General features: G+C 65.1%; 38 protein-coding genes (2 of these 38 cut by a window edge). 14 read left to right on the forward strand and 24 right to left on the reverse strand.

Annotated features, from left to right (window positions below):
• The 4 genes from ACT53T_RS15935 to ACT53T_RS15950 all read right to left on the reverse strand — a co-directional run.
• Positions 1–3,048: the 5' portion of a type I polyketide synthase gene (locus ACT53T_RS15935; RefSeq protein WP_476161930.1), read on the reverse strand. It extends 7,995 nt beyond the left edge of the window; 3,048 of the gene's 11,043 nt are visible here — the first part of the coding sequence; its start codon is at positions 3,046–3,048; its stop codon lies off the left edge, out of view.
• Positions 3,045–5,207, reverse strand: a complete 2,163-nt coding sequence (locus ACT53T_RS15940) for an AMP-binding protein (RefSeq protein WP_476161931.1) — start codon at positions 5,205–5,207, stop codon at positions 3,045–3,047. The genes ACT53T_RS15935 and ACT53T_RS15940 overlap by 4 nt, the downstream gene beginning before the upstream one ends.
• Before the next feature lie 129 nt (positions 5,208–5,336).
• Entirely contained in the window at positions 5,337–5,663 is a 327-nt protein-coding gene (locus tag ACT53T_RS15945; protein WP_400770846.1) for an SCP2 sterol-binding domain-containing protein, read from the reverse strand.
• A 97-nt stretch (positions 5,664–5,760) separates the two neighbouring features.
• A complete protein-coding gene (locus ACT53T_RS15950) occupies positions 5,761–6,915 on the reverse strand; it encodes a Rieske 2Fe-2S domain-containing protein (protein ID WP_476161932.1) in 1,155 nt (384 codons plus the stop codon).
• A 402-nt stretch (positions 6,916–7,317) separates the two neighbouring features.
• On the opposite strand from ACT53T_RS15950, the gene ACT53T_RS15955 reads away from it, so the two are divergent.
• Positions 7,318–8,106, forward strand: coding sequence for a thioesterase II family protein (locus ACT53T_RS15955; protein ID WP_476161933.1), 789 nt, complete (start codon positions 7,318–7,320; stop codon positions 8,104–8,106).
• Between the two features lie 16 nt (positions 8,107–8,122).
• Entirely contained in the window at positions 8,123–15,637 is a 7,515-nt protein-coding gene (locus tag ACT53T_RS15960) for a type I polyketide synthase (protein WP_476161934.1), read from the forward strand.
• 20 nt (positions 15,638–15,657) lie between these two features.
• Here the strand turns inward: ACT53T_RS15960 and tssH are convergent, their stop codons facing one another.
• From tssH to ACT53T_RS16005, 9 genes are all read right to left on the reverse strand, one after another.
• Positions 15,658–18,282, reverse strand: a complete 2,625-nt coding sequence (gene tssH, locus ACT53T_RS15965; RefSeq protein WP_476161935.1) for a type VI secretion system ATPase TssH — start codon at positions 18,280–18,282, stop codon at positions 15,658–15,660.
• A gap of 13 nt (positions 18,283–18,295) precedes the next feature.
• On the reverse strand, positions 18,296–19,396 hold the full coding sequence (tssG, locus tag ACT53T_RS15970; protein WP_476161936.1) for a type VI secretion system baseplate subunit TssG: 1,101 nt from the start codon (positions 19,394–19,396) through the stop codon (positions 18,296–18,298).
• Positions 19,393–21,336, reverse strand: coding sequence for a type VI secretion system baseplate subunit TssF (tssF, locus tag ACT53T_RS15975; RefSeq protein ID WP_476161937.1), 1,944 nt, complete (start codon positions 21,334–21,336; stop codon positions 19,393–19,395). The genes tssG and tssF overlap by 4 nt, the downstream gene beginning before the upstream one ends.
• 4 nt (positions 21,337–21,340) lie before the next feature.
• The gene (gene tssE, locus ACT53T_RS15980; protein ID WP_476161938.1) at positions 21,341–21,841 is read right to left on the reverse strand and encodes a type VI secretion system baseplate subunit TssE; all 501 of its coding nucleotides are present in this window, start codon (positions 21,839–21,841) and stop codon (positions 21,341–21,343) included.
• A 50-nt stretch (positions 21,842–21,891) separates the two neighbouring features.
• Positions 21,892–22,374 (reverse strand): Hcp family type VI secretion system effector, encoded by a 483-nt coding sequence (locus ACT53T_RS15985; RefSeq protein ID WP_476161939.1) that lies wholly within the window; start codon positions 22,372–22,374, stop codon positions 21,892–21,894.
• An 83-nt stretch (positions 22,375–22,457) separates the two neighbouring features.
• Positions 22,458–22,964 carry an Hcp family type VI secretion system effector gene (locus tag ACT53T_RS15990; protein ID WP_400770868.1) on the reverse strand — a complete coding sequence of 169 codons (507 nt, stop codon included), beginning with the start codon at positions 22,962–22,964 and terminating at the stop codon, positions 22,458–22,460.
• Positions 22,965–23,078: 114 nt separating this feature from the next.
• On the reverse strand, positions 23,079–24,572 hold the full coding sequence (tssC, locus tag ACT53T_RS15995; protein WP_476161940.1) for a type VI secretion system contractile sheath large subunit: 1,494 nt from the start codon (positions 24,570–24,572) through the stop codon (positions 23,079–23,081).
• 55 nt (positions 24,573–24,627) lie between these two features.
• Positions 24,628–25,131 carry a type VI secretion system contractile sheath small subunit gene (gene tssB / locus ACT53T_RS16000; RefSeq protein ID WP_476161941.1) on the reverse strand — a complete coding sequence of 168 codons (504 nt, stop codon included), beginning with the start codon at positions 25,129–25,131 and terminating at the stop codon, positions 24,628–24,630.
• Positions 25,132–25,337: 206 nt separating this feature from the next.
• Positions 25,338–26,759, reverse strand: coding sequence for a type VI secretion system protein TssA (locus ACT53T_RS16005; RefSeq protein WP_476161942.1), 1,422 nt, complete (start codon positions 26,757–26,759; stop codon positions 25,338–25,340).
• A 130-nt stretch (positions 26,760–26,889) separates the two neighbouring features.
• On the opposite strand from ACT53T_RS16005, the gene ACT53T_RS16010 reads away from it, so the two are divergent.
• From ACT53T_RS16010 to ACT53T_RS16035, 6 genes are all read left to right on the forward strand, one after another.
• Positions 26,890–28,908: a type VI secretion system Vgr family protein gene (locus ACT53T_RS16010; protein WP_476161943.1), complete on the forward strand. Its 2,019-nt coding sequence runs from the start codon at positions 26,890–26,892 to the stop codon at positions 28,906–28,908.
• Between the two features lie 12 nt (positions 28,909–28,920).
• Complete coding sequence (locus ACT53T_RS16015) at positions 28,921–29,487, forward strand: DUF6931 family protein (RefSeq protein ID WP_476161944.1); 567 nt, start codon at positions 28,921–28,923, stop codon at positions 29,485–29,487.
• A gap of 178 nt (positions 29,488–29,665) precedes the next feature.
• A complete protein-coding gene (gene tssK / locus ACT53T_RS16020; protein WP_476161945.1) occupies positions 29,666–31,003 on the forward strand; it encodes a type VI secretion system baseplate subunit TssK in 1,338 nt (445 codons plus the stop codon).
• Positions 31,004–31,367: 364 nt separating this feature from the next.
• A complete protein-coding gene (locus ACT53T_RS16025; protein WP_476161946.1) occupies positions 31,368–32,375 on the forward strand; it encodes a fatty acid desaturase in 1,008 nt (335 codons plus the stop codon).
• 205 nt (positions 32,376–32,580) lie between these two features.
• Positions 32,581–33,045: a hypothetical protein gene (locus ACT53T_RS16030; protein ID WP_026191721.1), complete on the forward strand. Its 465-nt coding sequence runs from the start codon at positions 32,581–32,583 to the stop codon at positions 33,043–33,045.
• Positions 33,046–33,172: 127 nt separating this feature from the next.
• A complete protein-coding gene (locus ACT53T_RS16035; protein ID WP_018268336.1) occupies positions 33,173–33,478 on the forward strand; it encodes a hypothetical protein in 306 nt (101 codons plus the stop codon).
• A gap of 38 nt (positions 33,479–33,516) precedes the next feature.
• On the opposite strand, the gene ACT53T_RS16040 is transcribed toward ACT53T_RS16035, so the two are convergent.
• The 7 genes from ACT53T_RS16040 to ACT53T_RS16070 all read right to left on the reverse strand — a co-directional run bounded on the left by ACT53T_RS16040 (position 33,517) and on the right by ACT53T_RS16070 (position 43,324).
• The gene (locus ACT53T_RS16040; protein WP_476161947.1) at positions 33,517–34,623 is read right to left on the reverse strand and encodes a hypothetical protein; all 1,107 of its coding nucleotides are present in this window, start codon (positions 34,621–34,623) and stop codon (positions 33,517–33,519) included.
• 355 nt (positions 34,624–34,978) lie between these two features.
• Positions 34,979–38,131, reverse strand: coding sequence for an efflux RND transporter permease subunit (locus tag ACT53T_RS16045; protein ID WP_476161948.1), 3,153 nt, complete (start codon positions 38,129–38,131; stop codon positions 34,979–34,981).
• A complete protein-coding gene (locus ACT53T_RS16050) occupies positions 38,128–39,678 on the reverse strand; it encodes an efflux RND transporter periplasmic adaptor subunit (RefSeq protein WP_476161949.1) in 1,551 nt (516 codons plus the stop codon). The genes ACT53T_RS16045 and ACT53T_RS16050 overlap by 4 nt, the downstream gene beginning before the upstream one ends.
• Before the next feature lie 90 nt (positions 39,679–39,768).
• The gene (locus tag ACT53T_RS16055; RefSeq protein ID WP_400770899.1) at positions 39,769–40,098 is read right to left on the reverse strand and encodes a hypothetical protein; all 330 of its coding nucleotides are present in this window, start codon (positions 40,096–40,098) and stop codon (positions 39,769–39,771) included.
• Between the two features lie 138 nt (positions 40,099–40,236).
• Positions 40,237–41,130 carry an efflux RND transporter periplasmic adaptor subunit gene (locus ACT53T_RS16060; protein ID WP_476161950.1) on the reverse strand — a complete coding sequence of 298 codons (894 nt, stop codon included), beginning with the start codon at positions 41,128–41,130 and terminating at the stop codon, positions 40,237–40,239.
• Positions 41,127–41,336 carry a DUF1656 domain-containing protein gene (locus tag ACT53T_RS16065; RefSeq protein WP_018268328.1) on the reverse strand — a complete coding sequence of 70 codons (210 nt, stop codon included), beginning with the start codon at positions 41,334–41,336 and terminating at the stop codon, positions 41,127–41,129. Before ACT53T_RS16065 ends, ACT53T_RS16060 begins: the two co-directional genes overlap by 4 nt.
• A complete protein-coding gene (locus ACT53T_RS16070; protein WP_476161951.1) occupies positions 41,333–43,324 on the reverse strand; it encodes an FUSC family protein in 1,992 nt (663 codons plus the stop codon). Before ACT53T_RS16070 ends, ACT53T_RS16065 begins: the two co-directional genes overlap by 4 nt.
• A gap of 122 nt (positions 43,325–43,446) precedes the next feature.
• On the opposite strand from ACT53T_RS16070, the gene ACT53T_RS16075 reads away from it, so the two are divergent.
• A complete protein-coding gene (locus ACT53T_RS16075) occupies positions 43,447–44,097 on the forward strand; it encodes a TetR/AcrR family transcriptional regulator (protein WP_476161952.1) in 651 nt (216 codons plus the stop codon).
• A 320-nt stretch (positions 44,098–44,417) separates the two neighbouring features.
• Positions 44,418–46,322, forward strand: coding sequence for a methanol/ethanol family PQQ-dependent dehydrogenase (locus tag ACT53T_RS16080; protein WP_476161988.1), 1,905 nt, complete (start codon positions 44,418–44,420; stop codon positions 46,320–46,322).
• Between the two features lie 53 nt (positions 46,323–46,375).
• On the opposite strand, the gene ACT53T_RS16085 is transcribed toward ACT53T_RS16080, so the two are convergent.
• Positions 46,376–47,488 carry an RHE_PE00001 family protein gene (locus ACT53T_RS16085; protein ID WP_476161953.1) on the reverse strand — a complete coding sequence of 371 codons (1,113 nt, stop codon included), beginning with the start codon at positions 47,486–47,488 and terminating at the stop codon, positions 46,376–46,378.
• A gap of 400 nt (positions 47,489–47,888) precedes the next feature.
• Here ACT53T_RS16085 and ACT53T_RS16090 point away from each other — a divergent pair, with 400 nt between their 5' ends.
• The 3 genes from ACT53T_RS16090 to ACT53T_RS16100 are packed head-to-tail and all read left to right on the forward strand — an operon-like array spanning position 47,889 to position 50,093.
• Positions 47,889–48,014 (forward strand): hypothetical protein, encoded by a 126-nt coding sequence (locus tag ACT53T_RS16090; RefSeq protein WP_476161989.1) that lies wholly within the window; start codon positions 47,889–47,891, stop codon positions 48,012–48,014.
• Complete coding sequence (locus tag ACT53T_RS16095; RefSeq protein WP_476161954.1) at positions 48,011–48,133, forward strand: hypothetical protein; 123 nt, start codon at positions 48,011–48,013, stop codon at positions 48,131–48,133. Before ACT53T_RS16090 ends, ACT53T_RS16095 begins: the two co-directional genes overlap by 4 nt.
• 37 nt (positions 48,134–48,170) lie before the next feature.
• Positions 48,171–50,093, forward strand: coding sequence for a cytochrome c3 family protein (locus ACT53T_RS16100; protein WP_476161955.1), 1,923 nt, complete (start codon positions 48,171–48,173; stop codon positions 50,091–50,093).
• Between the two features lie 10 nt (positions 50,094–50,103).
• Here ACT53T_RS16100 and ACT53T_RS16105 read toward each other — a convergent pair whose 3' ends face one another.
• The 3 genes from ACT53T_RS16105 to ACT53T_RS16115 all read right to left on the reverse strand — a co-directional run bounded on the left by ACT53T_RS16105 (position 50,104) and on the right by ACT53T_RS16115 (position 56,110).
• Positions 50,104–52,425, reverse strand: coding sequence for an arylsulfatase (locus ACT53T_RS16105; protein ID WP_476161956.1), 2,322 nt, complete (start codon positions 52,423–52,425; stop codon positions 50,104–50,106).
• Positions 52,426–52,538: 113 nt separating this feature from the next.
• Positions 52,539–53,471, reverse strand: coding sequence for an aliphatic sulfonate ABC transporter substrate-binding protein (locus ACT53T_RS16110; protein ID WP_476161957.1), 933 nt, complete (start codon positions 53,469–53,471; stop codon positions 52,539–52,541).
• 161 nt (positions 53,472–53,632) lie between these two features.
• Positions 53,633–56,110: a TonB-dependent receptor gene (locus ACT53T_RS16115; RefSeq protein ID WP_476161958.1), complete on the reverse strand. Its 2,478-nt coding sequence runs from the start codon at positions 56,108–56,110 to the stop codon at positions 53,633–53,635.
• A gap of 204 nt (positions 56,111–56,314) precedes the next feature.
• Between ACT53T_RS16115 and ACT53T_RS16120 the strand changes: the two genes are divergently transcribed.
• Positions 56,315–57,671, forward strand: partial view of a rhodanese-like domain-containing protein gene (locus ACT53T_RS16120; protein ID WP_476161959.1) — the 5' portion only. The gene runs 206 nt beyond the window's last position; 1,357 of the gene's 1,563 nt are visible here — the first part of the coding sequence; its start codon is at positions 56,315–56,317; its stop codon lies beyond the right edge, outside the window.

The raw sequence follows: 57,671 nt of genomic DNA on the forward strand, positions 1-57,671 counted from the left end.
GCCGGCGTTCGTCAGCTCGTCCAGGAGAGGACGCGCCGACGCTTCGCTGCAAGCGGCGACGAGCCAGGAATGCGCGTTCGTCGAGGGTGCGAAATCGCGGCCGGCGCGCTTGCTCCAGGCGAGCTCATAGAGATTTTCGGCGGTGTTCTGCGAGAAGCGCTCGCGCTGATAATGATCGTAGAGCGCCTGCAGAACGCGCTGCGTCGCGCCTTTGTCGTCGGAAAGGCGCAGCCGGCCGCCGAGCTCCTCGAGCTGGCCGTCCTCGATCATTTGCAGGATTTGCGAGTCGGCGCTCTTCTTGTCCTGCGCCGGCGCGCGCGTCTGCTTGAACCAATAGCGCTTGCGCTGGAACGGATAGAGCGGAAGATCGATCTTCTCGCGCTTCCACGGCGCCTCGACGGCTTTGAAATCGATGCGCGCGCCGGCGACATAGAGCTGGCCCAAAGCCTCCTCTATCTGCCGCGCGTCGGACGAGTCGCGGCGCAGCGAGGCGACCGGCTGCGGCGCCGGAGTCGTATCCGGCCAGGCGCGCAGCGCCATCGCCGCGAGCACGGGCTGCGGGCCGATCTCCAGCACGACGCGGCAGCCGAGGCTCGCCAGAGTCTGCACGCTCTGCGCGAATTGCACGGGCTGGCGCGAATGACGACGCCAATATTGCGCGTCGAGCCGCGTCTGCGCGCCGAGCGCCTTGCCAGTGCGATTGCAGACGAGCGTGCGCGTCAAATTCTCGAAGGGAATCTTTTCGGCGAAGGCCTCGAAAGCGTCGAGCGCCGGCTCCAGCAATTCCGAGTGGAAAGCGTGCGAGGTCTCGAGCGCTTCGGCGCGTTTGCCTTCGCCGCGGAATTGCTCCGCTGCCGCCAGAACATCCGGCTGTGGGCCGCTGATGACGATATGCGCGCCATTATAGGCGGCGACCGAAACATGCGGATAGGCGGCAAGACGCGCCTCGACGGCGGCCGCCTCGGCGAAGATCGCGGCCATGGAGCCGCCCGCCGGCAATGCGCCGAACAAACGTCCGCGCTCGGCGAGGAGACGCGCGCCCTGCTCCAACGAAAAGGCGCCGGCGACGCAGGCCGCGGCATATTGGCCGACGCTGTGGCCGATCACCACATCCGGCGAGACGCCCCAGCTGCGCCACAGACGCGCGAGCCCCATTTCGAGCGCGAACAGCGCCGGCTGCGCGTAAGAGGTGTGGTTGACGGCGCCGTCCTCGGCGAACATCACATCGAGCAGCGGGCGCGGCAGAATGCCTTTGATCGCCGCGGCGCATTCGTCCAGCGTGTCGCGGAAAATCGGCTGCGTCTCATAGAGCTCGCGGCCCATGCCGGCATATTGGCTGCCTTGGCCGGTGAAGAGCCATGCGGTCTTCGGCGGATCGGCCGAGACGCCCATGTGGACGCCGGGCGACGGACGCTCATCGGCGAGCGCCGTGAGCAGCCGCGCCGCGCTCGCCGGATCTTCCGCGACGATCGCCGCGCGATGCTCGAGATGCGAGCGGCCGACGCCGGCCGTGTAGCAGACATTCGCGAAGGCCGCGACCGATGGCAGCGCCTCGACGCGCTCGGCATAGGCCTGCGCCAGCGCCTTCAGCGCCGGAGCGCTGCGCGCCGAAATCGGCAGCAGGCGCCAGGGACGCTCTCGAATGCGCGCGGTCTCCTGCGGCGCGGCGGCGGGCGCGGGCGCCTCCTCGAGGATCACATGGGCGTTGGTGCCCGAGAAGCCGAAGGAGCTGACGCCGGCGCGCCGCGCGCGCTCGGAGCGCGGCCATTCGCGCGGCTCCGAGAGCACCTTCAGCGGCAGCTGCTTCCACGGAATATGCGGCGAGGGCGTGCGGAAGTTGAGATGTTTCGGCAGCAGCTCGTGCTCGAGCGAGAGGACCACCTTCAGCACGCCGGCGACGCCGGCCGCGGCCTCGAGATGGCCGATATTGGTCTTGGCCGAGCCGATGAGAAGCGGCCTTTCCGCCGGCCGGCCTGCGCCGAGCGCGGCGGCTGCGGCCTGCGCCTCGATGGGATCGCCGAGCGAGGTGCCCGTGCCATGCGCCTCGAGAAAGTCGATCTCGCCGGCGATGAGATTGGCCTGCTTCATCGCCTCGCGAATGACGCGCTGCTGCGCGCGGCCATTGGGGACGGTGAGGCCGCCCGAGGCGCCGTCCTGATTGACCGCGCTGCCACGGATCACCGCGCGAATATTGTCGCCGTCGCGCAGAGCGTCGGAGAGGCGCTTCAGCACCATGATCCCGCAACCCTCGCCGCGCACATAGCCGTCGGCGGCGGCGTCGAAGGTCTTGCACTTCCCGTCTGGCGCGAGCATGCGCGCGCGGGAGAAGTTGATCATTGTCGCGACATTGTAGATGACGTTCACGCCGCCCGCGAGGGCGAGCTCGCATTCGCCGGCGCGCAGCGCCTGCGCGGCCTCGTGCAAGGTGACGAGCGAGGAGCTGCAGGCCGTGTCGATGGTGACGGCCGGGCCCTCGAAGCCGAAGCGAAAGCTCACGCGGCCGGCGCAGGCGGCCGGCGAGGTGCCGGTGCCGAAATAGGCCTCGATGACGCCATAGCCGAGCTTGCCGGAGAGCAGCGACAGATAGTCATGCGTGCTGAGGCCGAGGAACATGCCGGTGCGGCTGCCCTCGAGATCGGCCGGGGCGATCCCGGCGTGCTCGATCGCATGCCAGCTCGTCTCCAGCACCAATCTGTGCTGCGGGTCGAGATATTCGGCCTCGCGCGGCGACACGCCGAAAAATTGCGCGTCGAAGTTGGCGACGTCGTCGGCGAAGCCGGCGCGACGCGTCGTCACCTTGCCGGCGGCGTCGGGATCGGGATCATAGAAAGCGTCGGCGTCCCAGCGGTCGGCGGGAATGGGAGAGATGCCGTCCCGTCCCTCGCGCAGCAGGCGCCAGAAGGCTTCCGCGTCGCGCGCGCCGGGCAGACGCGCGGCGTAGCCGATGATGGCGATGGGCTCGGCGCGGGCGTCCTCGAGCTCGCGCACGCGGGCGCGCAGAGTTTCGATGGCCAATAGCGCCTTCTTCTTGAAGTCGGCCTCGCTCACGAGCGTCTATCCATTTTGAGAACCGCGTCTATGCTGCCCTCGAGCAGCGCATCCAGAGCGGCGTCGTCGAGCAGATCGATCTCCTGCTCGAGCGAGGCGCCTTCCCAGGCGATGGGCGGCGGAGGCTCCGGCTCCGGCTCGGCGGGCTTCATCCCCAGCGCCTCCTCGCGAATGAGCCGGGCGAGCGCCTCCACTGTCGGATGCTCGATCATCAGCGTCACCGGGAAGGAATGCTTGAAGGCGGCGGAGAGCGCATTGCCGAGCTCGACGCCTTTCAGCGAGTCGATGCCGAGATCCATCAGCGGCGTCTTCCAGCTGATGTTCTCGACGCCGCATTCGCGTTGCAGCCAATCGACGAGCTGACGCTCCAGCACGCCCGGCTGTGTGAGCGGCTCGCCGGTGAAGTCGATGGGCGCGACCTGCATGGTCGAGCGCCATTCGTGCAGCGCCGCCAGCGTTCCGTCCTCGAGCGCCGCGCGGCAGGCAGCGCGCTGGACCTTGCCGCTCGAGGTCTTGGGCAGGCCGAAGGATTTCAGCAGCACGATGCGATGCAGCGCGAGCTGATGCTCGCGGGCGACCTCGCGCCGCATGGCCATGAACACTTCCGCCGCATCGACGGAGCGCCAGGCGCTGCGGCGCAGCTCCTGCACGGCGACGAGGCGCACGGCGTCGCCCTCCTCGACGCCGAAGACGGCGCAGGAGGCCGGCTGCAAGGCCGGATGGCTCGCCTCGATCGTCTGCTCGAGATCCTGCGGATAATAATTGACGCCGCGAATGACGATCAGATCCTTGCGGCGACCGGTGACGAAGAGCCGGCCCTCGGTCAGAAAGCCGAGATCGCCCGTGCGCATGAAGGGGCCTTCGCCCGTCGCCGTGCGCGCGCCGAATGTCGCCGCCGATTCCTCCGGCTTGTTCCAATAGCCCTGGCCGACGCTGGCGCCGCCCACCCATATCTCGCCGACCTGCGAGGGCGCCGCCTCGACCAGCGTTTCGGGATCGACGATGCGGACGTCGACGCCGAGCGCCGTCTCGCCGGAGCTCACCAGCCGCTTGCCGCGCGCATCCTCGGCGTCGCAGAAGACGACATTGTCGCTGCGCAGCGCGGCCTCGTCGACCGCGCGAACGAGCGGCGGAACCGGACCGCGCTTGCCGGTGACGAGCAGCGTCGCTTCGGCGAGGCCGAAGGCCGGCGTCAGCGTCTCGGCGCGAAATCCGGCCGGCGCGAATGTCTTCGCGAAATCATCGATCGTCGAGGCGCGAACGGGCTCCGCGCCATTCCAGGCGATCGTCCAGGAGGAGAGATCGAGACTGGCGACGCCCTGCGCGCGGGCCGCCTCGACGCAGGCCTGATAAGCGAAATTGGGACCGCCGCCGATCGTGCCGCGATAGCGCGAGATGGCGCGCGGCCAGCGCAAAGGGCTCTGCACGAAGCTCGCCGGGCTCATGAGATAGACGGGACATCCTGCCCATGTCGGCGCCAGCGCGCCGGCGACGAGCCCCATATCGTGAAACAGAGGCAGCCAGCTCACGCAGACCGAATCCGGCGAGGAGCCGGAGCCCTCGTGCAGCGCCATCAGATTGGCGGCCACATTGCCGTGGCTCACCATCACCCCCGCCGGCGCGCGCGTCGAGCCGGAGGTATATTGGAGGAAGGCCAGCTCGCCGGCCGCGCGCGGAATGTCGCGCCAGACGGCGCTCTCATCGGCGAGATCGTCGATGGCGATGATCGGCGTCGCCGACGCTTCGCCTTCGGCGAGGCGCCGCTGCAGCAGCTCGACATGCTTGGATGTGGTGAGGACGAGCTTGGCGCCGCTGTCGATGACGATGAGCTCGAGCCGTCTGTCCTTGCCATGCGCCAGCGGCAGAGAGGTCGGCACGGCCGGCATTCCTGCGAGCAGACATCCATAGAAGGCGGCGAGAAAATCGAGGCAGGTCGGAAAGGCGAGCAGCACGCGCTCGCCGGGCGCGCCATGCCTTTGGAGAAAGGCGGCCATGGAGCGCGCCCGGCGATCGAGCTCGCCGAAGCTCCATGATTGGCGGATTTCCAGATCATCGTCGAGAAAGGCCGCCGCCAGCCGGTCTGGATGTTCGACGGCGTGGCGCCGCAGCCGCTCGGTCGTCAGCTCCTCGACCCCGCTCAATGAATTCGTCGCGCCCATTTCGTCGCCCCCAACGCGCACGCGTCCGATCACGCCGCAGCCGCGGCGTGGACGCAGTGTCCCAACCTCTTTCGTCAAAGCGGCTTCGCCCATCGCCCCCGGGCCGGCGAAGCCTGCTCGCCCCTCATCTCACGCCGAAGCGACCATCTTCTTCAGCTTCAGCGCGAGCCCCATATCGCCATCGACCTTCAGCTTTCCGGCGAAGAACAAATCGCGGCTGTCCACCTCTCCCTCGGCCATGCGGACGAAATCGGCGGCGGCGACGCGGATCGTGCAATCGGCCTCGCTCTCTCCTTCGCGCACGCCGGGATCATCCGCTGTGAGATTGAGCACAAAAGTGCAGGCGCCCTCGCCCTTCAGCACGAATTTATAGCGGGCGCCCAGAGAGCTCGCCTTGTCTCTGTGCGTGTCGATCATCTGGGCGGCCCGATCCAATATGTCTCTCACCGTGGGCATGCGCCCTCCTCGAATTCTCGCGCGTAAAAATTGCTGCTCGGAGCCGTTTGAAAAAGCGGGACTTCGAAAAGCCGACGCCCGCTTTTTGACTCTCCGCTCACACAGGCTCGGCCTGAAATTCATCGATCTGCGCGAGCAGCCGCTCGTCCGGTCCGGGAAAGGCCGTCGGCTGCTCCCCCTTCTCGATACGAGACATTTCCCGCGTATAGAGCTTCCTCAGCAAAATGATTGCCGCGTCGGAGGCGCCGAGCCGATTTTTCGAGCGATCGGGAATGATTCCTTGGCCCACGAGGACGATTCCATCCTCGATGAGCAGGAGATCCGGCCGCGATTCTATGTCTTCCCAGCGCTTCTCGCCGGAGAGCACGGATTGGATCACCTGCTCGACGGGCGGCAAGGACGAGGCGACATAGCGCATGCCCGAGCGCACGCCCTCGGCGACGTCGCGTCCATCCTCCGGCGACAAATGCGCCGCGACGAGGAGGAAGAACATTTTGTGGCTGACGTCATCGACTGGCACATTCCACAAGAAGCTCTTGAATCCGCGCAGCATGCCGGCGCCGGAGGTGAAATAGAGCATGTTCGGCATGAAAAGCGCGAGCTTGCGCAGATAGCCGTTGGGAAAGGAGGTGTATTGCATGAGGCCGTATTCGGTCTCGAGCGCCGTGGCGGCGGGAATTTGCCCGGCGTTGGCGGCGTCCTGATAAATGCCCTCGGCATGCACCCAACGCTGGTGCACATCATCGACCGTGTTCTCGAGATCGTGGAAATAGTTCCACTTGCGCAATTCGACGACGTGGAAATAGCCGCATTGCTCGAGCGAGGGCCAGCGCGGCAAGGGCGGCGTCGGCGCGGGGCCGAGATAGACCCAGATCAGGCCGAAATATTCCTCCACCGGATAGCTGCGCACGCGCACCTTTGCCGCGAAGCTCTTGGGCTCGAAGGGCTGCTCGACGCATTGGCCGGTCGGATCGATCTTCCAGCCGTGATAGCGGCAACGAATGCTGTCGCCCTCCACCTTGCCGACCGACATCACGAGCCCGCGATGCGGGCAGCGTCCGTCGATGATGCGCGCCACCTTGTCCTCACCCCGATAGAGGGTGAGCTCCTCGCCCAGAATTTTCAGAGGCTTCGGATGCGCCGTCGGAAGCTCTTCGGAGACGAAGACCGGCTGCCAATAGCGCCGCAGCAATTCGCCAGCCGGAAGCCCGGGGCCCGTGTGCTCGAAGTCGACATGCGTCGATCCGCTCATTCTACATCTTCCCAGCGATCGTTTTCGACAAAAAAGCTCGGCGTCTTTCGACACGAAATAATCTCGTCGCGCATCTGCGCGAAAACGCCGAAGTAGCACGGAGGCTATCCGGCGTTTCCTTCGGCTCCGATCGTAACGAACGACCAATAGGCCGTCCTATCGACGTTCGCAACCCATGGATGGCGTTGCATCCCTTTGGACTGTAGCGTAAAAAGCAAAGGCGGCCAAGCGCGGCGGCGGCGCGCTGCGATGCGAAATATTGCTCTTACAATCAAAAGCGCGGGTGGTTTCATTGCGCGACCTGTCGGATTCTATCGAGACGTCTTCTATGTCTACTTCCATAGCAGGCGCCGCCGAAACGCGGTGTGCGCTGCATCACATCGCGATCATGCGCGGCGCCGCATGAACGAGCCGACCCTCGCCTCGCTCGATTGGCTCAAGCGTATGTCCGCAGACGATCACTCTTTAGTGACAATGATCTGCTTCCCGCCCGCGGGCGGCGGCATGACGGGCTTTTGGCCCTGGATCGCGCCATTGCGCGGCCGCGCCAATCTCTACGCCGCCTCGCTGCCGGGTCGTGAGCAGCGGCTGCGCGAGGAGCCGGCGCGCGCGCTGGACGCTCTCGCGGCGCCGCTCGCCGAGGCGGTCGCGGCGCTCGCCGATCGGCCGCTGCTGATTTTCGGACACAGCTTCGGCGCGCTGCTCGCTTACGAGATCGTCCAGCGCCTGCTGGCGGAGCGCCGCGCGGCGCCGGAGCGCCTGCACTTTTTGGCCTCGGGCCGCGTCCCGCCGCATCTGCCCTCGCGGGCGGAGCGCGTGTCGCATCTTCCGCCGCGCGACGTCGTGTTTCGCGTCGCGAAGCTGCACGGCAATATTCCGGTCGCTCTGCTCGAGCAGCCCGATTATGTCGAGATGATCGGCCGCGCGCTGCAGGCCGATCTCTTCATCAACGAAACGTACGACTGGACCGAGCGTCCGCCGCTCTCCTGCCCGCTGACGGTCGTGGGCGGCGATGGCGATCCGCTCGTGTCGGCGGCCGAGCTCGACGCCTGGGAGCGGCATGCCGGCGGCGGCTTCGAGCGGCGCCTCGTCGCGGGCGATCACTTCTATTTTCGTCCGGCGACCGGACAGCGGGCGCTGATGGAGATCGTCGCGGCCTGCTGCGAGACGCTCGCCGCCACGACGCAATAAAAGCGCGAGACCCGAAATGAGCGAGCTCGAGTTCAAGAAAAAGGCGATCGTCGCTCTAGAGACTCTGCGTCGCCGCGTGGCCGAGCTCGAAGGCGCGACGCGCGAGCCCATCGCGATCATCGGCTATGAGGCGCGCTTTCCCGGCGGCGCAGACGCCGAAGCCTTTTGGGAGTTGCTGCGGGACGGGCGCGAAGGCGTCGGCGAGGCGTCGTTCTCCCGTTGGGACGCCGAGGCGGTCTATGACGCCGATCCCGACGCGCCGGGAAAAACGGTGACGCGCCGCGCCGGACTCCTGGACAGCATCGATGATTTCGACGCGCAATTCTTCGGCGTCGCGCCGCGCGAGGCGTCCTGCATGGACCCACAGCATCGTCTGCTGCTGGAGACGAGCTGGCGCGCGCTGGAACATGCGGGCGTCGCCGCCTCGGAGCTGGAGGGCGCGCGCGCCGGCGTCTGGATGGGCGTCAGCACGCATGAATATCTCGGCCTGCTCATCGACAATATGACTCCCGAGGCCATCGACGCCTATTACGCGACAGGGACCTCGCCCGCGGCCGGCGTCGGACGCATCAGCTATCGGCTCGGGCTCGAGGGTCCGGCGGTGACGGTCGACACGGCCTGCAGCTCCTCGCTGGTGGCGATCCATCAAGCCTGCCAGGCGCTGCGATTGCGCGAATGCGATCTCGCGCTCGCCGGCGGCGTCAATGCGATCCTCACCCCGACCGTGATGATCAGCATGTCCCGCGCGCGCATGCTCGCGCCGGACGGCAAGTGCAAGACTTTCGACGCCGGCGCCGACGGCTATGTGCGCGGCGAAGGCTGCGGCGTCATCGTGCTCAAGCGCCTCAGCGACGCGCTGCGCGACGGCGACCGCATCCGCGCCGTGCTGCGCGGCGGCGCCGTCAATCAGGACGGCTCCTCGGGCGGCCTCACCGTGCCGAGCGGCCGCGCGCAGCAGCGCGTCATCCGCGCGGCGCTGGATCAGGCGGGGCTCACGCCCGCCGATGTCGATTATCTCGAGGCGCATGGCACCGGCACATCGCTCGGCGATCCGATCGAGGCGCAGGCCGCCGCCGCCGCGCTCGGCCCCGGCCGCGCGCCGGACAGGCCGCTGCTCATCGGCTCGGTGAAGACGAATATCGGCCATCTCGAAGCCGCAGCCGGCGTCGCCGGCGTCATCAAGGTGACGCAGGCGCTGGAGAATGAGCTGCTGCCCGAGCATCTGCATTTTCGCACGCCCTCGCCGCATATTCCGTGGAAGCGATTGCCACTGAAAGTCGTTGCGGAGGCGCGCCCCTGGCCGCGCTCCGAGCGCAAGCGGCGCGCCGGCGTCAGCTCCTTCGGCTTTTCCGGCACCAACGCCCATGTGATCCTCGAGGAGGCGCCGGCGCGCCCCGAAATCGCGCGTGAGGCGGCTTCGCCTCGGGCCGAACGCCCCTGGCATATGCTGCCGCTGTCGGCGCGCAGCGTTCCGGCGCTGAAGGCGCTGGCGCGGTCCTATATCCAGCGCGTCGAGACGCTGCCCTCGGCGAGCGCATTCGCCGACGTTTGCCATTCGGCGGGCGTCTGCCGCTCGCATCTCGAGCATCGCGCGGCGATCGTCGCCGAGGACGGCGCCGAGGCCGCGCGTCTGCTGGAGGCGTTCGCCGACGGGCGAGCCTCTGCGGGAGCCTACGCCGGCTTTGCCGCCGATCCGCCGAAGACCGCCTGGCTCTTCACTGGACAAGGCGGCCAATATTCGGGCATGGGCCGCGCGCTCTATGAGACGCAGCCGCTCTTCAAGGAGACGCTCGACCAATGCGCGGCGGCGATCGCCGATATTCTGCCGCGCCCGCTGCTCGACGTGATGTTCGCCGAGGACGGCGCTGTCAATCACACCTCTTACGCGCAACCGGCGCTATTCGCGCTGGAGATGGGTCTCGCAAATCTGTGGCGCAGCTGGGGCGCTGCGCCGGATGTGGTTCTGGGCCATAGCGTCGGCCAATACGCGGCCGCCTGCGTGGCCGGCGTCTTCACGCTCGAGGATGGCGCGCGTCTGCTCGCCGAGCGCGGGAGATTATTCGGCGCCTTGCCGGCGGGCGGGCTGATGGCGGCGATCTTCGCCGAGGCCGCCGCCGTCGAGGCGCGGCTCGCCTCTTTCCCGCATGTTTCGATCGCGGCCTATAATGGCGCGCATATCGTCGTCAGCGGTCCGCGGCAGGATGTGCGCGCGCTGGCGGAAATGTTTCGTGGCGAAGGCGGCCGCACGGAAGAGCTCGAGACCTCGCACGCCTTTCATTCCGAGCTGCTGGAGCCGGCGCTCGACGCCTTCGAGCGTTTCGCCGGAGAGACGCCTTTCGAGACGCCGACGCGCACGCTGATCTGCAATCGCACGGGCAAGCCGCTCGCCGCGCCGGCGCGATTGGACGCCCAATATTGGCGGCGCCATTCGCGCGAGCCGGTGCGCTTCGCGCAGAGCGCGCAGACGCTCAGCGAGCTGGGTTGCCGCGTTTTGCTCGAGGTCGGTCCGCAGCCGGTGCTCGCCGCAATGTCGCTGCGCGCCTGGCCGGAGGGGCGGCCGACGCCGCAGGCGGTCGCCTCGCTGCGTCGCGACGCCTCCGACACTCGCCAGATAGAGGAAGCGCTCGGCCAGCTCTACGCGGCCGGCGCGCGCATCGACTTCCGCGCCGTCGATGCGCCGTGGCGGCGCAGCAAGGTCGATCTTCCCAAATATCCGTTTCAGCGAAAGCGCTTCTGGTTTCAGGCCGTGCGGCGGGACGCGCATTCCTTCACCAGCTCCGGCGAGAAAGCTTTTTCCGCGGATGTTTCTTCCGCGGATGCGTCGTCCGCAGACGTTCTCTCCGCGGATTCCTGGCTCGTCGAGGCGCCGCAGGAGGAGCGGCGCGGTCTCGTGGTCGCGCGTCTGAAGGCGGAAATCGGCCATGCGCTGCATATGAGCGCCGAGGAGGTCGATCCGCATGCGGGTTTCGCCGCGCTCGGCATGGATTCGCTGACCGCAATGGAGCTGCGCAGCCGCTTGCAGGCGGCGCTCGCCGCGGCCATTCCGGTGGCGCTCTTCATCGAGAGTCCCGATGTCGCCACGCTCGCGACGCGCCTCCTCGATTGGTGGGAAGAGCAGCGCGGCGCCGCGGCCAAGCGCCAGCCGCCGATGACGCGACGCCCGCGCGACGGCGCGCCTCTGCCGCTCTCCTTCAATCAGGAGGCGTTGTGGTTCCTGCATGAGCTGGCGCCGGGCTCGAGCGCCTATAATATCGCCGCCGCCGTGCGCATTCGCGGCGCGCTCGACGCCGCTGTGATGCAGCGCAGCCTCGACGCCATCGTCGCGCGGCACGAGTCGTTGCGCACGTCGTTTCGCAGCGAGCGCGGCGTCGCGCAGCCGCAGATCGTCGCATCGCTGCATGTTCCGCTGCCCGTCGAGACCGTGCACGACGAGGCGGAGGCCGCCGAATGGGCGCGGCGCGAGGCCGGCGCGCCATTCGATCTCGCCCAGCCGCCTCTGTTTCGCGCGCGTCTTCTGCGCTTCGACGAGACGCATCATATTCTGCTGGTGACGATGCATCATATCGTCACCGACGGCTGGTCTTTCGCCGTGCTGCTGCGCGAGCTCTCCGCCATCTATCGCGCCTTCGAGACGGGCGAGCCCTGGCCGCTTCCCGAATTGCCGATTCAATATGCCGATTACGCCGCCTGGCAGCGCGACTGGCTCGCCGGCGAGACTCTTGGAGAACTGCTCGAATTTTGGAAGGCGGAGCTGTCTGGCGTCGCGCCGCTGGCGCTGCCGACCGACAGGCCGCCGCCGCGCACGCCGAGCTTTCGTGGCCGCCGCCTTCGCTTCGCGCTCGGCGCCGAGCGCGCAAAGGCGCTGCGCGCTCTGGCGCAGGCGGAGGGCGTGACCTTGTTCTCGCCGCTGCTCGCCGCGCTCGCCGCCGTGCTGCAACGTCACAGCGGCCAAGACGAATTCATCGTCGGCGCGATGAGCGCCAATCGCGGCCGGCTCGAGATCGAAGGATTGATCGGCCTTTTCGTCAACGCGCTGCCGGTGCGCGTCGTCCTCGACGGCGACCCCGACATGCGCACGCTGATCGCCCGCCTCGGCGCGCGCGTTCAAGCTGCGATGGCGCATCAGGACGCGCCCTTCGATCATGTGGTCAACGCTGTCGAGCGCGAGCGCGACGGCTCGCGCAATCCGCTCTATCGCGTGCAATTGCTGCTGCAAGGCGGACTGCAGCCGCCCGCAGTGCCGGGCCTCGAGATCGAGGTGCAGGAGATCGACACGCAGACGGCCAAGCGCGATCTCACCTTCACCATCTTCGACGATGCGGCGATGGCCGGCCATGTCGAATATTCGACCGATCTCTTCGATGCGCCGCGCATTGAGCGGTTGCTGCGGCATTTCCTCGCCGCGCTCGACGGCGTTCTCGCGGATCCGTCGCGGCGCCTTTCCACGCTGCCGCTGCTGACGCCGGAAGAGCGCGCCGCGAGCCGCGCGCCCGCGGAGGCGCCGTCGCCCGGCCCGCTCACCGTGGCGGAGCTGCTCGAATCCGTCGCCGCCGCGTGCGCCGATCAAATCGCATGCGAGGATGGCGAGCGCCGCCTCACTTACGCCGAGCTGCAATCCGCCGCGCGGCGCCTCGCGCGCTGGCTACGTGCGAAGGGAGTTCGCCCCGGCGACGCGGTCGCCATGCGCACGGGGCGCAAGGTCGATATGATCGTCGGATTGCTCGGCGCGATGAAGGCGGGCGCTGTCTATGTGCCGATCGACGAATCCTATCCGCGGGAGCGCATCGCGCATATGCTCGCCGAGGCGAATGTCGCGCTCGACGTCTCCGCGCTTTTCGACGCCGATGTCGCGCGCCAGTCGGATGCGCCGCTCGAGACTTTTGCCGCGCCTTCGGACCTCGCCTATATCGTCTTCACCTCGGGCTCGACAGGTCGGCCGAAAGGCGTGGCGATCTCGCATGGCGCCGTCGCCGAATATGCGCAGACTCTTCGCGCGGAGCTGGGAATCGTCGCATCCGACGCCTTTCTGCATACGTCGTCCAGCGCATTCTCTTCCTCCATGCGGCAGATATTGGCGCCGCTCGCCGCCGGCGCGCGCATCGTCATCGCCAGCGACGACGAGCGGCGCGATCCCTTCGCTCTGCTGGAGCGCGTGCGCGCGTCCAAGGCGACGATCATCGATCTCGTGCCCTCTGTTCTGAGGCGGGTCGCCGATGCGCTCGCGAGCCTGCCGGAGACCGCGCGCGCAACGCTGCTCGATAATGAGCTGCGCCTGCAGCTCACCGCGAGCGAGCCTTTGCGCCAGTCGCTCGTGCGGGATTGGCGCGCCTTCGTCGGCGACGAATTGCGCTGGGTCAATCAATATGGCCAGACCGAGACCGCCGGAATCGTCAGCCTGCATGAGGTGGGGCCGGGCGCGGGCGCCGATGCGCAGGCGGTCGTGCCGATCGGACGGCCGCGCGCCAATGTGCGGCTCGTCGTGCTCGACGCGCAGAAGCGGATCGCGCCGATCGGCGTTCCCGGGCAATTGCACATCGGCGGGCCATGCCTCGCGCTGCGCTATCTCGGCGACGCGGCGCTGACGCAAGAGCGTTTTTTCGACTTCGACGACGGTGAGACGACACAGCGTCTCTATGCGACCGGCGACATTGTGCGGCGCGAGGAGAATGGCGTTCTCGCCTTTATCGGCCGCGACGACCAGCAGGTGAAGATTCGCGGTGTCCGCATCGAGCCCGGCGAGATCGAGCGCGCATTGCTCGACCATCCGCGCATGCGCGCGGCGGCGGTCACGCCTTATGACATGGACGGCGAGGCGCGGCTCGCGGCCTATATGATCTTCGACGGGCCGGCGCCGAGCGCGCAGGCGCTGCGCAATCATCTGCGCCGTCTTCTGCCCGATCATATGATTCCGTCCGCCTTCGTGACGCTCGATACAATGCCGCTGACCGCGAATGGCAAGCTCGATCGCGCCGCCTTGCCGCCGCCGCCGCGCGATGCGGCGCGCGACACGGCTTTTGTCGCGCCGCGGACCGAAGACGAGGAGCGCCTCGCCGAGATCTGGCGCGACCTGCTGAAGCTCGAGCGCGTCGGCGCCGATGACAGCTTTTTTCTGCTCGGCGGTCATTCCATGCTGGCGGCGCAATTGCGCGCGCGCATTCATCAGAGCCTCGGCGTGGAGCTGCCGCTCGGCGCCATTTTCGAGGATCAGACTCTCGCTGCGCTCGCCGCCCGGCTCGATAGCGCGCGGCGCGGCGCCACCGTCGCTCTGCCGGAATTCGTCGCAGCGCCCGCAGGCGCCGTCGCGCCGGCCTCGCTCGCCCAGCTCGGCGCCCTCGCGGCCGAGCAGGCGTCTCCCGGCGCGCCGGGGCATTGGATCGACGTCGGCGTGCGCATTCTCGGCCCGCTCGACGAAGAGCGTCAGATCGAGAGCATAAGGGAAGCCTTTCGGCGCCACGCCATTCTGCGCACCATCCTAGAGCCCATGGCCGATGGCGGCGCGCTGCAGCATATCGTCGACGCGCCGCCCGAAGTGACGCTGCTCGATCCCGAGGACGCGCCCGATCCTTTGGAGCCCGCATGCGCCGATGACGGCCGGCCCGCAATCCGCGTCTCGCTGCAGCGGATCGCCGATGGCGAGCGCCTGCTGCGGCTGCGCTGTCATCGCTCGCTCGCCGATGGCGCCACTGTCCGCATGCTGCTCGGCGAGATCGGCGCGCTCTACGCCAATGGGCTCGAGGGCATGGAGCTGTTTCCGCTCCTCGATCGCTCGCTCTCCTACGCCGATTACGCGCTGTGGGAGCGGCAATGGCTGACGCCGGCGCTGCGCAGCGGCCAGACCGCCTATTTCCGACGGCTGTTCGCGAGCGGCCTGCCCGCGCCGATCCGGTGCGATCGGCCCCGCGCGGACGGCGCCCTCGTGCCCGAAGGCGCCGTCTTCCGTTTCGATTTTCCGCAGGCGGCCGTCGACGCCGCCGAGGCGCTCGCGGCGAAAGAGCGGGCCACTCTCGCCATGACCTTGACCGCGGCCTTCGCCAGCGCTCTCGCCGAGCGCGCCTCGGATGATGCGCTCGCGCTGACAATTCCGGTCTCGCTGCGCCATCATGCGGCGACGCATCGCATGCTCGGACCCTTCATGAACGCTCTGCCGCTGCGCATAGAGCGGCCCGGCGACGCGCTGGACGAACTGCTGCCGCGCGTGCGCGAGGCGACGCTCGGGGCTCTCGCCAATCAGAACGTGCCGTGGCGCGACATCATGGCGTCGCTACGCGAGGATCATGGACCGGACGCCGAGCGGCTCGGCGATGTGGCGTTGGTGATCGAGGACGCGCCGCCGCAGAATGTACAATTCTCAGGCTTGACGCTGTCGCGCGCTTCCGCCGACCGTGTCGCCGTGCGACGCCCGCTCACACTCTCCGTCTCTCTGGACGACGGCGAAATCAAGGGCAGCCTCATCTATGCGACGAGCCTGTTCGAGCGCGACACGATCGAGCGGCTCGCCGGGCGCGTCATTCACGCGCTCGCGCCGGGCTGATGGGCGCGCCGCCGGACCGTTCATGCGCAAGAATATTCGAATGCGCCATCTCGGACCCCCACGGCGACAAGCGCCAATTCCTGCTTGGCCAGCGCTTTTTTCAAGAACTCGCGGGATAGAGCCGGCAATAGCGTGTTGGTGACGATATTATCGATCATTCGCCCTCCCGAGTCGGGATCGCGGCATTGCTCGACAATGTGGTCCACCACCGTATCGTCATAGGTGAAGGCCGCGCGATAGCCCTCCGTCACCCGCTTGCCGATACGATCCAATTGCAAGCGCGCGATTCCGGCGAGCATTTGCCGCGAGAGCGGGAAGTAAGGCACAGTCACGATGCGGCCGAGCAGCGCCGGCGGAAACACGCGCAGCAGCTCCGGCTGCAGCGCCTGCGCGAGCCCATCCGCATCATTGGCGAAGGCGGGATCGGCTCCGAGCCGCATCAGCAGATCGGTTTCGACATTGGACGTCAAAATGATGAGCGTGTTCCGAAAATCGATGCGCCGACCCGCGCCATCCTCCATCTGGCCCTTGTCGAAGACCTGAAAGAAAATCTCGTGAACGTCGGGATGCGCTTTCTCGATCTCGTCGAGCAGAATGACGCTATAAGGCTTGCGGCGCACGGCTTCCGTCAAGCGGCCGCCTTCGCCGAAACCCACATAGCCGGGAGGCGCCCCTTTGAGCGTCGCCACGCTATGCGGCTCTTGAAATTCCGACATGTTGATGGCGATGACATTCTGCTCGCCGCCATAGAGCGCCTCCGCGAGGGCGAGCGCCGTCTCCGTCTTGCCGACGCCCGAGGGACCGACGAGCATGAACACGCCGATCGGCTTGTCGGGATTGTCCAATCGCGCACGGCTCGTTTCGATGCGCTTTGCGATCGACCGCAGACCGTGCGTCTGTCCGACGACGCGTTTGTTCAAAATATCTGTCAAATGAAGGACCGTCTCGATCTCATCCGTCACCATGCGTCCGACGGGAACGCCGGTCCAATCCGACACAACAGAGGCGACGCATTGCTCGTCGACATGCGCGTAGATCATGCGCCCCTCTGGACTCGTCGCCTCCAGGGCCTCCGCCTTGGCGTCGATCTGCTCGCGCACAGTTCGGCGATGCGCGGGATCGGCGGAGGCCGCCTCCTCCCGCAATCGGCGAATATCGTCGATGAGGGCACGTTCGCGCGTCCAACGCAATTCGAGCTCGGCGAGCTTTTCGCGCGCCGACGACATCTCCCTATCCACCTCGCTCGAGCGGCGCTCGTCCAGCGCCTCGAGATCGCTATTGCTCGCGATCGCCGCACGCTCGCTCTCCAAGGCGGCGATCGAGGCGCGCGCATCTTCTATGGGAGCGGGCGTCGCATTCTGCGAGATCGCCGCGCGCGCGCAGGCCGTGTCGAGAAGGCTGACGGCCTTGTCGGGAAGCTTGCGCGCCGGAATGTAGCGCTGCGACAGCTTCGTCGCCGCTCTGATCGCATTCTCGGAGACGCGGACATTGTGGTGCCGCTCCATCGGCTTCACCATGGCGCGCAGCATCTCGATACAGCGCTCGACGGAAGGCTCGTCGACATCGACAGGCTGAAAGCGTCGAGACAGCGCCGGATCCTTTTCGATATGGCGCCGATATTCCGCAAAGGTCGTCGCAGCGAGCATGCGCAAGGCGCCGCGCGCGAGCGCCGGCTTCAGTAGATCGGCGGCGTCGCCGACGCCATTCTGGCCGCCGGCGCCGATCAGCGTATGCGCTTCGTCGATGAACAGGATCACCGGCGTCGGCGAAGACTGCGCCTCGTCGATAACGGACCGAAGCCGCTGCTCGAACTCTCCCTTCATTGCGGCGCCCGCTTGCAGAAGGCCGATATCGAGCGACAGCAGGCGAATGTCGCGCAGGGCCGGAGGCACGGCGCCGCCGACGATGCGCTGTGCAAATCCTTCCGCGATCGCCGTCTTGCCGACGCCCGCCTCGCCGACCAGAATAGGATTGTTCTGCCTGCGTCGCATGAGCACGTCGATGACCTGACGAATTTCGTCGTCGCGTCCGAGCACGGGATCGAGCTCGCCGCTGCGGGCCCTTTCCGTCAGGTCCTGAGCGAAGCGATCTAGCGCCGTCTGAGCGCCCTTCGCCTCGCGCGCGCCTTTGGCGATAGGCCCGGCGCCGTCCAGCGGCCGTAGATTCTCTTCTTGCGATCCGGCCCAAATCCTATTGGCCTCCTGCATCAGCGCCTCGTCTGCGATCTTGTCGAACTCCCTCGACAGCGACCGCAGAGCGCGGCGAAGCTCCGGCGTTTTCAAAAGCGCCGTCAGCAGATGGCCGCTTCGAATTTGAGTCTCGCCGAAGAGCAGAGTGGCGAAGTGCCAGCCGCGATCCAGCGCGTCGATAACATTGTTGGCGACCCCCGGCATTTGTGTCTCGTCGATGCGAAACGAGCCGATGACACGTTCCAGATCGCTCGACAGCCTGGTCCGGTCCAGCGCGAAGCGGTCGACCGTGAGATCGAGGTCGCTTCCTTCGCTCTGCAGAAGATGCAACAGCCAATGCGCGAGCTCCACATTGCGATGCCCGGCCTGCTTCGCCTGTCGCAGGGCGCGCATGAAAGCGTCATAGCCGACGCGATTGAGCTTGCCGGTCACGGTCTCCAGGCTGATCTCTGTCATTTCCACCCCTCCTTCAAATCAACGAGTCCGCCGCTTCGCGGCGCGCGCGTTTAGCCGGATCGAAATGGGCGTCGCAGCGGCGCTCCGTGGTCGTGCGGTTCGGCGCCATCCAGCTGGTCCAGCCGAGCTCTCCCGCACGCCCGAGCGCCATTGGAGTCGTCTGTGTCGCCGGAAGAGAAATTTCGACGTCCCATTCCATTTCCTCGCCGATATAAAAGAAAAGGAGGTCGCTCAGTCTGTGGCAATCCTCACCTTCCGGTAGAAAGTCGCGATAGCGCTTCATATCTTCGACGAAAATTCGAATTCGGAATTTGTGATCGAGCTCGAAGGATGACGCGCCGAGCATTACATCGCCGCCCAAGCTGCAGTTCTTGCGTCCGAGTCTGCTGCGTTCGCTTTCCTCGATCGTGAGCCAGCCGCCGACGAGCTGCTCGATCTCGACGTCCACCGCGAACAATCCGCGAATGGCGCCCGCGAGCCGTTCGCCGGATTTCGTCCGCGAGCCCAGAAGACCGGCATAGGCGGAGATGCCTTTCGGCGTCGCGGCGAGCTCGCGAAAGGGCGGCGTTCCGACGCCGATGGTCGAATTCACATAATCGCGGAAGCGATCGCAATCTGGTCGATCGTGCTGAACAATGGCCCGAGAATCGGCCCAGGCGCGATAGAAGAGCTGCAAGAAGCGATTGTTGAAAATATCTAAGAAATGCGGGAAAGACGGGTCCTGCTGCAAAGACCAGCCATGCGCCTCCTCTGTGATGGAAAGAGGCAATGCGCCCTGCGGGCCGAGCATGCCGAGGAATTTGAGCACGATGTGCAGCCGTTCGCTGCGCTCCGTCCCTTCCCGCTCGCCGTCCGCGCTCGGCGCATCTTCCCGCCATTCGACGCGCGCGACATTCGAGCCTGGAAAGCTCATCCATGGATCCTGCCCGAATGACAGCGCGACCGCTTTGCCGTCGATTTCAATCGTTTCTTCCTTGCGAGACGCGCTGTCGCCGATCCGCGGCCTGGCCTCCGCTTCGCCCGACGCTTCTCCGAGCGAGCGCTCGATCCGACGCATCATCTCGAAAAAATCGACTCGCCAAGGCTCCTCTTCCAAATGCTCCAGATAGGTCACGCCAGCCTCCGCGAGCCGATTCGCGCCGGCCAACGCATGATCTCGCCGCGCTCGCTGGTGCGCATCACCAGCTGCGTGAAGCTGTTCATTCCTGCATAGGCCGGGAAAAATCGATCCAGCACGGCGCCGAGCAAAAATGCGCCCGATCCTTCGAACGCCTTGTCGTCGACTGTGACCGTGATCTCGATCCCGAGCGCTGTCCCGACGCCTCTGGCGCGACGCAAACGGCGCACGATCTGCCGGCTCTCCACGGATCGGATTCCACGCAGCCGCTTCTCGATCGAGCTGTCCGCCGCGTCGGAGAATGTCGCGAGCATTTCTCGAAGCGCCGACGCATTCTTGCCGCCGCCATGCGCGGCGACGCCCAGATAGTTGAGGCTGAGCATGTTCAAGAGACGCCAAGCGACGACGCCGGCGTAAGCCGATTCGGTGCGGCTCTTGACCTGCGAGACGACCGCATCACGCGGCGCGGTGGGCCCGGCGACGCAGGCGACGTCGAGCGACATGTCGTCCGATAGGCGAAAATCCGTCTTGCCGGTCCCGACCGGCAGATGCTCGGGAAGATGCCGGTTCGAGCATAAGGCGCGAATGCCGAGCTCCGCGATCTCGCCTCCCGTGGTGAGCGAGGCGGGCTCGTTGATGGAGATAAATACGTCGGAGCCCTGGTAATTGGACGCCACGCCGCGCCGCTTCTCGTCTTCCGACCGACGCCGCGGGCGTCTTCGTATCGTGTAGCTCGGATCGGACGTCGACGCGTCGTCGGCCGTCGCGGCGTAGAGCGGACGCACTTGCCGCTTCTCTCCCCCGCCCGACATATAGGCGAAGACATCGAGGATTCGATAGGGTTCGAAGTCGAGCGGCTTGCTTCGATCCGGCAGGATCTGATGCTCATGCTGATTTGTGCGAATGCGGATTCGGTCGGTCGTCATCTCGAACAGATTGACCGCGGGCGCGCTGAATAGCGAAAACATCTGCGCGCGCACTGCGGCCGCCAGCTGCGGATTGACCTCATCGAAGCCGAAGATCACGCTGATCGAGCTCGCCGCCATTCGCGTCATCCCGCGCCGCAGACCGCGAAGATCGAATCCCAGGAACTTTTGTGGAAAGGCGAAATATTCGCGCAGCAGCTCGAAGCCGCGGAAAATTCGGTCATCCGATGGTATCAGCTCCTCATCGTCGTCGAAGCCGATGTCGCTGATGGCCTCGCGCCCGAGCGACATTACGATCGGCTCGCCCGTGTCATCGACGCAGCGAAGCCAAACGCCGGTGCAATGCGCGAACATCTGCTCGTAAAGGCCGACCGATTCGGCCTCCGCGCCGCAGAAATGAATTGGCAGATGTTCCACCAGACACGACGAAAACATGTCTTGGGAGGCTCTGTCGCCGTCGCTGGCGGCGGCGCCCGAACGCATGTTCAAGGTCAGCTTCATTCCGGCGACGGTTTCCGATCCGGGCTTCACGCCGAGCGCGACCAGCGGCGCCGCTGATTGGCAATACTCCGCATCGCTGATATCGAATGGCCAGAGCTCGACGGGCGCTGTGAGCTTGTATCGGCAAGAGACCTCTCGGTCGCGCTCGATATGAGCGGCGTCCACATTGGTCCCACGCGCGATCGTACGCCCCTCTTTCAGAGCGGGGTCGCCGAAAGGCGGAGAAATTTGCGCAAGGAAGATGGACGGCGTGGGCGCCAGAAAATTCGGAACGAGCTGCTCCAAGAGATTGCCGATAAATTCGGGAAACTCGTGCTTCAACTTCAGCTGAACGCGCGCAGCGAGAAACGCCGAGCCCTCGAACAGGCCCGCGATCGATGGATCCATGGATTCGCGTGTGAGGCCGCCGAGGCGCGACGCGACGCCCGGGTATTCTTCCGCGAACTCTCGTCCATGTTCGTACAGGATATGGAGCTCACGATCATAGAGATCGAGGAATTCACGGTTCATAGAGTCACCTCTGCTGAATTTGGATCTTGCCGGTCGTGACTTCGACATCGGCAATGAATTCCATGGGAAGCGGCAGCGGATTGCTCGCGAGCTCCGCATGAACGACGTAGCGAATCGTGAGCTCGGCGGGATCGACGCGTCGATCTCGCGTCACCTGCAGCGTCGCGGCGATCAGCCGCGGCTCGTAGCTGCGCAAGGTTCTTTCGATCTCCGACTCGAGACCCGAGCGCTCCAGCTCGTCTATCGTCAGCCGCGCGATGCTGGGAAAGCCGTAATTCAAGACAGAGCGTCGAGCCCGCGGAAACTGCTGGAGATCGATCGTCGAATTGACTGCGACGCAATTGAGCAGGGCTTCGACATGCTGGGCGACTTCGTCCTTGAGGGCCGACTCGGTGATAGCGACCCGGCGCCCCTCGCGTGACGTCGTCGGCGTAGGCCGCCACGCGCCGACGCCGGGATTGGTCCGCACATCTTTCGCCGCATGCGCGGCTCGAAAGCAATGCATCAATGAAGACTCGACCCTGTTTCGCAGCGATTCCGCCATTTTCGTCTCCCTCAATCATTGCTCGCAATATCATCCGCGAAGGACACGGCGCCGTCTTTCAGACCCCTGTGGTCTTGGGCTTCATATTCGACCTCGAGACGGCGATAGCTTATCTCGAATTCCTCCTTCGGCAGCGCCGCGAATTCGTCGGCGGCGTCCTCGCCGAAAATCTTGTAGGAGACGAAATACGCATCTTTTAGAACGAGCGTGTAATAGACGAGCGGCTCGCCGCCTCCCTTCGTCAGGCTGAGCGTCGCCTTACGCACCTTGGTGTTCTGCGCGAGCATCTGCTGTATGGTGACGCTCGATCGATCGACGACCTTGCGGAAGCGCACATTCGAATAGCTCCGGCGTTTATGGCCGGGCTCGCCTTGGAAATGATTGGCCGTCGTCGCATATTCGAAGCCGAGGATTTCTATGAGATCGTCCTTTCCGCCGCGCCTGGCCTCGCCCCGAACGCTGTCGATCTGCAATGTGTAATTGGTCGAGCTCATGGAAATGCTCCGCGGCAATTTTCGATTTCGTCGTCGCCGCTGCGCGAGGCTGATCGCGCAGCGGCTCGTCGCATGGTCGTCGGTCAGCTCGCCTTGCCTTGCAGCGCCTTGAGGTCCCAAGCGAACTGGCCGCCCTTGACCTTCTTTCCGTCGCCGTCCTGCTCATTGTAGGAGAGGTCGAACTTCGCGAAGGAGAGGCCGAGCGCCTCCATTCCTTCGCCGGTAGTGAGGCCGGAAGGAACAACGCTGGTGATGAAGCACTGCTCCATCACGATCGTGATATATTCCAGCGGCTCCTTGTCGCCGGACGATTTGAAGAGCTTCACCTGCACCTTCGGAATATGCTTGCCGACCGCGCAGAAGTGCATGAGGCCGGGAGAGGATTTGTCGTAGCGCTTGACGAAGGAGATGGCGCCGAAGTCGGCCTTGCCGACGCCGGAGCCTCCGCCATAGCTGGAACTCGAATGATTGTGCATGTTGAAGTTCACATCGAGGATATCGATCCATTCGCCCTTCGGGCTCAGCTCGGCGTATTCGGCCTTCGACTCGCCCTTGATGCCGGAAATGTGGAGAAAAGCATTTGAAGACATATGGAGTTCCTTTCGGTTTTGCTTTGTTGGGTCTCGTCGATCTCGACGATGGCTCTACATTGAAGAAAATGCGCTTTGGATGATGTGGCGGAAGCCACAATGCGTGCGCGCGTCTCACTTGCCAGTCGGCAAGCGTGAAACGAGGCGAAGGCCGATATCCATTCCTTCGAGCTGATAATGCGGGCGCAGCTCGAATGTGGCGGAGTAATAGCCGGGGTTTTCCTCATTCGGCACGATCGAGATCGATGCGCCGGCGAGAGGACGGCGCGCCTTCACGTCCTCGGTCGAATTGGTCGGATCGCCGTCGACATAGTCTTGGATCCAATTGTGCAGCCAGCGCTCGAGCTGCTCCTTCTCGCGATAGGAGCCGATCTTGTCGCGCACCATGCATTTCAGATAATGCGCAAAGCGGCTCACCGCGAACATGTAGGGAAGGCGAGAGGCGAGATTGCTCGACGCGGTCGCCTCTGGATCATTCTGATAGGCCTTCGGCTTGAACAGAGACTGTGCGCCGATGAAGGCCGCGCGATCGGTGTTCTTGCGGTGGATCAACGGAATGAGGCCGGACTTCGCGAGCTCGGCTTCACGGCGGTCGCTGATCGCGATTTCCGTGGGGCATTTCAAATCGACCCCGCCATCGTCGGTCGGGAATGTGTGGGTGGGGAGATTTTCGACTTCGCCACCCGATTCGACGCCGCGAATGCGCGTGCACCAGCCATATTCCTTGAAGGCCCGATTGATGTTCGACGCCATCGCATAGGCGGCGTTCATCCACGCATAGTTTTCGCCCGAATGTCCATCGGTTTCCTCCTCGAATGCGAATTGCGGCACAGGCTCGGACTTCGCGCCATAGGGCTGGCGCGCGAGCACGCGGGGCAGGCAGAGGCCGATGTATTTTGCGTCGTCCGAATCGCGCAAGCCTTTCCATGCGGCATATTCGGGCGTGTCGAATACCTTGGAGAGATCGCGCGGGTTGGACAGCTCTGTCCAGCTGTCCATGCCCATAAGCGTCGGGTCGGCGGCCGCAATGAAGGGCGCATGCGCGGAAGCGGCGATCTTCGAAAGATCGCGGAGCAGCTGCACGTCGGTCGCGCGGTGCGAGAAATAATAGTCGCCGATGAGACAGCCATAAGGACGGCCGCCCAGCTGCCCATATTCCTCCTCGTAGACTTTCTTGAAGAGCGGGCTCTGGTCCCAGGCGGCAGCCGGATATTGGCGAAGATGGCGATAGAGCTCCTCCTTCGACGCATTGATCACGCGAATCTTCAACGTGGCGTCGGTCTCCGAATGATAGACGAGGTGGTGCAGGCCGCGCCACGCGGACTCGAGCTTCTGAAATTCCGGGTCGTGCAAGACCGCGTTGATCTGCGAGGTGAGCTTCTCGTCGATCGCAGCGATGATTCCTTCGATCGTCTCGACGACATCGTCCTTGATGACGGCCGTGTCGGCGAGCGCTTCTTTGATCAGCGTCGAGACGGCATTCTGGACTTCGGTCTCGGCGCGCTCCGTGCGCGGCTTGAAGCTCTGCTTGAGCACCTCGGAAAAATCGTCGGCGATGACGATTTGGGAGGGCTCTGAGTGGTGAAGAGTTTCCTGTTCCTGGGACATGTGATCCTCGTTTCGTGCGGAAATCTGGTTCTGAAAATCTAGTCGGCCAATTCGATCACGCGCGGCTATCGCGCAGATCGGCCATCAGCTTTTGGTCTTTGAGCAGCTTGCGCAGCTGCTCCTCGGCGGCCGCCTTGCCGTCCATGTAGCGGAGCAGATTGGCGAGCTGGGTGCGCGCCTCGAGCAGCTTCTCGAGCGCCGGCGTCTGCGCGGCGATAGACGCCGGATTGAAGTCCGCCATCGTTTCGAAGCGAAGGTTGACGGCGAGCTTTTCGCCCGGCTCCTCGCTGAGCTTGTTGTCGACTCGCAATGAGAGGCCGGGCGCCACGGCGGCCATGCGCTGGTCGAAATTGTCCATGTCGAATTCGAGGAATTTGCGCTGCGTCATGTCCTCCTTCGGCGTGCTCGGCGCATTGCCGGAGAGATCGGCCATCACCCCCATCACGAAGGGCAGCTCGATTTTCTCTTCGGAATTCGTCGGATTGGCGTAGGTGATCTGCACCCGCGGCGGGCGGTTGCGGCTGATGAACTTCTGTCCGCTATTGCTTTGTCTGGTCATTCTTCGGTCCTCGCTTCGGTGCGATGTTCGCGGCTGCGCGCATCGGCCCGGTGCTTCCGGGGCTTTCAGGACAGAGCATTTGTCGTCGTCGCGGCTTCGTGTCGGCCGGCGATTTGTCCTGAGCGCAAAATGCGGGAAGGGAGCGCTTGTGGCGGTGACTAAAGTCACAAGGTGAGCTTTGGCGCGCCGCGAGTTCCGCGCGGGCGCTATTCGACGTTGCGGTCATTGAGCGCGCGCTCTCTCAGCAGCTCGCCGAGAAGGCTGAGGAAGTCCTTTTCCGCGAGCTTTTTCGCGCTGGCGATCAGCCAGGGGATAGGGCTCGAGGGCTCCGCGATCTGGAAATAGCGCGACGTCTCGTCGAGCAGCTGCATCGCTTCGGCGCGCGTCACTGCGTGGAATATCGGTTCGGGCGGGATGTGAGGCGGGGGCGTGAAGGGAGGATCGTCTTCATAGGGCTCGTCGGTCCTGGGTTCACTGTCGTCGTCGCTATATGGATCGCGCTGATCCTTATCTTCTTGGTGCGTCTGGATGAGGGGCGCGGCTTCGATTTCGGAGTCGAAATCCTCGCAATATCCTTCGGCGGGCGGGGTAACTCGGGTCAAAAGATCGAGCGGCAGCGCGAAGAATTTCTGGTCGCCGATTTCATATTCGGCGTCGGAAGCATGCCGGGGCACGAGTGATTCGAGGACTTCGGCGAGAGATTTGCCCTGTATGTCGCGGGCCTTGGCGACCAGCGGCAGCACCGGACTGGAAGGCTCGTGCCGTCGAAAATAGTCCATAGCGGCGTCGAGAGCGCGGCGGGCATGCGTAGGGGCGCCGATGCGGCAGTCGGCGTGATGTCGAGGGTCGCGCTGCGCGTCGGCGTTATGGGCGTCGTCTTTCGGCGCATCGCCGGCCGCTTCCGCGAGCAAGGCGCGCATTCCGGCGACGGTCGCGCGGATTTTGTCGAGTCGCGGGGTCTTGTCGAAGCCGCACATTCGGCCGAAGCAGCCGTTGATCGTCTCTAGCGCGTCGGCGAGGCGGTCGATGAGGCGCCGTTTGGCGACGAGACGCTCATTTTCGCAATCTCGGAAAGCCTGCGAGATGGATAGAGATGAGAGAATGGGCTCGCCTTCCCTGGGCTTGGCTTCGCCGATCGCGCACATTTGGGCGCGATAATGGATCACACCGAAGCGTCGGTCCTCGCAGAGCGGCATGTATTGGAGCGGAAAGAGGACAGTCGATTCGTTCAACGGTCCGAGGGCGGCGGCGCGAAGCGCGAACGAGCCGTTCTCGGCGCAAGGATGAGTCTCTTCCCAATAGGCGCCGAGCAATTCGGCGATGGCGTGGACGGCGCCGACGAACTGCTCATAGTCGCGGCGCAGAATGGCGAAGCGCGCGACGAGGCAGAATAGGCGTATGTCGCGCGTTCGACGCATGAGAGCGTCGATCTGATCGAAATGCGCGAGCATTGCTGGTTGTGAGGCGTCGAAAGCTTCGCCGTCACGAAAATATTCTGTCGGAAGCAATCCCTCGGCGACGGCGACGAAGTTCAAATAGTCGTCGTCTCCGTCTAGGTCGAGATCGGGGCCGCAAGGGGCTTCCGGCGACAGTGGCGCGATCGCCTCGGCGAAGTCGATTTTGGTCATGTTTCGGCTCACTCTATGCTCGCGTTGTCCCTTGCTTCTTTTTCATGCGCAGACGGCGCGCGCGATGTGGCCTATGCCACAGTCCAGAATCCGCGGGGGTGGGTAGCTTGCGTCGAGGAAGCGCGCCGGCGTGGACGCTGGCGGCGAGGAGTGGATCACAATGGACAGTCGTCTCGATCAGCAGAAGCGTCTCGCCGCTTTCAAGTCGCCGTTCGGCGACGAGGCTTTGGTCGTCGAGAGCTTCGAAGGGACGGAGGGGCTGAGCGAGCTCTTCGAGTTTCGCGTGCTCGCGCTCTCCCGGGAGCCGACGATCGATTTCGACCAAGCGCTCGGGCGCTCTTGCAGCGTCGCCGTGCGTGCGAGCCAGGGTGGAGCGCGGCATTTCAGCGGGATCGCGACGGAGGCCGAGGCGATCGGGCGGCGCGGCGATCTGTTCGCCTATCGTTTCGTGCTGCGGCCGTCGCTGTGGCTGCTGACACGTACGAGCAATTGCGCGATTTGGCATCGAAAGACCGCGATCGAGATCATCGAGGATGTGCTACGCAAGCGCGAGATCGACTTTCGCAAGGCTCTGTCGGGCGATTTTCCGCGCCTCGATTATTGTGTGCAATATAGGGAGAGCGACTTCGCTTTCGTGTCGCGGCTCATGGAGCAGCATGGCGTCTATTATTTCTTCGAGCATGACGAGGATGGAGCAAAGCTCGTGCTCGCCGATTCGGCGTCCTCCCATCGCAAGCTGTCGAGCGCGCCGACGATCGAATATGCGAGCAAAGAGTTCGGCTCCATTCATGCGAAGGCGCGACGTCTCTATGGATGGTCGTCCAATCGCAAGCTGCAGACCGGCAAGGTGACGCTGCGCGATTATAATTTCGCGGCGCCGAACGCCGATATGTCCGGCGAGGCGAACGCCACCGAGCGTTACGACAAGTCGACGCTCGAATATTACGATTATCCTGGAAAATACGAGCAGCGCGACATCGGCAAGCATTATGCTCAAATAAGGCTGGAGGCTACGCAGGCGGCGGATTATCGGCGCTTCGCGGATGGCGATGCGGCGGATTTTTTCCCGGGCGCCCTCGTGAGCGTGACGCGGCATCCGACAGATGAAGAGAACAAGGAATATCTGATCGTGCGCTGCGCGCATCGCTTTGTGGCGGAGGCCTATCGTTCGGGCGTGCGCACAGATGCGCGGCCGTATCAGGGCTCCTATGAGCTGCATCCGAGCGATCGGCCTTTTCGCGCGCCGCTGGCGACGCCGAAACCGATGATTCATGGTCCGCAGACGGCGAAGGTCGTTGCGCGCAAAGGCAAGGAAAGCGAGGAGATCGACGTCGATGACGATGGCTACGGCCGCGTCATGGTGCGCTTTTATTGGGATCGCGACGATCTGCGCTCCTGCTGGGTGCGCGTCGCGCAAATGTGGGCGGGCGCGAAATGGGGCGGGCAATTTATTCCGCGGGTCGGAATGGAGGTCGTCGTCGAATTTCTCGAGGGCGATCCTGATCGGCCATTGATCGTCGGCGCCGTGTACAACAGGGACAATGGGCTTCCTTACGATCTCCCCGCGAATAAGACGCAGTCGGGCGTGAAGTCGAACAGCTCGACCGGCGGGAGCGGGTATAATGAGCTGATGTTCGAGGATGCGAAGCTGGCGGAGAAGATCCGGCTACATGCGGAGCGTGACCTCGAATCGGTGATCGAGCATGCGGAGACGCGGGAGATCGGCGCGCGTTTCGAGACGCCGGTCGGGCAGTCGTCGCGCAAGACGACGATCAAGATGGGGGACGATGAGCTCGATGTCATGAGCGGCGATCGCAAGGTCACGATCGCGAGCGAGGACAAGCTCACTGTCGGCATGAGTCGCGAGGCGACGATCGCGTTGAGCGACAAGACGACAGTGGGCGCCAATCAGAGTGTGAACGTCGGCGGCGAGCAGACGACGCAGGCGGGTGGCGCGATCACGATCGAGGCGGGTGGCGAGGTCACGATCATGGCTGGGGCGACGATCACGCTGGTCGCGGGCGTGTCGATCGTTCTGGAGGCCGGCGGCGCGACCTTCACCGTCGGGCCGGGCGTTATCAACGCCGTGGGTCCAATGCAGGTTCCCGGGCCTTTGACGGCGATCGGCGTCGTGGCGCCGGTCGCTTGAGGGAGGCGCGAGATGACTCGGGAAAGATTCGGCGCCGTATATGATCTGTTCGCGGCTTTCCCCGCCGCGGCGCGTGAGATCGGCGTGGCGCCGACGAGCGAGGCGCCGCTCGAATTTCTCGCGAGGCTGCGACGCGCTCGGCAAATCGGCGAAGCGGTGGCGTTTTGCGCCTATTGGCTCGAGCGTCGTAGAGCGGTGTGGTGGGCTTGTCAGAATTTGCGCGCCGCGCAGTCGGCGGCGGCCGCGCTCGATTCCCATGCGCTCGATGTGGTGGAGGCCTGGGTTCGCCAGCCGGAGGAGCGGTTGCGCGCACAGGCGTTCGATGTCGCGCGTCGCGCCGCGCGGCCGACGCCTGCGACGAGCGTCGCTTATGCGGCCGCTTATTGCGGTCCGAGCCTCTGGCTGCCTTCGAGCGGTCGTTTGGAGGCGGTCGCGTTCGTCGTCGATCCGGGACTGACGGCGGCCTGCGTTCGCGGCGCCTTGATGATGGCGGCGGGCCGTCTCGCGCCGTCGGCGCGGGAGGACGCTCTGCATCATTGGCTGGACGAGGCTCTGCGCCTCGCGCAGATCGCTCGATAGGAGCGCAGGCGACCGCGCGCGCGGAAGTCGACTGCGGCATGCGGAGCGCTGTGGGTTTTCTCACCGAGACCGCGCTTCTGCTCGGGTAGAAGATTCGTCAGGAGAAACGGCGGGTCTTCGCAGCGTGCGCACAATGCGGCGAGACGAGGCGGCCCGCGCATTCGAGGGGATGAGAAACATGTCGTGGCGCAGCAAAGTCGTGTGGCGGGAAGGTCTTTTCTTGCGGCCGCATCATCTCCAGCAGAATGATCGCTATCTCGAGCACATCATCGAGAGCCGCACGCGGCATTCCAGCCCCTATCCTTGGGGATTCGCGCAGCTCGAGATCGACTCCGATCTCGCGCAACAGAGCAAGATCGCGCTGCGAAAGGCGGCGGGCGTGATGCCGGACGGAACGCCCTTCGATATTCCGGGCGAAGGTCCGGCGCCCGCCTCTATCGAAGCGCCGGCGAAGGCGGCGGGCCTCACCGTTTGGCTGACCTTGCCCAACGCCTCGCCCAATTCGCGCGAGGTCGATTATCGCGCGAAAGATGTGGCGAGCCGTTTCATCGAGGGCGTCGAGACGATCATCGACTCGGTCGCCGAGATGCGCGACGAGGAGGAGATCGACGTCGCGCATCTGCGTCTCGAGCTGGAGCTCGCTCGCCGGCCGAAGCCGGGATATGATTGCCTCGCCGTAGCGCGTATTTTGGAGATACGCGACAAGGTCGTCATATTCGATCCCAATTTTGCGCCCCCGCTGCTCGTCTGCGCGGCGCATAGTGTCGTGACCGGATGGATCGATCGCGTGATCGGCTGGGTCGACGGCAAGCTCGAGGAGCTGGCGCGCTATGCCGCGGATCCGTCTTCCGGCGGCGGAATGCAGAGCGCGGATTATCTTTTGCTGCAGACGCTCAATCGCGCCGCGCCCTTGCTGCGCCATTTGCGGCAGTCGGGTTATACGCATCCCGAGCGGCTCTACACATCGCTCGTCTCGCTCGCTGGCGAGCTTGCGACATTCTGCTCGCAGGAGCGCCGCAGCCGGGTCTATCCGCCCTATGATCACGATGATCTCGAAAATGTCTTCGAGCCGATTCTGCGGGATCTGCAGGATTTTCTGAGCGCCCGGACCAGTCGGCGCGCACGACGGCTGGAGCTGGTTCAGCGCGCGCCCAATGTCTATGTCTCGCCGATCCGTGACCGCGCGCTGCTCGGCAATGCGACGCTGGTGCTGGAAGTGGCGAGCAATCGGCCGCCGTCGGAGATCGCGCAGCTCTTGCCGCAGCTGCTGAAGGTCGGGCCGAATAATCGGATGAACGATATCGTCTACGCCAATCTGCCGGGAATTTCGCTCGTGCATATGCCGACCCCGCCCGGCCAAATTCGCACGATCTCGCACCATGTGTATTTTTATCTGGATCGTCATTCGCCGCTCTGGCGGGAATTCTCGATCGCCGCCTCGATCGGGCTGCATTTTTCCGGCGACTGGCCGGAGCTCGAGGTCGAGCTATGGGCGATCGCGGAGGAGGCGCGGTGAGCGGCCGCCGCGTGCGTGCGGCGGCTCGGCGGCGGCTTCCGCTACAGCCCTGGGCCGGGCTCGTCCAGCCATCTCGAGCCAGACTATTGCGGCTTACGACATAAAATTCTCGAAGCGACGGTTTTTCCAGCATCAAGAGGCGCTGGATGGGTCGATTTTCGACGCCGATCCTCTTCTTCTCCGATGAAAGAAATTTGACAAAAGCCCTGTCTTCGCCCGATAGGCAGAGGCTGCGGCCTCAGACTGTAGCCGAGCGTGCTACCCGGGTATTCCATTGAACCAACAACAACAAGCAAGTCCGGCTACCCTCGACGCTCCAGACGGCGCCCCGGACGCGAAAGGCCTGGCCCAGCGTATCGCTGCTTTGAGGGCCTGGGCGCATGAGCAGGGCTATTACAGCGTGCCCTTTTGGGAACAAGCGCTTCGCTGCCTGGAGCTGGTGGCGGCGCCTGCTCTCGCTTTCGCTCTGCTCGCGCAGGGCGGCCTCACCGCGGTGGTCGGAATGCTCGTTCTCGCGATGCATTATCCGAGGACGGCCTATCTCGGGCATGACGTCGCGCATAGCCAGTGGGGGCCCCGTGGCGAGATGAAGGCGCGCCTGAAGCTGCGGCTGATCGCGCTCGCACAGGGCTTCGGCTCGACATGGTGGGTCGAGAAGCACGAGCTTCACCATGCTTTCCCCAACGCTTGCCGCGTCGAGGAGGATGGCAGCCTCACGCCGATCGACGGCGACATCGACTCGCCTCCTTGGCTGGTCTGGGACAAGTCGCTCGCGCCATACAATGACAAGGCGCGCCGCGCCGGGCTGGGGCGCGCGCTGTCCTTCTTTCTGCCGCGCTTTCAGGTTCCGCTGTTCTTCCCGATCCTCTCGGTCGCGCGCTTCAACTGGAGCTGGCAGAGCATAGAGGTCGCGGCCAAGAACAAGCAATGGTGGGAAGCGTCGCTCTGCGTCGCCCATTGGGTGTCGGGCTTTGCGCTCGCGGGACTGCTGACGCCGGGACCGGTCTGGACCGGCTGGCTCTGGTTCCTCGGCGCCCAGCTTCTCGGCGGCTTCATCCTCGCCTTCGTCTTCGTGCTCAACCATACGGGCATGGAAGTCTATGACGCGAAGGAATCGAAGGGTTTCTATGACCGACAGGCGCGCGCGACGCGCAACACGCCGAGCTCGCCCTTGCTCGATTGGCTGACTGGCGGCCTCAACAGCCAGATCGAGCACCATATGTTCCCCAGCCTGTCTCGCCGTCGCTTGACGAAAATGCGCGAGGCGACGAGAGCGGCGATGGAGGAGTGTGGCTATGCCTATGTCACGCTCAGCAATCGCGAGGCGATGCGCGCCGTTCTGTCCACGCTAGGCGAGGCGGCTTGGGCGTGAGGCTTTAGGCTTTTTCCGCTTCGGGGAAGAAAAATCGAGGGCGCTATCCGATCCAGACGGCTCGGATAGCGCCTTTTTCGTCGGCCGCAGGCGGAAAGCCGCTGATCTGAAAGAGGCGTCTCGGCATTTGGCGCGCAAAATGCGTGGCGCGCGGCGTGGACCCCGATCTGTCGGGTCCGACGTCGAAAACCACAAGGAGCCGACCTTGCCCGTATTGCAAGAAACCCGCACCATCGTGACGCTGGCGCCCGCCAAGCCCACAGGATTGGCCGATCTGGGCGTCCCGCTGGACGACGCCAGTCAGGTCAAGAAGGGGCGCGCGCATGAATTTCCGCAACTTCTGACGGATGGCGCGATCGGCCGCCGCTTCCAGGATCTCCGCGTCATCGGGATCAAGACCACCGAGGGGGGCGTCACTTCCGCCAAATTCGTGGTCCAGTTCGAGGCGTTCGGCGACAATACGGCCGCGCCGACCAATGGCGCCGGCGTGGAGGTGGTCCTCTTCGCGGGGACGGAGCCTCTGGCCAGCCTGTCCTTCGGCAATCTGTTCCTTCCCTACGCGAATTTCTGGTATCCGAACCGCTTCCTGCTCGAGGCGGCGGCGGCGGATTTCGATCGCGCCGATCGCCTGGAGTTCATCGCGAAGCCGGAGGAGGTTCGCGCCGTCTAGGCGAGAAGCGGGGCGAGAGCCCGAGTGGCGCAGGCATTGCTTTATGGGTGACCGCCATCGCCGCGTTTCTTCGCAGAGACGACGGTGGCGGCTCCTCTCCCGCCGAATACCACCCGAGCAGAGACGCATGAGCTATCCCCTCGTCAAGCGCGTGCAGAACCGGCTGTTCGGCGACATGTTGCGGATGATGCTGAGCGAGCGGGTATATTTCGACCTGACCCTCGAGGAAGGCCGGACCTTGTCGCGCAATTTTACCGCTCTCGCCTATGACTGGCGGCGGGCCGACATCATCTATCTGAGCCCGGTCGGCGGCGACGTCGAATTTTCGGCGACCGTCGGGCAAGACGGCGTTCTCGTGGAAACGGTGGAAGGACGCCGGCTCTTGTCCTGGGACGATGTGTCCGAGCTGGCCGAGCGGCTGGCGGTGGAGTGAGGCGACGGCGCGCGGTTATCGATCGGCTTTGCGGCCGCCTAGCCGTTTGCGTCGAGCGCACCCTCCACCAATTTCGACGCCTCCGCCAAATCGCCGTATCGCAGCTCATAGGCGGGAGTGGATTCGATGAAGCGGCAAATCTCGGCGATCTTCGCTTCGGTGACGGGAGCTTCGATATCCATCGCCGATCCGAGCAATCGCGTGATCGTCTGCAGCGGCGTGAGCTCGGCGAGCGTCGCGGCCGTGTCGGGCGCGTAAGCCGGAAAGAGCATCATCGCCGGCGCGCAGGAGGAGCGCTCACTCGCGCTCGGAGCCACATAGCGCACGTCGCTTCCATGGCGGCGCAGGATTGGACGGCCGGGAAGCTCGGGAAAGAGCCCTTCCAATATTTTCCAGGAATCCGATTTCAGCGAGAGCAGAGTCGGCAAAGGCCGCAGAGACCAGTCCTGCGCCGAGAGGCCGATGAGATCGTCGCCGAGATAGGAAAATCCATGGCCGGACAGATAGGCGACGAGCGTCGATTTTCCGGCGCCGCTCGAGCCGGAGATAAGAATGGCGCGCGCATCGCGGCTCACCGCCGCCGCGTGGAAATAGGCGAGAAGCTCGACGCCTGGATGCTCCCATCCGAGGAAGAGCTCGTTCATCCGCGCGATCAGCTCCGGCAATGTGTCGCCGATCCATCGGCTCTCGCCGTTCAGCGTCAGCCGATAGCCGTCGTCGGCGATCGATAGCCGCAGCTGCGCAGCCTCCGCGCTCGGCGTCGCGACCGAATGCGCGAAGCGCGCGAAATAGTCTCGGGTCAGCTCCGGCGCGCTCGAGACGATATGGACGTCATGCTCGCCGAAACGCCATGCGCCGCAGTCGATCTCATCGCCTTCGATGGAAGGGGCGTCCGGCGTTTCGACATTCGTGTCGTCGAGCTCGGCGCAGATGGATTCGACATCGCTCGCGGCGTCATCCAGCGGCAAGTCGAAATGCTCTGCGAAAGCGCCCGCGATCTCCTCTTGCGCCACGCCTGCGCGTAGCAGGTCCAGCACCAGCTTCGTGGTCGCATTGATGATGACGAGGTGATCCATGGCGGGCGGATGGCGAATCCAACCGTCGCTCGATGAAAGGGAGTGGCTCTTTTCAGTTTCCACTGTCATCGTTCGCCATTCGAGATGCGCCGGCTCATTCGCTGACGAGCTTCGGCGGCGTGACAAGACAGTGATCGCTCGACGCGCCGAGGATCTCATCGATCGCCGTCATTCGAGCCCTGCCTGCGAATCGTTCGCGACGCGAGTCGGATGACGAGAATCCGTTTATCTTCGCTTCTGGAGAGTCGCCATTCGGGCGTTCACTTATCCGTGTCGGCTATCGCGGACGACTGCGAAGGCGCCATTGCCGATGGCGGGATAGATCTTCCGCGCCGCGATGAAGCGGCGGCGGCGACGAGCGGCATGGGGCGCGCCGTCGCCGTCGCCGCTCATCGCGAGCGTGGCTATGATCGCTCGCGCGCTTTCAGGCCGCTTCCGTTACGCCGCTGGCGTGAGCGATCGCTGCGCGCGGCAGACGAGCGCCTATGACGAGCGCATAGATCGCGGGAATGACGATGAGCGTCAGCGCGGTCGAGGAGACCATGCCGCCGATCATCGGCGCCGCTATGCGCTGCATGACCTCCGAGCCGGCGCCGGAGCTCCAGAGGATCGGCAGCAGGCCGGCGATGATCGCCGTCACCGTCATCATCTTCGGACGCACGCGCTCGACGGCGCCGAGCATGATCGCCTCATGAAGATCGGCGCGCGTGAGCGCGCAGCCCTGCGCGGCGCGTGCGGCGGCGATCTCATGTAGCGCCTGATCGAGATAGATCAGCATGACGACGCCGGTCTCGGCGGCGACGCCGGCGAGCGCGATGAAGCCGACCGCCGCGGCGACGGACATATCGAAGCTCATGAGCCACATCGCCCATACGCCGCCGACGAGCGCGAAAGGTAGCGACGCCATCACGATCAATGTGTCGGTCAAGCGGCGGAAGTTGAGATAGAGCAGCAGAAATATGATCGCGAGCGTCAGCGGCACGACGATCCGCATCCGCGCCTCGGCGCGCTGCATATATTCGAACTGCCCGCTCCAGGTGAGATAGGAGCCGGCGGGCAGCGCAATCGATTGCGCGACGGTCTTCTGCGCCTCGGCGACATAGGAGGCGAGATCGCGATCGCGCACATCGACGAAGACATAGACGGCGAGCTGGCCGTTCTCGGTGCGGATCGACGTCGGACCGCGCGTCAGCTCGATCGTGGCCACTTCCCCCAGCGGCGCGGCGCCGCCGCGCGGCAGCGGCACGAGCACTTCCCTGCCGATCGTCTGCGGATCGGAGCGGAACTCGCGCGGATAGCGAATATTGACGCCATAGCGCTCGCGCCCTTCCACTGTCGTCGTCACCGTCTCGCCGCCGAGCGCGGTGGCGATCACCTCCTGCACATCGCCGATCATCAGATTATAGCGCGCGAGCGCCGGATGATCGGGGACGATATCGAGAAAATAGCCGCCATTGACGCGCTCGGCATAGGCGCTCGCCGTGCCGGGCACGCGTTTCAGCGCCGCCTCCACCTGACGCGCGAGACCTTCCATCTGCGCGAGATCGCGGCCGAAGATTTTCACGCCGATCGGCGTGCGTATGCCCGTCGCCAGCATGTCGACGCGCGCCTTGATCGGCATGGTCCAGGCGTTGGAGACGCCGGGAAATTGCAGCGCGGCGTCGAGCTCGGCGATGAGCTTGCGCGTCGTCAGTCCCGCGCGCCATTGCTCCTTCGGCTTCAGCGCGATGATGGTCTCGAACATTTCGAGCGGCGCCGGATCGGTCGCCGTCGCCGCGCGGCCCGCCTTGCCATAGACGGATGCGACCTCGGGAAAGCTCTTGATGATACGATCCTGCGTCTGCAGCAATTCGGCGGCTTTGGTGACGGAGAGGCCGGGCAGCGTCGTCGGCATGTAGAGCAAGGCGCCCTCGTCCAGCGTCGGCATGAATTCGCCGCCGAGCCGGCCTGCGGGGACGATTGTCACGAGCATAGCGACGATGGCGAGAAGGATCGTCGCCGTCTTCGCTCTCAGGACGCGCGCGATGATCGGACGATAGAGAAAGATCAAGGCGCGATTGATCGGATTCTTCGCTTCCGGCACGATCTTCCCGCGCACGAAGACGACCATCAGCGCCGGAACCAGCGTCACCGAGAGCAGCGCCGCGGCCGCCATGGCGAAGGTCTTGGTATAGGCGAGCGGCGCGAACAGTCGCCCTTCTTGCGCCTCCAGCGTGAAGATCGGCAGGAAGGACACGGTGATGACGAGCAGGCTGACGAATAGCGCCGGCCCTACTTCGCTCGCCGCCTCGATCAAAATGTCGAGGCGCGGCTTCTGCGGCGACGCGCGCTCCAAATGCTTATGCGCATTCTCGATCATGACGATCGCCGCATCGACCATGGCGCCTATGGCGATGGCGACGCCGCCGAGACTCATGATGTTGGAGCCGACGCCGATCGCCTTCATCGCCGCAAAGGCGATGAGCACGCCGATCGGCAGCATGAGGATCGCGACGATCGCGCTGCGCATATGCATCAGAAAGGCGGCGCAGACGATCGCGACGATGAGGCTCTCCTCGACGAGCGCCTTGCGCAATGTCTCGATCGCCGCATGAATGAGCGGCGAGCGATCATAGACGGTCGCGATCTCGACGCCCTTGGGCAGGCCGGGCATGAGCCGCGCGAGCGCCGCCTTCACATTCTCGACCACGCTCAGCGCATTGACGCCGTAACGTTGCAGCGCGATTCCACTGGCGACCTCGCCTTCGCCGTCGAGCTCGGCGACGCCGCGGCGCTCGTCAGGCCCCAGCTCGACGCGCGCGACATCGCGCAGCAGCAGAGGCGTGCCATTCTCCGCGCGCAAGCCGATATGCTCTATATCGGCGGCGTTCTTCAAATAGCCGCGGCCGCGCACGATGAACTCGAATTCGGAGAGCTCCACCGTGCGTCCGCCGACATCCGTGTTGCTGGCGCGGATCGCCTCGCGCAGCTGCTTCAGCGAAACGCCCAGCGCGCGCAGCCGGTTGGGATCGACGACCACATTATATTGCTTGACGAAACCGCCGACGCTGGCGATCTCCGCCACGCCCTCCGCTTTCGAGAGGCCGTAGCGCAATGTCCAATCCTGCAGCGAGCGCAGCTCGGCCAGCGTCATCTCCTTGGCGATGAGTGCATATTGATAGACCCAGCCGACGCCGGTGGCGTCCGGCCCGAGCGTCGGCGTCACGCCTTGCGGCAGCTTTTTGCTGGCGGCGCTCAAATATTCCAGCACGCGCGAGCGCGCCCAATAGAGATCGACGCCATCCTCGAAGATCACATAGACGAAAGAGACGCCGAAGAAGGAGAAGCCGCGCACCACTTTCGAGCGCGGCACGGTCAGCATGGCGCTGGTCAGCGGATAAGTGACCTGATCCTCCACCACTTGCGGCGCCTGTCCCGGATATTCCGTGTAGACGATCGCCTGCACGTCGGAGAGATCGGGAAGGGCGTCGAGCGGCAATGTGCGCAGCGCATAGAGTCCCGCCGCCGCGGCGAAAGCGGCGCCGATGAAGACGAGAACGAGATTGCGCGCCGACCAGGCGATCAGCCGGCCGATCATCGCGCCGTCTCCGCGCCGGCGAGAGTCTGCAGCGCCGCGCGCAAATTGCTTTCGGAGTCGATGAGAAAATTGGCCGCCGTCACCACGCGGTCGCTCACGTCGAGCCCGCTTCTCACCTCGACAAAGCCCTCGCCACGACGGCCGAGCGTCACCTCGCGCGGCTCGAAACGGCCATCGCCCTTGTCGAGCAGAACGAGCGCGCGCTTGCCGGTCTCGATCACCGCGCTTTCCGGCGCGGCGACGACGGCGTCCTGATCGCCGGAGCCGATCTGCGCCTCCACATACATATCGGGCCGCAAGGTCAGATCGGGATTGGGCAGCTCTATGCGCACGCGCGCCGTGCGCGTTTCGCGATTGATCTGCGGATAAATGGCCGTCACATGGCCGCCGAAGATGCGATCGGGAAGTCCGCGCGCTCTGATCTCGACGGGTTGGCCGAGGCGCAGCCGCGCATAATCATGCTCGGAGACATCCACCAGCGCCCAGACGACAGAGAGATCGGCGATGCGGAACAGCACTTGGCCGGCGTCGGCCTTCATCCCTTCGACAGCGTTGCGCTCGAGAATGAGTCCGTCGCGCGGCGCGGGCCAGGAGACGCTCGCCGGCACGCGCCGGCTCCGCGCGATCTCGGCGATGAATTCCGCCGGCGCGTTCAGCGTCTCGAGCTTGCGGCGCACGCCCTCGAGCAGGCCGGGGTCGCCATTGCCGCGTGCGCCGGAGAAGGCGAGATAGTCCGCCGCCGCCGCCGCTATGGCCGGCGAATAGAGCCGCACCAATGGCTGGCCCTTGGCGACGCGCGCGCCCGTCGTCGCCTCGAAGACTTTCTCGATGAAGGCTTCCGATCGCGTCGCCACGACGGCGACGCGGCGCTCGTCGACCTGCACGGCGCCGGGCGCGCGAATCTCGGCGACGATCGGCCGGCGGCGCACAGGCTCCGAACGCACGCCCGCGCGCTGGATTTTCCCAGGCGCGATGCGCAGGCCGCCATCGGCCTCGACATCATCGCCCTCATAGACGGGCGTGTAATCCATGCCCATCGAATCCTTCTTCGGCGTCGCCGACACATCCGGCAGGCCCATGGGATTGCGGTAGTAGAGGATGCGTTTCCCGCGCGGCTCGGCGGCGAGCTTCGAGAGGATGGCGCGCAGATCGGCGGGACGGACCGGCAGAAAGTCCATCCCCATGCCGTCCTTGCGCGGCGCGGCGGAAATCGCGTCGCCGCCCATGGGATCGCGATAGAAGAGCGGTTCCTCGCTCGCGGCGGCGGGCGGATCGGGGAGCTTTGCGACGAGTGGCGCGAGCTGCGAGCGGCGCACGGGCAGAAAGTCCATTCCCATCTCATCCTTGCGCGGCTGGCGCGAGATCTCCGTCCCGCCCATCGGATCGCGATAGAACAAAATGGGATCATCGAGCGTGACGGCCCGTGTCGAATGTTCGGACCCCGCGGCGTTGCTATGGGAGGCGTCGGAATGGGAAGCGTGGAGCACGGATGCGGTCACGCTCGCGGCGAGCGCGAGCGCGCCGAAAATAGGCGCATAAGGAGGCATGATCTCGATCTCCGGCCGCTGTTGCGGCGGATGGCGTTGAAGCGGCGTGGCCGTTCCGTCGCGCGAGCGGCGGAGCCGGCGATTGCGGCTTCAGGCGATCGGAGGTCGAAGCTCTGGAGAGCCGGTCAGTGAGGCGGGATCGGCGTCGCTCGCCGCGATAGGCCGTCCCTTCGCCATGGCGGCGGGGATGAGGAAGAAGGATTCGTTCGGCGCTGCGCCGATCGAAATCTGCGCGCAGGACACGGCCGCGCAGTCATCCGCGGCGACCGAGCCGCGATCCCCGGCCGCCTTGTGGCAATCCTCCATGGAAGCGGCGCTCATGCCCTCGCATCCGTGACCGGCGCGCGCCAACGGCGCGGCTCCGAGGAGCAGTGACGCCAATGCGAGCACGGGGATGAGCGCGCGGAGGAAGCGGATCATAAGCTATATCTATCATCGCCAATCCAAGCGGTAAACCCGGTCCTGTTCGGGCGCGAGCGGCGCGATCTTCCCCCTTCGCATCGGGCGAGCCCCGCCCCTATCCTGCCGCTCGCGGCAGCGTTGTTTCTCAGACAGACGTCATAACGCCCGCCGGCTTTTCGCGCCGATGACGACAGTGGCCGTGCGCCCGGCGATCATGACCACGTCGCCGGCGGCCGGATCGAGCGCGATGCGCACCGGTATGCGCTGCGCGAGCCGCACCCAGCTGAATGTCGGATTGACATTCGGCAGCATCGACGTTCCGGCGCTGCGCTCGCGATCCTCTATGCCGCCGGCTATTCCTTCGACGCGTCCGTAGATCGTCCTGGCCTCGCCCATCAGATGAATCTCGGCGCGGTCGCCGAGGTGAATCATCGGCAGCTTGGTCTCCTCGAAATAGCCGTCGACATAGAGGCTCTCGGCGTCGATCAGCGCCGCGACTCCCTTGCCGGCCGTCACATAGACTCCCGGCCTCAGGTCGAAATTCGTCAAAGGTCCGCTGACGGAAGCGCGCACTTCCGATCGATCGAGGTTCAATCGGGCGAGATCGCGGTCGGCCGCCGCCTGCCGCAACGCCGCCTGGGCTTGGGCGTGAGCGGAGATCGCCGCATCGAGCTGCTGCTTGGAGACAGCGATCGTCTTCGTCGCCTCGAGAGCGCGATAGCGCGCGAGATCCTTCGTCGCGGCGTCGAGCGCGGCGGCGCGCCCCTCGAGACTCGCCTCGGCCTGGCGCAGGGCCAGCACGAATCGTTCCCGATCGATGCGGAACAGCGCCTCGCCTTTGCGCACGAATTGGTCGTCGTGAACGAGCACCTCGCTGACGAGTCCCGACACATCGGCGGCGACGGCGACGACATCCGCGCGCACGCGCCCGTCCCTTGTCCAGGGCTCCGCTTCGTAATGATCCCAAAGGCGCCAGAGAACGAAGCCAGCGGCGAGGGCGAGCGCCGACGTCGTCGCGATGCGAAGAAGGGTGAGCAATTTGGTTTTCACAGCCGTTCCGTGGACAAGAGAAGCACGCAAGCGCCGAGCAGGCAGACGAACATGGCGAAGTTGAACAAGGCCGGGTGCCAAACGAAGCGGTAGAAGCCGATGGTCTCGAGCCCTCGCTTGATCACGGTCTCCAAGAGGAAAGCGACGAGCGAGAAGGCGAGCAGCGATGATACGAACACGCCGAAGATGCTGATTTCTCCATTCATGCGACTTTCGCCTCCGACAAGGATGGTTCGGGCGGCGGCTCCGCGGCGAAGAGGCAGCGGCGCAGGCCGACCAGAGTGAGCAGAAGGCGCGTGTCGCCGGCCTCTCGCGCCATCGCCATCGCGCGATCGACCGCATGCAGAGCGGTCGGAGAGGGCGTCGGCGCGCCAGCATGGAAAGAGCGCGACAGATGCCTCAGCAATGCGTCGATCCGTCTGCGGCGAGAGCCGGCGAGCGCGTTGCGCGAGCGGCGCGCATCGAGAATGTTCAGCCCGGTTCTCAAATCCCGCAGCGCATCCGGCAATTTGCCGTCGACGGCATGGGCGATGGGCGCGAGCAGGAACAGACGGTCGAGCATCAGGCCCATCAGGCGCACTTCGTTTCCGGCGTGCAGGTCGGCCGCGCGAATGAGCGCGGCGCGATTGGCGCGCGCATAGCGGCGCGCGCGCCATTGCGCGCCCGCGCGGCGGATCAAGGCCGTCGTGATCGCCGTCAGCGCCATGCCGGCGCACATTGCGAGGCTCGTATTCACGAAATTCTCGGCGTCGGCGGAATAGAGCTCCTGCACGGCCATTGCGGTCGGCGTGACGATGGCGAGCGGCAGGCCGATGCGGAAGGTCTGCGGCGACGCGATCAGCAAGCCGAAGGTCAGGTAGACAGGCGCGAGCGCCAGCGTCAGCGTCTCGAAATTATGCGTGTGCGGCAAGACGGCGAAGAGATAGACGCCGGCGATCGACGTGGCGACGATGGTCCATTTGGCGAAGCCGGCGATCGACGGAGTGGGGTCGTCCTGGGATGCGTAGAGGCTCCCGACGATCGCTCCCATCATCGCGGCGACGGAGCCTTCCGGCCAGGATGTGGCGATCCAGAATAGGCAACAGGCGAAAATTGCGCAGGCGAGCGCGAAGCCGGCATGCAGGGCCGCGCCATGGTCGAGGTGACGGACGCGCGCGACGCGCGATTCCACCGTCAGACGCAAGGCCGCCGGCCGCTCCGTTCGGTCGGCGAGCGCTTTCGTCAGCTCGTCGCAGTCGAACAGTATGTCGAGCAGCTCGACGAGCCGCTGGCAGAGGCTCGCCTCGACGAGCGTGGGCCAGTCGGCGTCCATGCTCGGAGAGGCCGCCGCCTCGAGCTCGCGCCGAAGCTCGGCGGTCTGCGCATCTTCGGCTCCGACGACCGCGGCGCATGTATCCGCGACCAGCGCGCGAAGGCGCTCCGAGGCGCCGCCGAGGTCGGCGAGCGCGTCGAGTCGATCGGCGATCCCCGAGAGAGTGGGAAACAGCAGGAGCACGCGCGGCACGATGCGGTGAATGCGGTCGAGCGATCGGCGCTCGGCCGCCGCGTCGAAGGCGAGATGGGCGGCGAGCGTCTCGATCTCCGCCACATCGGCCACGAGGCGGAGCCAATGGGCGTCGTTCGGCGCATTTTTTTTCAGGTCGAGCGCGGCGGCGGCGGCGGCGCGCGCGTGCTGCAGCAAGGCGTCCAGCCTTTCGGCGACGACCGGCGCGACGGAGCGCGGGAAGACCAGGCTCGACACCAGCGCGGCGCTGGCGATGCCGACGAGAATCTCCTCGGTGCGCGACAAAGCGAGATCGAAGATCGTCTCCGGCGCGTCGACGGCGGGAAAGCCGACGATCGCCGCCGTATAGCCGGCGAGCATGAACACATAGCCGCGCGGCGTGCGATCGAGCAGCGCGAGATAGAGGCAAAAGCCCGACCAGATGGACATTGCGAGCGCCAGCGCGAGCGGGGCGCCGACGAGATTGGGAACCATCAGCACCGCCCCCGCGGCCCCGATGAACGTGCCCGCGGCCCGATAGACGGCCTTGGACAGCGTCGCGCCGGAGAGCGGCTGCGAGGCGATATAGACCGACGCCAGCGCCCAATAGGGGCGCGGCAGATCGAGCCAGAAGCTGGCGGCGAGGGCCAGCATGGCGGCGGCGAAGGTCTTGACCGAGAACAGCCAGTGGCTCGAGCCGAAAAAGGTCATCGAAGGGGTTCCGGGCGCGGCCGCCGCCGCAGCGAAGCGCTTGCGTTCGGCCGGGCTTTCGTTAAAAATGACCACTCAGTCATTTTATGTCAAGACGTGATCCGAACGAGAGACGCGAGAAGATGGCGAAACGCCCGACCGACGCCGTGAAGAGCGTGGAGCCCCGGCGAGCAGGCCGAGGGCCGAGCTCAGAGAAAACCGCGCAGACGCGCCGCGTGATCGTCGACGCCGCACTCGGCGAGTTCCTCGAGAAAGGCTACGCCGACACGACGATGGACGGCGTCGCGCGGCGCGCGGGCGTCGCCAAAGGCACGCCCTATCGCTACTTCCCGGCCAAGGAGGCGCTGTTCGAAGCCGTGGTGCGGGAGAAGATCGCAGGCGCGCTGATCGACGCCGACCCCGCCAATCGTCATCCCGACGAGCCGGTCTCGACATTCATGCGACGCACCATGCTCGTGTCGATACGCGAGATCGAGCGCAATGGCCGCGCCGCCATCGCGCGGCTCGTGCTCGTCGAGGGCGCGCGATTTCCCGAGATGACGGAGATCTATCGACGCGTGATGTTCGAGCCGCTGCTGAATCAGATCCGCGCTCTGGCCGCGACCGCGCGCGCGCGAGGAGAGCTGCGCCGGCCCGAGCTCGAGGACTATCCTCATCTGCTCATCGCGCCCATCTGGTTCGCGATCATTCACAATGGTCTGCTCGACCGCGCTCATCCTCTGGACATCGGCGATCTGTTCGAAGCGCATCTCGATCTCGTTTTCGACGCGTGAAGCGGCGCGGCGTCGCGCGCCCGTCCGTCGGCCCTTCTTCTCATTTTGAAATTTTCACGCGTCGAGCAGAGGCCGTCCTACGGCTCGATCGTCCGACGACGGCCGAAGCTGTCGCAATATTGCGACAATCGCGAGCGCGTCGCTCTTTCGTGATCTGGCGCGCGACATCCATTCGATGAATATCGATCCTCGAGCGGCGTCGCATGCGGCCGCTGCATGAGCGCGCGGCGGGCGGCGAACGGCTTCCCGGGCTCGTCGCCGTCCGTCGCGCATGACGCGCAAGCGAGAAAACAACTGGCTGCGGAGGAAATAAAATGCAGATGAAGAAGCTTCGATTGTCGATGTCGGTCGGCGCGCTCGCGCTCGCGCTCGCGACCAGCGGCGCCTTCGCGGACGCATTGCTCGACCTGCAGAAGGACCCGCGGCAATGGGTGTCGCCGACAGGCGATTACGCCAATCTTCGGCATTCGGCTTTGAAGCAGATCACCACGGCGAATGTGCACAAGCTCGCGGTCGACTGGCAATTCTCGACGGGAGTTTTGCGCGGACACGAGGGCGCTCCGCTCGTCATTCACGATGTGACCATTCCCGCCGTCGTCGACAAGGACGGCAAGACGACGAAGGCCGCCTATGTCACCGATGTGATGTATCTGCACACGCCGTTCCCCAACAATGTCTATGCGCTCGATCTGCGAGATCCCGATCACAAGGTGCTCTGGAAATACACACCGCAGCAGGACGCCTCGGTCGTCCCCGTGATGTGCTGCGACACGGTCAATCGCGGCCTCGCCTATGGCGACGGCAAGATTTTCCTCGCTCAGGCGGACACGACTCTCGTCGCGCTCGACGCCGCGACAGGCGCGTCGTCCGGCGAGGGCAAGGACAAGCCGATCTGGTCCGTCAAATTCGGCGATCCCGCGAAGGGCGAGACCTCCACGGCCGCGCCGCATGTGTTCAAGGACAAGGTGCTCGTCGGCAACGCCGGCGGCGAATATGGCGTGCGCGGCCATATCTCCGCTTATGACGTGAAGACCGGCGCGCTGCTCTGGCGTGGCTATTCGACCGGGCCGGACGAGGACACATTGATCGATCCTGAAAAGACGACGCATCTCGGCAAACCGGTGGGCAAGGATTCCGGGATCAACACTTGGAAGGGGGATCAGTGGAAGCTCGGCGGCGGCACGACTTGGGGCTGGTACAGCTACGATCCAGAGCTCAATCTCGTCTATTACGGCTCCGGCAATCCCTCGACATGGAATCCGATACAGCGTCCGGGCGACAATCGCTGGTCGATGACGCTCTGGGCGCGCGATCTCGACACGGGCAAGGCGAGATGGGTCTATCAGACGACGCCGCACGACCAATGGGATTATGACGCGGTCAACGAGCTGCTGCTCGTCGATCAGGAGATCGACGGAAAGAAGCGCAAGACCGCCGTTCACTTCGATCGCAACGGGTTCGGCTACACGCTCGATCGCGTCAATGGCGAATTGCTCGTCGCCGCGAAATTCGATCCCGCCGTCAATTGGGCGACGAAAATCGATCTCGACAAATCATCGAAGACCTATGGCCGTCCGATTCTCGACGAGCGCTTCTCGACCGAGGCGCATGGCGAGGACGAGACGACGCGCGGCGCCTGTCCGACGACGCTCGGCTCCAAGGACGAGCAGCCCGCGAGCTATGATCCGAGCACGGGGCTCTTTCTCGTGCCGACCAATCACGTCTGCATGGATTTCGAGCCGTTCCGAGTCAGCTATTCGGCCGGCCAGCCCTATGTCGGCGCGACGGTCGAAATGTTCCCCGCCGATCGCGACAAGGGCGAGACGCATACGGGCAATTTCATCGCCTGGGACGCCAAGACCGGCAAGATCGTGTGGGCGAACAAGGAGCAGTTCTCGGTCTGGTCGGGCGCGGTCACGACGGATGGCGGCGTGACCTTCTACGGCACGCTCGAGGGATATCTGAAGGCCGTCGACACGAAGACGGGCAAGGAGCTGTTCCGGCGCAAGACGCCCTCCGGCATCATCGGCAATGTGATCACCTATGAGGTCGGCGGAAAGCAATATGTCGCCGTGCTATCGGGCGTCGGCGGCTGGGCCGGCATCGGCCTCGCGGCGGGATTGACGAAGAGCAGCGACGGTCTCGGCGCCGTGGGCAATTATCGCAGCCTGTCGAACTATACGGCGCTGGGCGGCGTGCTCACCGTGTTCGCTTTGCCGGAATGAGCGATTGCGGGCGGCGCGCCTTTTCGATGGCGCGCCGCTCGGTCCGGCATTCCTCAGATGACCGCCCAAGCCCGGTATCGCCCGCGTCCGGTCAGCTCGCGAAGGTTCGACGAGAGCTCGCCGATCATCGTGGTCGCGGCTTGCTGAGAGATTCGCAGCTCCTTGGCGGCGAGAGGGACGGTGACGACAGGCGACGCCAGACAGAAATCGACGAGCTGCGACAATCTCGAATTCGTTCTTCGGTCCTTGCACTTTCTGAGCAGAAGCTCGCGGGCGAGCGTCAATCTGTCGAGCTCCTTCGAGTCCGCTTTCGCCATCGATTCGATCGCGCAGGCCAATGCGATCAATCGAGATTCGAAATCGTCTCGGCCGACTCGGCGATATTTGGCCTGTCGAAAGCCCGAATGCAGCGCCGGGAGATAGTGCCGGGTCTTTCCCCGGGAGCGAAGCGAGGCGGCGGCGAGCAAAGGGCCGAGCCAAGCGCTGTGCTGCAAAGGCTCGATCTCTTCCCATGCGTCGAGCGCGACGCATGCGGCCATCAAGGGCGGAAGATTGCGGGCTCCGTCCAGACGCTCGCGCCATTCCGCGATACGGGCCTCCTGGTCCCAATCTTCGTCATAGACCAAGCCGGAGTCGTCCCGCTTCAGCGGAGCCGGTTGGGCTCGCTCTATCACGCGTGACGTTCGCGTCAGCAATTCATCGATCTCGTCGAATTCTCCTGCGCCGAACGTCTCGCCCTCTTCGTCATCCGGCTCTCCGTCCACTTCGTCCATGGCGCGCGAGCCATTGGTCGGCGCGCTCGCCGCGCTTTGGGGGCTCCCTGCGCCACGCAGGCTGGCGAGGCCATCGCTCGTCAACGCCCAGGCGGGCTCGCGATCGGCTATGCGACGCCGCGTCAGCAGCACGGCATGGGCGCGCACGAGCTCATGCGTCGGCGTGCGCACATCCGCTCCGGCGTCATGAAGCACGAGATCTTCGAGCTGCACGAATTCGCCGATGCGCCACAAGGCGGCGCAAGCGTCGTGGAAATGCGCGCGAAGAACGAACGCCTCGGCGACGGGGCTGGAACGGAGCCGCTCGTCGAAACGCGCGACGGCGTCGGACGCGCTCTCGAAGGGCGCTTGCAGACGCTCGAATGAAACAGCGGCAGGCAGACCCGGTCCCATCTTAATTCCATGCGAATCGAGACACTTTATCGGGAGACACTTTGGCATGAGAGCGTCCCTCGCGGGAGTCGATGATCGAATCGAATCCGTCATGCGCTGGACGGCTGCGCCGGCAACCGATGCTCCGCGGGCAAGGGCGGAAGGTTCTTCATCACCGACGCCATGCTTACCTCCAGGTCAGTATATGACGAACTTCTCTGTCGTCCGTCAAAGCGTCTAAATGGCGCGAATCCCCCGTCTGAAGAAGCACTGGTGTCGGAGAGCCCGTCGAGGCTCGCGACGACGGATAGGAGAATGACGATGAGAGTCGTGCAGCTGAACGCCTTCGGCGGCCCCGAGGCTTTGGAGCTGGTCGACGCGTCCGTCCCCACAAGTCGGCCCGGGGGAGATATTGATCCGAGTGAGGGCCTCGGGCGTGAACTTCGCCGAGACGGCGATGGGGCAAAATCGCGACGCGGTGACGCCGCCGCTCCCGAGCATATTGGGCGCCGAAGCAGCGGGGATCATCGAAGCGGCGGCGCCATGACGAAGGAGGGCCTGAAGGCGCTCGCGCCTCTCGGCCGGCTCGTCATTTATGGCTCGCTCGAGCGCTGGGACGCCGCCTCGGCGTCGATGCCGGGAGCGGCTGCGATCTCGAGGATATGAGTCGGCTCGACGCCAGCGGTACGTTTATGATTGTCGCATGAAGGGAATTCGTCGTTTCGTGCTGGCCGCTGTCGCTGCGGGCTCGGCTGTCCTCCTGCTCGTATCGTTGCGCGCGCAGCCGAATGTGGAGCCCGAATATGTCGGCGCGATCGTCTGCGCCGGCTGCCATGCGACGCAGGCCGAAGCCTGGAGCAAATCGCATCACGCGAAGAGCATGGCGTCGCCGACGGCCGGAACGGTTCTCGGCGACTTCTCCGGCGCCGATCCCCGATTTTTTCAGCGTGGGAAAGATTATTTCATTCGCGCCGAAGGCCGGGACGGCGAGGAGCGAGAATTCGCCGTCGCCGCGACATTCGGCGTCGCGCCGCTGCAGCAATATCTCCTGAGCCTGCCCGGCGGGCGGCTGCAGGCTTTTTCGATCGCATGGGATTCGCGGCCGAGATCGGAGGGCGGGCAGAGATGGTTCGACCTCTATCCGGGCGAGCGCATCGCGCCCGGCGATCCGCTGCATTGGACCGCGCGGGCGCAGAATTGGAACTTCATGTGCGCGGATTGCCATTCGACCGGGGTCGTCAAGAACTACCGCCCGGAGACGGACAGCTACGAGACCCGCTGGCGGGAGCAGAATGTCGCCTGTGAGGCGTGCCATGGACCCGGCTCGCGCCATGTCGAGCGAGCCAAAGCCGGCGCTGGCGCGGGGCTGATCGTTTCCGGCGAGACGGCCGTGGGCTCCTGGGGCGATTTCGACGCGCGCGGGATTCGTCATTGGAAGGGCGAGGCGCGAAAAAATCCCTCGGAGGAGATTTGCGCGCCCTGTCATTCGCGGCGGCGGCCGATTGCCCCGGCGGGCCCCGGCGCGGCCTTTCTCGACGTTTTCATGCCGGAGCTGCTGGAGCCGGGGCTCTATTTCGCCGATGGCCAGATCGAGGACGAGGTCTTCGAATGGGGCTCCTTCCAGCAGAGCCGCATGCATGGCGCCGGCGTGACTTGCGTCGATTGCCACGAGCCGCATGGCGCCGCGTTGCGCGCCGAGGGCAATGCTCTGTGCGCCCAATGTCATTCGCAAGCGACTTTCGATCAGCCGCGGCACCATCGTCACGCCGAGGGCTCGCCGGCGGCTCGATGCGTCGCCTGCCATATGCCGCAGCGGATCTATATGCAGATTCACATCCGGCGCGATCACTCCTTCCGCATCCCGCGTCCGGCGGCGAGCGCGCGGCTCGGCGCGCCCAACGCCTGCAACGCCTGCCATGCCGATAAGAGCGCCGATTGGGCGGCCGAGAGGCTGAAGGATTGGGGCGCGGCGCGACAGGCGCCGGAGGAGGCGCTCTCCGAGATCGCCCGCGCGGCGCGCTTCGCCGCTCTCGCGGGCGAGCCCGGCGCCGTCGCGCTGGAGAGGCTGACGCCGGAACTCCATGCGCCCTCCCCTCTGCTGCGCCTCGGCGCGCTGCGCGCGCTCGCCCCTTATGACGAAACGCTTCGCGAGAAGCTCGCCGGACCTTTGCGCGAAGATCCCGTGCGGGCGGTGCGCATCGAGGCCGCGCGGCTGACGCCGCTCGTCGATCATCCGGCGCTGGAGGAATGGCGCGCGGCCGAGAGGCTCGCCGAGGATCGTTCCGAAAGCCATCTCAATCTCGGCGCCTTGGCCGCCGAGCGCGGCGAGATTGGAGAGGCGGAGAAAGAATTCCAGCGCGCGACCCGAATCGACGCGAGCTATGTCCCGGCTTGGCTGAATCTCGCCGATCTGCTGCGCGCCACAGGCCGCGATGCGGAGGCCGAGGCGCCGCTGCGCAAGGCGCTGGCCGCAGCGCCGGCCGACGCCGACGCCCATTATGCGCTGGCTTTGTGGCTCGTGCGGCAAAAGCGCCTCGCGGAGGCGAGCGCGCAGGTCGAGACGGCGGCGCAGCTGTGGCCCACGGACGCGCGCTTCACGGAGTTGAGCCGCTTGCTGGCGCGCTGATCCTGGGCGGCTATTTCAGCTCCACGTGAACTTTGTCGATCTGGCCGTTGAAGGCGAAGGGCGCGGCGTAATCGGGGCTGACGGGCGCGCCGGAATCGAGGCCCACGTCGAGTGTTTCATTATAGGAGAGCTGGAGATTTTCGATCCGCCCTTCCGCGACCTTCGCGCCATTGACGCTGAGGATGATCTTTCCGGCGAAGACCACGCGCGGCTCGAACGAGGTGCGCACCGGCGGCGGCTTGGCGGCGTCGGGGATGAATTCCACGCCGATCCGCGCCGCGCCCACCGGCAGCTTCCCGGTCGAGACGATTTTTCCTGCGACATTGCCCCAGGCCTTGGCGAGATAGACGAGCTTGCCGTCCTTCACATAGATCGAAAAGCCGCCGTAATCGCCGCCGTCGGCGAAAATCACGCCTGCCGGCTCGGCCGGCAGAGTCACCTCGGCCAGAATCGAATGGGCGCGCCGGTTGAATTTCGGCCCGATGCGTTGCGGAATATGGTCGGCGCCGGGGCGATAATCGAAGACAACGCGGCCATCGGCGGGTGACGGCAGATTGCCGCGCGCCGGCAGCAAGGGGTAGATTTGCGTGCGCGCGGCCTCGCTGTCGAACAGAGCCGCCAGCTCCTTCACTTTCTCGGGCTTCTCCGCGGCGAGATCATGCGCCTGCGAGAAATCCGCGCGCAGATCGTAGAGCTCCCAAGGATGCTGGCCGATCGCGAGATCGGCGCCGCGCGTCGCCGACCAGGGCGCGACATGGCGCGCTCCGGCCCACCAGCCGTCCTGATAGATGGCGCGATTGCCGGAGGTCTCGAACACTTGCCGCCCATGGCTGCTCGGCGCCTTCGCGTCGTAGAAGCTCGCCGCGAAGCTCTTTCCCTCGAGCGGCGTTTGCGCCACGCCGTCCACCTTGTCGGGCGGCGTCACGCCCGCCAGCTCGTAGATGGTCGGCGCGATATCGGTGATGTGCTGGAACTGCGTGCGCAATTCGCCACGCGCCTTGATCTTCGCCGGCCAGGAGACGATGAGCGGATCGCGCGTGCCGCCGAGATGCGAGGCGACCTGCTTCGTCCATTGGAAGGGAGTCGAACTCGCCCAGGCCCAGGCGGCGGCGTAATGATTGTCGAAAATCTCCTCGCCCAGCTCGTCGGCGCGCTTCAGCCGATCCGCGGCCGAAGGGGCCGTCCCGTCGACCGCTATGACGTCGCGGCCGTCGACGCCGCCTTCGCCCGAGCCGCCATTGTCGCCTGCGATGTAGAGCACCAGCGTGTTGTCGGCGATTCCGTCCTTCTCCAGGCTCTTCAGCAGACGGCCGATCTCGAAGTCGGTCTGCTCCATGAAGGCGGCGTAGACCTCCATCTGCCGGGCGAACAGCTTTTTTTGGTCTCCCGAGAGCGTATCCCAGGCCGGCAGCTCGGCGGGGCGTGGCGTGAGCTCTGCATTGGCGGGTATGACGCCGAGAGCCTTCTGCCGCGCGAAGGTCTCCTCGCGCAGTCTGTCCCATCCCTTGTCGAAGGCGCCGGCATATTCGGCGATCCATTCTTTGGGGACCTGATGCGGCCAATGGGTGGCGCCGGGCGCGAAATAGAGCAGGAAAGGCTTGGCGGGCGCCACGGCCTCATGTGCATGGACCCATTTGACGGCGTCGTCGACGAGATCGGTGGTGAGATGATAGCCCGGCTCGCCGGCGCGGGGCGGATCGGCCGGCGTCGTGTTGCGATAGAGCCGCGGCGCATATTGGCTGTCATAGCCGGCCAGAAACCCATAGAAATATTCGAAGCCCAAGCCCGTCGGCCATCGATCGAAAGGGCCGACCGGCGAGATTTCGTCATAAGGCGTGTTGTGCCATTTGCCGAAGGCCGCTGTGCTATAGCCATTGTCGCGCAAGACGCGGGCGAGGCTGGCGGCGCTCCGCGGCCAATGCGCATTGTAGCCGGGGTAGCCGGTCGCGCCATCGGCCACGGAGCCGAAGCCGATCTGATGATCGGTGCGGCCCGACAGCAGCGCGGCGCGCGTCGGCGAGCATAGAGCGCTCACATGGAAGGCGTTGTATTTGAGGCCGCGCGCCGCCAGCCGATCCAGCTCCGGCGTCTTCGCGGGTCCGCCGAAAGTGGATGTGGCGCCGAAGCCGGCGTCGTCCAGCAGCACCAGGACGACATTGGGCGCGCCGGCCTTGGCTACGACCGGCTGCGGCCAGGCGGGCGGCGCAGCGTCGCGCGACGGATCGACGATCACGGCGGGGGCCGGCTCGGCCTTGGGCAGGACCTCCTCGGCCCGGACGCCGAGCGACAGAGCGAGAGCTGCGCCAGTGGCGGCGAATGAAGCGATGCGCATTGGGATCCCGCGGATTCGACGAGCCTGACGATTGTCCGAGCGCGATGCGTCTCGAACGGGCGGAAATAGGAAAATCGGCGGGAGACCGACCGCGGGAAGCCCCCGGATCGCGTTCAACGGGCGCCTTTCCAGACGTCGTTGCCGCGCACGTCCAGCCTTCGGGGAAGAAGCTGCGCTTCGGTGAATGCGTCCGAGATTTTCTGCTGCTCGGCGAGCGCGTCTTCGTCCACCAGAGCGACCGCATAGCTGCGCCGGCTATTGGCGAGCTCCAATGTCGCCGCGTCCAGCCCGACCAGCGGGGCCAGACGCTCGGCGGCTTCCTTCGGGCGCGCCTTGACCCACTCCCCGGCCTTGCGGAGCTCATCGACGACGATCTTCAATACGTCGGGGCGGCTCAGCGCATATTTCGTCGACGTCAGATAGAAGCGCCGATAGCTCACATCGGCCGCGCCGCCGTCGGCGAGCACTCTCACCTCGACGCTTTTCTGCAGCGCCGCCAGAAAAGGATCCCAAATCGCCCATGCGTCTATCGCGCCTCGCTCGAACGCCACGCGTCCGTCGGCGGGCTGAAGATAGACGATCTCGGTCTCCTTCAGCTTCACGCCGGCCTTCTCCAAGGCTTGCAGAGTGAGGTAGTGGACGCCGGCCGCTTTGGCGAAGCCGATTTTCTTGCCTTTGAGATCGGCGAGCGTCTTGATCGGCGAGTCCTTGCGCACGACAATCGCCTGGCCTGTCGGCGATGGCTTTTCCTGCGCGAGATAGGTCAATTTGGCGTTCGCCGCCTGGGCGAAGAGTGGGACGGGCTCGGCGACGTCCGCCGACAAATCTATGCTGCCGACGTTGACGCCTTCCAGAAGCGGCAGGCCGGAGCTGAATTCATGCCAAGCCACTTTCACGCCCAAGGGCGCCAAGGCTTTCTCGAGAGCGCCCTGCCCTTTGAGAAGGATGAGAAGCGAGGAGGATTTTTGGTAGCCGATACGCAGAACCTCTTCCGCCGCGAGGGCTGGACGCCCTCCGATGGAGGCGAGAATCAATGTCGCGATCATCGCGAACGCCGCCGCCGCCGCAGAATTCCAAAATCCTCTCGCCATGAACGTCCGCTCCGATCGCTTCGGCGGGTCGCCGCCGCGTTTCGACCCTATCGCAACAAGCCTATCAGTTCTAGTGACCGAGTAGGCTTCTGCGGGACCTTGTCGCGAGGCGTTGGTCAGTACAGCTTGACCAGCATGGTTCCGCCGAATGCGCGGGGATCATTGGGCCAGCCGATGGTCGCCGGCGTCGTCGCATTGCCCGGCGCCCAGGCGGTGAAGGGCCGATTGTCGAACAAATTCTTCACCCAGACGGACAAAGCGTAGCGTTCGTCGTCCGTTTTCAGGCCGAAACCGAGATTCGTTCGCGTATAGGGCGATGTCCAATATTGAAACACGGCGTGGGGATCGGTCAGCTGGACTTTGTCCTGCCATGCGGCGTTCGCGTAGAAGAAGCCCGTGACCGATCGGTCCGCCCATTCGCCGAGATCGCGGAAGAGCGGTCCCAATGGCCGTTCGTAATTCACGCCGACGTTGAAAGACCAGAGCGGGACGAGCTCCCATCGAGAATTTGACCGCGACAGTGTGAGCGGAGCGGAAAGAAAGCCCGCAGGCGGGTTGGTCGGCGTCGACCACAGCCAATCTGCGGGCGTCGCCGCATTGGCGAAGTCGAGCCAGCGGGCGTCGGTGCGCGCGCCGGAATAGTTGAACGAGAGACCCTCGAGCGGAGTCGTCCAGCGGCCGTCGATCTCGACCCCTCGCAACTGCACATGATTGGCCGTTCCGAGATAAGTGGTGCGGATCGGCTGGCCGAGACTGTCCTTGTAGGAGGTGTCGGTCAGATTGGTCTGGAAATTATAAATATCGTTCCAATAAAAATTGATATTGGCCACGAGCGCGCCGTCGAGCCATGTCGTCTTCGCGCCGATCTCATAATCCCATGAGACCTCCGGCTTGGTGATCACCGGCTGCCAACCTTTGAAATTGTTCTGGCCGTCGAGGATCGGCTGCGCGGCCGTATTGACGGCGCCCGCCTTCTCGCCGCGCCCGACGAGCCCGAAGATCAATATGTGCTCGTCGATCCTGTATTGCGGATTGAAGACGCCCGTCAGCGAGTTGAGCGTTTTGCTCACGCCGCCCGTGTCGAAGAAGCCCTGGCCGCCGCCAGATCGGATCGCCGCCGTTTGTTGCGCGAGGGAATATTGATTGGGATAGATCTGCTCCCAGCCGAAATTGGAGCCTTCCTTGATCTCGTAGCTGTCGCGCAGACCGAAGGTCAGCGCCAATTGCTCGTCGACATGATAGGTCGCCTGACCATAGGCCGCGACATGGAAGGTCCGCGCCTTGCCGTCGCGATTGTTCTGGAGGCCGTTGAGCAGAGCCGGCGCGCCGAACCAAGCCGCGGCGTCGGAGCCGAATTCGGTCAGATTATGGTTCCAGACATATTCATACATGGAATAGACGCCCGTCGTCCATTCGAGCGCCTGCTCCTTTGGCGATGCGAGCCTGATCTCCTGAGAGAATTGATCGACATAGCTGTCGACGCGTCCGCCGGTGATTGAGAGCTCCTGATTGCCGAGCGGCACGCGCGGCTGCAAGCGGAAATGGCCATAGGCGGAAATCAGGCTCAGCGTGTTCTCGCCGAGCTGAATATTCGCCTCGTTCGAGACATTGTGCTGCTGGGCGTAGAAGGTCGGTGTGCGGGTGAAATAGGGCTTGAATGGATCGAAGGTGAGAACCGGCCGCCCGAGCCTTTGCGCCAGAGTCTGTGAATAGGTGCGCGCGGGCAGCGTGCCATTGGCGAAAAGCTGGAACGAGTCGCCGAAAGCGCAAACCGTGCTGCTGCAGGCACCGATATTGCTGTATTCGGCAGAGCGTCCATAATTGAAGATCAAACGGTCGGTCACGCTGTCGCCGACATAATATAATTGCCCGCGCACGCCCCAGCGATTGTCGTTGCGATAGCCGGCGCCGGTGACTTGATCACGAATCCAGCCGTCGCTCTTGTCGAGATAGAATGCGACGCGATAGGCGAGCTTGTCGTCGATGATCGGCCCGGTGACGTTCAGCTTCTCGATGATGCGATTGTAATTGGCGAAAGACGTCTCGAAGCTCGCCTTGCGCTCGAAAGAGGGCAATTGCGTGCGGAGGACGATATTGCCGACCGTGGTGTTCTTGCCGAAGGCGGTTCCCTGCGGGCCGAGGCCGATCTCGAAGGATTCCAGATCGACGAAATCGCCCCACTGGAAGCCGAAATTCTTCCAGAACACATTATCGACGACGAAGCCCGTGTCCGACTCCGATCCATCGCCGGTTCCGGCGCCGAGCCCGACGCCCCGGATCGTCGCCGGACGTCTCGGATGGCTGCCGTCGACTCTGTAGTTCGGGACCTTTTGCGCGAGATCGGTCAATCGATCGAGATGTTCCCGCTCGGCGGTCTTGGAGGTCACGACGACGATCGGCCGAGGCTGCTTGGTCGCCTGCTCCTGGCGTTGCGTTCCGTCACGCGCGCCGGTCACACGCACATCGTCGACCTGAGCGTCCTGCGCGAGGGCGATATCGAGAGAAAGACACGCGACCCCCGCGAGCAGCGCGGCTCGTGGCGCTCGAGCGCCGAAGCGGCGCCGCTTGTCCAAGCTTCCCGGGGCGACGCGCATGCAATTCATCATTACATTAAATCGATGTGATTTAAGTGAATATACTGATGGCGCCCAAACGGTCAAGCTCGCGCGGCGGCGCCTTGCATGCGCGGCGGAAACGTCGATAGAAGACACAAGGGCCGAACGGCGGTGTCCCCACTGTCGGCCCATCGCCGGCGTGGCGGGCGTAACGCCTACTGAATCGATAGGGAGTTCTGGCCCATGGTGGAGCAGATTTCGGCGCGCGCGCTTCGCGCGCTCTGGCGGGCGGGCGAGGAGGTCGCGCTGTTCGACGCGCGTGAGGAAGGACCTTTTTCGCGCACGCATCCGTTCTTCGCCGTCTCGCTGCCCTTCGCCGAGATCGAGGCGAAAGCCTATGAGCTCGCCCCGCGCCTGTCGGCGAAGATCGTCGTCTATGACGATGGCGAGGGAGCCGCGGAGCGCGCTGCGCGCCGTCTCGTCGACGTCGGCTATCGCGATGTCGCCCTTCTCGAAGGAGGGCTTTCCGCCTATCGCGAGGTCGGCGAGCTGTTCCGCGACGTCAATGTAGTGTCGAAGGCTTTCGGCGAGCTGGTCGAATCCATTCGCCATACGCCGTCATTGTCGGCGCGCGAGGTCGATCGGCTCATTCGCGACGGCGCCGACGCCGTGGTGCTCGACGCGCGCCGCTACGAGGAATATCGCACCATGAGCATTCCGACGGCGGTGAGCGCGCCGGGCGCCGAGCTCGCCTTGCGCGTCTTCGATATTGCGCCGTCGCCGGACACGCTGGTCATCGTCAATTGCGCTGGACGCACGCGCTCGATCATCGGGACGCAGAGCCTCATCGACGCCGCTGTCCCCAATCGCGTCGCCGCGCTCCGCAACGGCACGATCGGCTGGACTCTCGACGGGCTGGCGCTCGACCGCGGACAGGAGCGGCGCTTCCCGTCGATCAGCCGAGAGGCGCATGCTCGCGCGCTCGCCGGAACGCGCGCTCGCGCAGCGCGCCTCGGCGTCGCCACGCTGGACGCCGCCGGCTTTCAGGCCGCGCTCGCCGAGCGTGAAAGGCGCACGCTCTATCTGCTCGATGTGCGCTCGCCGGAGGAATATGCGGCGGGCCATGCGTCCGGCTTTCGTTCCGCGCCCGGCGGTCAGCTCGTTCAGGCCACGGATGAATGGGTCGCCGTGCGCGGCGCGAAGATCATCCTGTATGACGATCTCGAAGCGCGCGCGCTCTCTACGGCTTCATGGCTGACGCAGCTCGGCTGGGAGACGGCCGTGCTCGCGCCGGATGCGGTCGCGGCGACGGATGTCGGCCCCTCCCCGCGGGCTCGTCCGCCGATCATCGTCGCGCCGGGCTCGACGATCTCGCCGGAGGAGCTCGCGGCTCGCCGCGACCATTTCGTCATTGTCGATCTCTCGCGCAGCCCCGTCTATCGCGCGGGCCATATTCGGGGCGCTTTTTGGGCCGCCGCCGCGCATCTCGAGCGCGATCTTTCGACGCTGCCGCGTGACGAGCAGGTCGTGCTGGTCTCGCCCGATGGAGAGACCGCGCTGGACAATCTCGCGCGGGCGCGGAGCGTGGCGCGCGGCGCGG

The organism is Methylosinus sp. DMC45 (assembly GCF_056313885.1).

Coding starts and splice junctions, on each gene's coding strand:
- ACT53T_RS15940 (WP_476161931.1), bottom strand. CDS start 5,207: ATGGGCGCGACGAATTCATTGAGCGGGGTCGAGGAGCTGACGACCGAG.
- ACT53T_RS15945 (WP_400770846.1), bottom strand. CDS start 5,663: ATGCCCACGGTGAGAGACATATTGGATCGGGCCGCCCAGATGATCGAC.
- ACT53T_RS15950 (WP_476161932.1), bottom strand. CDS start 6,915: ATGAGCGGATCGACGCATGTCGACTTCGAGCACACGGGCCCCGGGCTT.
- ACT53T_RS15955 (WP_476161933.1), top strand. CDS start 7,318: ATGAACGAGCCGACCCTCGCCTCGCTCGATTGGCTCAAGCGTATGTCC.
- ACT53T_RS15960 (WP_476161934.1), top strand. CDS start 8,123: ATGAGCGAGCTCGAGTTCAAGAAAAAGGCGATCGTCGCTCTAGAGACT.
- tssH (WP_476161935.1), bottom strand. CDS start 18,282: ATGACAGAGATCAGCCTGGAGACCGTGACCGGCAAGCTCAATCGCGTC.
- tssF (WP_476161937.1), bottom strand. CDS start 21,336: ATGAACCGTGAATTCCTCGATCTCTATGATCGTGAGCTCCATATCCTG.
- tssE (WP_476161938.1), bottom strand. CDS start 21,841: ATGCATTGCTTTCGAGCCGCGCATGCGGCGAAAGATGTGCGGACCAAT.
- ACT53T_RS15985 (WP_476161939.1), bottom strand. CDS start 22,374: ATGAGCTCGACCAATTACACATTGCAGATCGACAGCGTTCGGGGCGAG.
- ACT53T_RS15990 (WP_400770868.1), bottom strand. CDS start 22,964: ATGTCTTCAAATGCTTTTCTCCACATTTCCGGCATCAAGGGCGAGTCG.
- tssC (WP_476161940.1), bottom strand. CDS start 24,572: ATGTCCCAGGAACAGGAAACTCTTCACCACTCAGAGCCCTCCCAAATC.
- tssB (WP_476161941.1), bottom strand. CDS start 25,131: ATGACCAGACAAAGCAATAGCGGACAGAAGTTCATCAGCCGCAACCGC.
- ACT53T_RS16005 (WP_476161942.1), bottom strand. CDS start 26,759: ATGACCAAAATCGACTTCGCCGAGGCGATCGCGCCACTGTCGCCGGAA.
- ACT53T_RS16015 (WP_476161944.1), top strand. CDS start 28,921: ATGACTCGGGAAAGATTCGGCGCCGTATATGATCTGTTCGCGGCTTTC.
- tssK (WP_476161945.1), top strand. CDS start 29,666: ATGTCGTGGCGCAGCAAAGTCGTGTGGCGGGAAGGTCTTTTCTTGCGG.
- ACT53T_RS16035 (WP_018268336.1), top strand. CDS start 33,173: ATGAGCTATCCCCTCGTCAAGCGCGTGCAGAACCGGCTGTTCGGCGAC.
- ACT53T_RS16040 (WP_476161947.1), bottom strand. CDS start 34,623: ATGACAGTGGAAACTGAAAAGAGCCACTCCCTTTCATCGAGCGACGGT.
- ACT53T_RS16045 (WP_476161948.1), bottom strand. CDS start 38,131: ATGATCGGCCGGCTGATCGCCTGGTCGGCGCGCAATCTCGTTCTCGTC.
- ACT53T_RS16050 (WP_476161949.1), bottom strand. CDS start 39,678: ATGCCTCCTTATGCGCCTATTTTCGGCGCGCTCGCGCTCGCCGCGAGC.
- ACT53T_RS16055 (WP_400770899.1), bottom strand. CDS start 40,098: ATGATCCGCTTCCTCCGCGCGCTCATCCCCGTGCTCGCATTGGCGTCA.
- ACT53T_RS16065 (WP_018268328.1), bottom strand. CDS start 41,336: ATGAATGGAGAAATCAGCATCTTCGGCGTGTTCGTATCATCGCTGCTC.
- ACT53T_RS16070 (WP_476161951.1), bottom strand. CDS start 43,324: ATGACCTTTTTCGGCTCGAGCCACTGGCTGTTCTCGGTCAAGACCTTC.
- ACT53T_RS16075 (WP_476161952.1), top strand. CDS start 43,447: ATGGCGAAACGCCCGACCGACGCCGTGAAGAGCGTGGAGCCCCGGCGA.
- ACT53T_RS16080 (WP_476161988.1), top strand. CDS start 44,418: ATGAAGAAGCTTCGATTGTCGATGTCGGTCGGCGCGCTCGCGCTCGCG.
- ACT53T_RS16085 (WP_476161953.1), bottom strand. CDS start 47,488: ATGGGACCGGGTCTGCCTGCCGCTGTTTCATTCGAGCGTCTGCAAGCG.
- ACT53T_RS16095 (WP_476161954.1), top strand. CDS start 48,011: ATGACGAAGGAGGGCCTGAAGGCGCTCGCGCCTCTCGGCCGGCTCGTC.
- ACT53T_RS16100 (WP_476161955.1), top strand. CDS start 48,171: ATGAAGGGAATTCGTCGTTTCGTGCTGGCCGCTGTCGCTGCGGGCTCG.
- ACT53T_RS16105 (WP_476161956.1), bottom strand. CDS start 52,425: ATGCGCATCGCTTCATTCGCCGCCACTGGCGCAGCTCTCGCTCTGTCG.
- ACT53T_RS16110 (WP_476161957.1), bottom strand. CDS start 53,471: ATGATCGCGACATTGATTCTCGCCTCCATCGGAGGGCGTCCAGCCCTC.
- ACT53T_RS16115 (WP_476161958.1), bottom strand. CDS start 56,110: ATGCGCGTCGCCCCGGGAAGCTTGGACAAGCGGCGCCGCTTCGGCGCT.